Source organism: Amycolatopsis ponsaeliensis, from assembly GCF_030182635.1.
Lineage (GTDB): Bacteria > Actinomycetota > Actinomycetes > Mycobacteriales > Pseudonocardiaceae > Amycolatopsis > Amycolatopsis ponsaeliensis.
Genome location: NZ_JAPZLD010000031.1, coordinates 57,672 through 112,581 on the forward strand (window position 1 = coordinate 57,672; position 54,910 = coordinate 112,581).

Sequence of the window (54,910 nt, forward strand, 5' to 3'; positions counted from 1 at the left end):
GCGGCTGCACAGCGACCTCGACGCGTTGTGCGGGCGCCAGCTGCCGCCGCAGCTCGACCAGGTCATCCGCCGGTCGGTGCGGACGCAGGTCACCGCGCTGGACGGGATCCTGCTGGCGCCGCTGGCTTCCCGGCTCGGCGACCTCGACGTCGTCGTCGTGCCGACGGGCGCGCTTTCGGCGATCCCGTGGGGCCTGCTGCCGACGTTGCGCGGGCGCCCGGTGACGGTCACGCCGTCGTCGTCGGCCTGGCTCGACGCGGGCCGCCGTCCGCGCCGCGCGGCCGGGGCGCCGCTGCTGGTGGCGGGCTCGGACCTGACCCACGCGGAAACCGAGGTCTCCCTGCTGGCGCCGCTCTACCCGGAGGCCGAGGTGCTGACCGGGCCGGACGCGACGGTCGCGGCGACGCTCAAGGCGTTCGACGGCTGCCGCCTCGCGCACTTCGCCGCGCACGGCCACCACGAACAGGAGAACGTGCTGTTCTCCCGGCTGAACCTGGCCGACGGGCCGCTGATGGCCTACGACGTCCAGCAGCTTTCGACCGCGCCCGAGCAGGTGGTGCTGTCGTCGTGCGACGTCGGCCAGGCGGTGGTCCGCGACGGCGACGAGGTCCTCGGCTTCACGGCGGCGTTGCTCTACGGCGGCAGCCGGACGGTCGTCTCGAGCGTGGCGCGCGTCGACGACCGGACGGCCGGCGGCGTGATGCTGGCCTACCACCGGGCGCTCTCGGCGGGCACGCCCCCTGCGCGTGCCCTGGCCGACGCGGCCCAGGCGGAACCGCTGATGCCGTTCGTCTGCTTCGGCCGTAGCTGACGTTTGTTCCGACGTCCGGCCGTCCCCGAGGTTGCTTTCGGGTGATCGACCCCATCGCGGCGCATCCCCGGGTGGCCGCCGGGCATCTCTCCCTGTGAGTCCAGTTGATCACGGAACGAGGGAGGATGACCATGAAGCGAACCGGTACCGCGCTGATCGTCGGGGGTCTGGCGGCCGGCGGGCTGTTCCTGGCGGCCGGGGCCGCGAACGCCATGCCGAGCGACACGCCGTGCGGGGCGTCGGACGTCCACGTGACCGTGGCGCCCGACCCGTCTCACGCCGCCGGGCACGAGGCTTACGTCCTCACCTACACCGCGGCCTCGCCGACGACGAACTGCAAGCTCGAGGGCGCGCCGACGGCGTTGACCTTCATCGCCGGCGGGCAGCGGCTGCCGGTCACCGCGACCCCGGACGGGAGCGAGTCCGTGCCGGTGAACCTGCGCGAGGGTCACCCGGCGGTGTCGCGGATCGTGCAGCGCTCGGCGGCGGCGGCCGTCTCGCCGACCGTGGTGACGTTCGACCTGCCGACCGGGCCGTACGGGCAGCCGGTGAGCGTCGAGTGGCCGGCGGGGGCGCCGCTGAAGGGCGACACCGTGCAGGTCACGCCGGTCAGCAGCTGAGCTTTTCCGACACAGGGAGGAATGTCATGAAGCGCATCTTGATGGGGATCGGCACGGTGGCGGGGGCCTTCGCGCTGGCGGCGTGCGGGACTTCGACGGCGGCTCAGGCGCCGGCTGGTCCGGTTGCGGCCGCGCCTGCCGCTCAGGGGGCATCCGGTGGCGGGGTGGCGACGGCGTCCTCCCGGACGCCGCGGTGCACGACGGCCGACCTGGAGGTCCTGCTGGGCAAGCCGGCCGAGAAGAACGACGCGCCGGGCCAGTTCGACATCCCGCTGACGTACCGCAACACGACGGACCACACGTGCGGGTTGTATGGCGTCCCGGGCGTCGACCTGGTCGGCCCGGACGACGCGACGTTCGGCCCGGTCTACCACCTGCCGCGCGTCGACAACGGCGTGAAGTACAACGAGGTGCCCGCGGGCACGACGGCGTCGGCGACGATCACGGTCGTGAAGCCGGCGGCCGGTGAGCCGGCGTGGACGCCGACGAAGCTGAACACGATCCCGCCGGGCCAGACATCGGCGCTGACGGCGAAGTGGCCGTCGGACCTCCCGGTGCTCCGCCAGGACGCGGCGACCCACCCGGGCTCGTACGTGAACGGCATCCTGGCCGACCCGGCCTGAAAACCGCCTCGTCACTCGATCGGGTGAAGCAGGGGGCCACGCGTCATTCCTGGCGTGTGGCTCCCTCTTTCTCGGTGCGGCGGTAACCGGCCGGCACGCCCCCCGACTGGCCGGTTACCGCTGCGGTGTCTCTACCCACGGTGGAGCAGCACGACGGAGTCCGTCTCCGCGACGCGCAGGTATCCCGTGCTCTTCAGCTCCTCCAAAGCGAGCCCCTTCGTGGCCAACGTCGTCGGCCAGGACTGTTCCGGCTTCGCCACCGCCACCCACTCGGGCCGTTCCTTCGACGCGCCGTCGAAGAACAGCACCATGCAGCGCGACGTCAGCCGCGGGGCCAGCCGGTTGGACGCCATCACCGTCGCGTCGTCCGGAATGCGGGCCAGGACCGTGTCGATGCCGGCCCGCTGCGACGGCGTCCAGACGCCGTCCGTCAGATGCGCCACCTGCAAGCCCAGCGACGCCAGCCCGGCCACGAGCGCGCACGCCGGGAAGAGCCACTGCCGGTCGAACCTCCGGACGCCGTCGGCCGCCGCGAGGAACACGATCGGCATCAGGACCGCGCTGTAGTGGTAGCCCATGCCCCAGTAGCGGTCGTTCGCCGAGACCAGCCGCCACAGCAGCGTCGGCACCGCGAGCAGCAGCACCGGCGATCGCAGCGCCGCGAACGCCGTCGGCACCACCAGGGCCAGCAGCATCGACACTTTGACGATCGACCCGCCGAAGGGGTTCAAGCCACCGCTGTGCGCGTACGCGCCGGCCGGGTTCAGCGCCGGCAGCACGACCGTCACCAGCAGAACCGACGTCGCGACGCCGAAGCCGGCCACCGCCCAGCCGAGCCGGCGCTGCCCCTTGAACACCAGGACCACGCCCACCGCGGCGAGCGTCAGCGGCAGGTCCTCCTTGACCAGCACCAGCGGCAACGCGCACCACACCGCCGCCCGCCACCGTTCGCGCAGCAGGTGCTCCGCGGCGAACGCCACCATCGGGACGGCGAAGCAGACCTCGTGGAAGTCGAAGTTCACGGCGGACAGCAGCCCCCACGACAGCACGTACCCCGCGGACACGACCACGCCCCGGCGGGCACCCAGCACGCGGGAAGCGCAGCGCGTCACGGGCACCGCGGAGAGCGCGAACAGGAAGGCCTGCGCGACCAGCAGGCATGCCGGCGACGGCCACAGCAGGTAGAACGGCGCCAGCAGCGCCAGGATCGGGTGGAAGTGGTCGCCGAGCGTCGGCGCGCCGGGGCCGAGCAGGTCCGACACGGGCCAGTGGCCGTGCGCGTAGGACCGCACCGCCTGCTCGAAGATCCCCAGGTCGAACCCGCTCGCGTCGAACGTCCTCAGCCGCTGCAGCGACCAGGCGGAATACCCGGCGAAGGCGACCGCGGCGACGAGATAGGGGATCGCGCGGGTTTCGCGCGTGCGCGCCGGAGCCGGCGCGAGGTCGATCAGCATGGCGGGATGCTCTTGGGGCCACGCTGAACCGGAGCTTAAGCGAGCTGAAGACGTCTTCAGGCAAGCGGAAGACGCAGCTCCAGCCGCGCGCCGGACGTGCTGTCGGCGACGCGCAGGGTGCCGCCGTGCGTGTGCGCGATCTCCGCGGCGATCGCCAGGCCCAGCCCGGAGCCGCCGTCGTCTTCGCGGGCGCGGTCCTCGTCGAGCCGCACGAACCGGTCGAAGACGCGTTCGCGCTGCCCGGCCGGGATGCCGGGCCCGTCGTCCTCGACCGTGAGCACGCTCTCGCCGCCGGACGCGGTGAGCGTGATCGTCACCCGGCTCTTCGCGTGGCGTTCGGCGTTGTCGACGAGGTTGCGCAGCACGCGTTCCAGCCGTCCCGCGTGGCCTCGCACCACCGGCGTCGCTTCGAGATCCGTTTCGATCTCGACGCCGTCGTGGGCGACCCGCGCGGCGACGTGCGTGGTCACCAGGTCCGCCAGCGCCACCGGTCCGGTCCCGGCGGGCTGGTCCGCGTCCAGCTTGCTGAGCAGCAGCAGGTCCGCGGCCAGCGTCTCCATCCGCGTCACGTCGAGCACGGCGTTTTCGCAGCTGCGGCGCCAGTCGAGCCGGTCGGGGTGGGCGAGCTGCACCTCGAGCTGGGTGCGCAGCGACGCGAGCGGCGTGCGCAGCTCGTGCGAGGCGTCCGCGGTGAACTGGCTCTGCCGCCGCACCGAGCTGTCGAGCCGGGCCAGCATCTCGTTCATCGTCACGGCGAGCTCGGTGATCTCGTCACCGGAGTCCGGCACGGGGACGCGGCGCCCGAGGTCGCCCGCGCGCACGCCGTCGACCTCGGCGCGGATGCCGCCCACCGCGCGCAGCGACCGCCGCACCGCGAACCAGGCGACGCCGCCGACGAGCAGCGCGGCCGCGGGCACCCCGCCCCAGAGGATCCGTTCCGCGGTGGCCAAGGTTTCGAGGCCGACGGGGTCGACCTTCTCCGCCGCCAGGACCGCGTAACGGCGGTCTTTCGTCCGCGCGGTGCTGTAGAGCTGTTCGTCCTGGCCGAACGGCTGGACGATGACGCAGTCCGGCGCGTACACCCGGACCGGCTCGTCGTCGGGGAACTGCTTCGCCCGGCCGATCGAGCAGTCGGCCGCCTGCCGGCTGATCATGTACCCGCCGCCCTTGGCGTACCGCTGCGGCACGTCGGCCGGGGCGACCCCCGAGTTCAGCAGGGCGAGCAGCGTGTCGACCTTGTCGCTCGCCCGGGCCCTGGCGTTGTTTTCGAGAGGGCTTTGCAGCGTGGACACGAACCAGTACGCCCCGAGGCCGAGGACGAGTGCCGCGGCGAGCGCGGCGAAGAGGGCGACCCGCCACCGGGTCGACCGGGGCAGGAGCCGGATCATGAGCAGAAGATAACCGCACCTTCGGAGACCCGGGAAGCCGTCCTGGCTCCTACCGTCGATAGCCATGACGCTCGAGAGGTGGGAGGCGGTGCGCGCCGCGCTGCCGGAGACCGGCGCCCGGTTCGCGGACCTGGTGGCCGGCGTGCCGCACGGGGACACGACGTCGCTCGGCGAGTGGTCGATCGCCGAGACGGCGTCGCACGTCGGGATGATCGCGCTGATGTACACGTCGATGATCCGCGGCGACGGCGGTCCGCTGCCGCTGCCGGGCCTGAAGGACCCGATCGGCACGGCCAGCGTCGACACGATCTCGGACATGAACGCCCTAGCGCTGGAGCTTTACCCGGAACGCGACCCGGCCCGGCTGGCCGAGCGGCTGCGCGCGGACATCGCCGAGGTGCTGCTGGTCAGCGCGGACCTGGACCCGGAGAAGCCGGTGTGGTGGCTGGGCGGTTCGCGCGTGCCGGTCGCCGGCGTGCTCGCCCACCTGGTGAACGAAATGCTGCTGCACGGCCTCGACATCGCCCGCGCGACCCGTCGCCCATGGCCCATCCCGGCGGCGCACGAGGCGCTGTTCCTGGAGCTGTTCCTGTTCGGCATGGTCCGCAACGACATGGGCCGCCTCCTCGACGACGCGAAACCGTCCCCACGCCGCATCGCGGTCGAGTTCCGTTCGGCGCACACTCGCCCGGCGGTGCTGGCTCTGCGGCACGGGCAGTTGCGTTTCGAGGAACCGGACGGCACGGCGGACGTACGGCTCAGGTTCGACCCGGCGGTGCTGGTACCGATGATGTTCGGCCGCATTTCCCGCGCACGGGCGGTTTTGAGCGGCGGCGTCCGGATCGGCGGGCCGCGGCCGTGGCTGCTCCCGGCGTTCCTGCGGACCGTGCGGATGCCCTAGCGAGTCAGTTCGCCGACCAGCCGTCGCCCCATTCGGCCTCCCGCGCCGCGCGGTAGCGCGGGCCTTGCTTCTTCGAGACTGCCACGCCCGGCTTCAAGCCGTCCGTCGTACACAGGTCGAGCGCGACCCACCCCTTGTGCTTCTTCGGGTGCCGGATGATCCGCGCGTCCGGCCGCTCCGGCGCCGATCGCGACGCGACGACGTACGCGAACTTCTCGTCCTCGAACCCGAGCGTCCCCGCCTTGAGCCGCCGGTGCAGGCCCGACCGCGGGAGCCGCGCGGCGAAGTGGCACCAGTCCTCGCCGGGCACGATCGGGCAGGCGGCGTCGTGCGGGCACGGCGCGACGACGTGCAGACCCAGCTCGACCAGCAGCGCCCGGGCGGCGCGGATCCGTTCGTAGCCCGCGGGGGTGCCCGGTTCGACCAGCGCGACCGTCCCGGCTTTCGCCGCCAGCCAGCGGACGACGTCGGCGCGGGTGGCGTCCGGCAGTTCGCCGAGCACGTAGGAGAGCGTGACGAGGTCGGCTTCCGGCGCGGGCGCGGCCGGGTCGACGAACCCGCGCCGCCACTCGGCGTCCCGGACGGCGGCGTTCGTGGCCCCGGCGGCGAGCCGCTTGCCGAGCCCGATGGCCCCGGCGACCTGCTCCAGGACGGTGCAGCGAGCCAGCGACGGCCACACGGCCGCGGCCGCCCAGACCGCGGCCCCGGTGCCGCCACCGACGTCGACCTGCGTCCGCGGCTCGAAGCCGGGAGCACGCGAAGCGGCTTCGGCGAGCACAGCGTGTACGGCGGCGTAGGTGGCCGGCATCCGGTAACCGGCGTACGCGGCGACGTCGGCTTCGGAGCTGAGGATGGGCGAGGTCGCCGCGTCACCCTGGCGGTAGCGCGTGCTGAGCCGGTCGACGGACTGCGCGAGCCGCGGCACGGGGTGCCGGGCCAGCTCGTCGTCGAGCGCGGAGGAGAGGTCGTCGGGGAGTACCGCCACGACGGCAGGTTAGCCGGGGCCGCACCAGGGCCGGGCGTGGGGGGGGGGGGGGGGGGGGGGGGGCGGCGGGGCCCCCCCCCCCCGCCACACCGATACCCCCTGTCCGAATTGCCCCGCCGACACGACCCTGAGCTGCTAGTTTCCGGGCGCGAAAACTTTTTCGCCGAAGCTGTCGATTCACGGCGGGGCCGTTCGACGCGTGGGCAGGACCGACCGAGAGGAGACCGCGATGCGGTTCATGGTGATCGTCAAGAGCAACGAAGAGTCCGAGGCCGGCCAGGGCCCGAGCGCCGAACTGCTGGCCGAGATGGCGAGCTTCAACGAAGAGCTGGTCAAGGCCGGTGTCCTGCTCGCCGGTGAGGGCCTGACGCCGAGCTCGCAGGGCGCGCGCGTCGTGTTCTCCGGGCGTGAAGAGCCGAAGGTCGTCGACGGGCCGTTCGCCGAGACCAAGGAGCTCGTCGGCGGCTTCTGGATCCTTCAGTGCCGTGATCGCGACGAGTGCGTCGAGTGGGTCAAGCGGATGCCGAACCCCGAGGGGCAGGCCGGCGTCGTCGAGATCCGGCGGGTCGCCGAGGCGTCCGACTTCGAAAACATGACGCCCGAGGTCGAGGAGCTGGAGGGCCGGCTTCGCGCGCAGAGCGCCGGGGACGCGTGATGCGGTTCCTGGTGATGGTCAAGGCCACGCCGGAGTCCGAGGCCGGCGCCGGGCCCAGCACCGAAGAGCTCGAAACGATGTCGAAGTTCAACGAAGAACTCCTGAACGACGGCCGGATCGTGTTCGCCGAGGGCCTCACCCCCAGCTCGGAGGGCGTGCGCGTCCTCTTCGAAGGCAACGCCGAACCGAAGATCGTCGACGGGCCCTTCGCCGAGTCGAAGGAGCTCGTCGCCGGGGTCTGGGTGCTCAACGGCGAATCCCTCGAAGACGTCGTCGCGCTCATGCGGCGCGCACCGAACCCCGAGGCCAAGGGCGGCGTCATCGAGATCCGCGCCATCGCCGAGTAGTGGGTTGCACCGCGCCCGATCACCCTGTCTGATGACCGGGTGACGGTTGCGGACACCCGGAGCACGGTCGAGACGGTATGGCGGATCGAGTCGCCGCGGCTCATCGCGGGCCTGGCCCGCATGGCCCGCGGCGACGTCGGTCTAGCCGAGGAGCTGGCGCAGGACGCGCTCGTCGCGGCGCTGGAGCAGTGGCCGGAGTCCGGCGTGCCGCGCAACCCCGGCGCGTGGCTGATGACCATCGCCAAGCGCCGCGCGGTCGACCAGTTCCGCCGCAACGAGCGGTACGCCGAGAAGCTCGAAGAGGTCGGCCGCGACCAGCAGCTCGGCGAGGGCGTGCTGCCCGACTTCGACGCCGCCCTCGACGACCACATCCAGGACGACCTCCTGCGCCTGCTCTTCGTCGCGTGCCACCCGGTGCTGAACACGCAAGCGCGCGTCGCGCTGACGCTGCGGATGCTCGGCGGGCTGACCACCGACGAGATCGCGCGCGCCTTCCTGGTCCGCGAGTCGACGATCGCGCAGCGGATCGTCCGGGCGAAGAAGGCCCTCGCGGCGGCGAAGGTCCCGTTCGAGGTGCCCGAGGGCGACGAGCGCGTCGCCCGGCTGTCGTCCGTGCTCGAGGTCCTCTACCTGGTGTTCAACGAGGGCTATTCGGCGACCCGCGGCGACGACTGGATGCGCCCGGCGCTTTGCGAAGAAGCGATGCGCCTCGGCCGCGTCCTGGCCGGGCTGATGCCGGGCGAGTCCGAGGTGCACGGCCTGGTCGCGCTGATGGAACTGCAGTCGTCACGCTCGAAGGCCCGCACCGGCCCGAACGGCGAACCGGTGCTCCTGCTGGACCAGGACCGTGGCCGCTGGGACCGTTTCCTGATCCAGCACGGCCTGGCGGCCCTGACGCTGTCGGAGCAGATCGCCGACGGCGCGTACGGCCCGTACTCCGCCCAGGCGGCGATCGCGGCGTGCCACGCCCGCGCCCGGACGGCGGACGAGACGGACTGGGCGCGCATCGCGGCGCTGTACGAGGGGCTCGGCAAGCTCCAGCCGTCCCCGGTGATCGAGCTGAACCGCGGCGTGGCGGTGGCGATGGCGTACGGCCCGGCGGCGGGGCTGGAGGTCGTCGACGCGGTGGCCGACGATCCGGCGCTGAAGGACTACCACCTCCTCCCGAGCGTCCGCGGCGACCTGCTGGAGAAGCTGGGCCGGCTCGCGGAGGCGGAGCAGGAGTACAGACGGGCGGCGGAGATGACGGAGAACGCCCGGGAACGGGCCTTGCTGCTGGACCGCGCGACGGCGGTGGGCCGCTGACGCCGTGCTCGCCTCGCTGCTGCCCGGCTTCCGCGACGTCCGCAGTGCGCTGGTCGCGGGGTACATGTGGTTCTGCGCCGGCTGGCTGCTGATCGGCCACTACCGGCCGCCGCCGGCCGGGCTGCTGGGAAAACCGGCGCTGGAACTGCTGGAGCTGTTCGGGACGGGCGGGAAGCTCGCCGCGATCAGCGTGCTGTGCCTGCTGATCGGCGAGGTGACGGGCACGCTCGTGAAGTCGGCGTTCTTCGGCTTGAGCTACACCTACCTGCGACGGGTCACCGAGGACGACCTCGATCGCCTCCCGGGCGGCCCGCTCGGGCTGTTCCGGCCGGTGAGCGGCCGGACGCTCGACCGGATACGCAGCCGCGTCCGGCAGCACCACCACCAGCGCGAGGAGGCGGCGGCCTCCGACGCCACCCCGCGCGGGATCGACCGGCACGAGGTCGACCGGATCGCGCTCGACGCGGTGCGCGAGGTGCTGCACATGTCACCGCGGCTGATCGTGGCCAAGCCCGAGCTGTACGCGGAGTTCACCCGGATCAAGGGGGAGAGCGAATTCCGGGACGCCATCCTGGTCCCGCTGCCGGTGCTCGTGGTGGCGGTCTGCGTGAACCTGACCATGCCGGTCTGGCTCGAAGTGCTCGTGGTGGCCGCGACCTTGCTCGCCGACGGGTATCTGTTCGTCCAGGCGCGTCAGCAGTTCCGCACCGCGCACAGCCTGATCGGGCACAGCATCGCGGACGGGACGATCAGCTCGGCCGCGATGGGTGACTAGCGGTTCCGCCAGGCCATCGGCGACAACGTCAACGCCGCTTCCGCGATCTTCCTCGCGGTCTCCGTAGTGAGCCCCTTCCGCGCCGACTCGATCCACTCGTCGACGCGCTGCACCCCGACGTCCCGGTACTCCAACGCCTGCAGCAGCATCTCCAGCTTGTCGGCGTCCTTGGCGCACAACGCTTCGGCCGACGAGCGGGTCTCGTACTCGTCCACCGCCGAGCGGACCAGCTCCTGCGACCGCGGTGGCAGCGACGCCGTCTGGTCCGCCGTGATCTCCCGGGGCTCCGGCTTGCGCAGGTAGTCCACGGCCGTCAGCGGAAGATCACCCGTCCGGGTCTCCTGCGTGTCGTGCCACAGGGCCAGGAACGCCGCCCGCTCCGGCGACGCCCCTTCCTCCGCCGCGATCAGCGCCGCCAGCTGGGCGGCCCGCAGGCTGTGCTCGCCGACCGACTCCGGGTCGCGCACCCCCGCGTGCCACCAGCCCGACCGGCGGACGCGCTTCAGCAGACCCAGCTCGTACCCGAAGGCGGCAAGCGACTCACTCATGCCGCCCAGCCTAGGGCGACGGGATCATCGCCGTCAGGATCGTCGCCTGCAGCAGGGAAATCACGCCGACCACCGCGGTCAGCAGCAGCGACCACAGGAACGTCTGCCGCAGCAGCGACCCCTCCTTGCCGCTCTGCCCGATCGCCGTCGCGCCGATCGAGAGGTTCTGCGGCGAGATCATCTTGCCCATCACGCCGCCCGACGTGTTCGTCGCGCCCGCCAGGATCGGGTTCAGGTTCAGCTGCTGGGCCGAGATCACCTGCATCGGGCCGAACAGGCTGTTCGTCGACGCGTCCGACCCCGTCAGGAACACGCCCAGCCAGCCGATGTACGCCGAGAACAGCGGGAAGACCGCGCCCGTCGTCGCCAGGGCCAGGCCCAGCGTCTGCGTCGCGCCCGAGTAGTTCATCACGAACGCGATCGCCAGGATCATGAAGATCGTCGCGAGCGCCCAGCGCATCTGGTGCAGCGTCTTCCGGTACGTCTTGAGCAGCAACCCCGCCCGGCCGCCCATCGCGAACCCGGCGATGACCGCCGCGATCAGCGCCACCGTGCCGGGTGAGAACAAGAAGTCCACCGTGAACGTCGCCGCGTACGGCGCGTCCTTCGCGGTGATCGGCGGGTGCTGGATCACGTGGTTGTGCAGCCCCGGCCAGGCGAAGATCCAGTCCGCCTTGTGCAGCAGCTTCGTCAGGTCGAGCCAGGTGGGCAGATTCTTGAAGATCGTGCCGATCCGCGACAGGAAGATCGCCAGGATCAGGATGATGTAGGGCATCCACGCGTAGAGCGCGCCGCGTTCGGACTGCGCCGCACCCAAGCTCTTGACAGCGCTTTCTTCACCGTCGAAACGCCACACCGACGCCGGCTGCCAGAACCGCGTCAGGATCCACAGCGCGGCCATCGCGGTGAGCGCGGCGACGACGTCGACGAGGCTGGCGCTGATGTAGTTGGACACGACGAACTGCATGACCGCGAACGCGAGCCCGGCGGTCAGCACCGCCGGCCACACTTCGAGCATCCGCTTCCAGCCCGCGAGGACCACGACCAGGAACGCCGGGATGATCAGCGCGAGCACCGGCACCTGGCGGCCGACCGCCGCCGAGAACAGCTCGGTCGCCTGGTCCGGCTTGAGGTGCATGATCGGCGCGGTCAGCCTGCCGAGCACGATCAGCGGGTTGCCGAGCCCGCCGAACGCGACCGGCGCGGTGTTCGCCAGCAGCGCCAGCACGACGGCCTTCACCGGCGGGAACCCGAGCGCGGCCATCATCGCCGCCGTGATGGCGATCGGCGACCCGCCGCCCGCGACGCCTTCGAGGAGCGCGCCGAAGCCGAACGCGATGAGCAGCGCCTGCAGCCGCCGGTCTTCGCTGAACCCGGCGAGCACGCGCTTGATCGCGTCGAACCGGCCGGTGGCGACCGTGACGTTGTGGAAGTACACGGCGTGGAAGGCGATCCAGGCCACCGACCACACGCCGAAGACGACGCCCATCGCCGCGGAGTCGAACGCCAGCGCGGCCGGCATCCGGTACAGCAGCAGGGCGACGCCGAGCGCGGTGATGAGCGCGAGCGCCGCCGACAGGTGCGCGGAGAAGCGGATCACGCCGAGCGCGACCAGCAGCACGATGATCGGGAGCGCGGCGAGCAGCGCGGAGACCCACAGCCCGCCCGCCGGCTGGTAGTCCTGGATCCAGGTCACCGTCAGCCCCTTTGCCCTCGTACGTAACCGAGCCGCAGCGACAGGGCGGCGGCGGTCCCGGCCACGGAGGCACCGAGTTCGTCGAGGCGGCGCAGCACGCGCGGCGCCGGCCCGGCGATGCTGATGGCGGCGATCGGGCGCCCCGAGTGGTCGCGCACGGCGGCGGCGACGCACCCGACGTCCGGCTCGTTCTCGACCTCGTCGATCGCCCAGCCGCGGCGGCTGGTCCGCGCGAGGTCGTCGAGCAGGCGGAGCGGGTCGTTGATCGTTTTGAGCGTCAAGGAGTCGAGCTTCATCCGCCGGACGCGTTCGGCCCGGTCGGCTTCGGGTAGCGCGGCGAGCCAGGCTTTCCCGAGCGACGTCGCGTGCTGCGGACGGCGCGTGCCGAGGCGGCAGGCGAGGGTGACGGCGCTGGCACTGCGTTCGGTGGCGACGTAGACCATGGTGTCGTTGTCGGGAACGGCGAGGTAGGTGGTCTCCCCGGACCGTTCGGCGAGCGACGCGAGATACCGCGGCGCACACCGGTGCAGATCGGTGGCGGCCATGGCCCGCGCCCCGAGTTCGACGAGCCGGGTGCCGAGCCGCACCCGGCCGGTGACCTGGTCGGCTTCGAGGTATTCGAGACTCTTCAGGGTGCCGACGATGCGGTAGGCGGCACTGCGGGAAAGCCCCAGTTGCCGCGCGATCGCATTGGTGGAAATCTCCTGGTGCCGACCCACGTGCTCGAGCACCGCGAGTCCGCGTTCGAGAGTTCCGCTGTTCTCCAGTGCGCGCTCCGGTCCCACGTTGTCCTCCGTTGGACGTTCCCGGTTTTCGCTCAGCGGTACGCATTTCCGCTGGGTGGGTTTGGACGGTAACACCTCCGATGTATGGGCGGAAGATCTTGAAACGTCTCACAAGAAGACTCGGAGAATGCGATTACTTGCGCAGGCTAATTGGTACAACCTCCGATGGTTAAGTTTCCTACCTATGGCGGTTGCGGAGCTTGCGGCGAGGTCGTTCGACAAGTTCGACGCGGCTTGGTTCATATCCGTGAATGGGTTGTGAAGGGAGTAGAGACCGCGTCCGAACGTCTTGAATGAGTCGTTCAGGACCTCCGAAGACCTGAATGACTCATTCAAGACGTCTCGACCGGAGCCGCCCGGACGCGCCGGTGGCCCGGGTCACGGACTCAGCGAAATCACAGCGCCCGCCGAGCACCATCCAGCCGGTGTCCGCCCGCAGCCCCCTTCGTACCCGCGCGTCCGTGACCGCCGGGCGTGTCTCCGCCTGGCTCTCGCGCCGGGCCGGACTCGGCCACGGTGGCGTCATCGGTGGCCGCGTCACGCTCGCCCTTGATCCGAAAGCCCTCCGCGCCCTCGGCCGGGAGCGCACCGTCGTTCTCGTCACCGGCACCAACGGCAAGACCACCACCGCCCTGATGATCACGCGAGCCCTCGAAGCTCTCGCCGAAGTCGCCGCCAACAGCGATGGCGCCAACATGCCCGACGGCATCCTCGCCGCACTCGCCGCGAGCCCCGACGCGCCCTACGCCGTTCTCGAAGTCGACGAGACCTACCTGCCCTGGGTCGCCGAACAACTGGACCCCGCCGTCCTCGTCCTGCTCAACCTCAGCCGCGACCAGCTCGACCGCGTCGGCGAAGTCCGCTCGACCGAACGCGATCTGCGCGCCGCGATCGCCGCTCATCCCGGAACCACGATTGTCGCCAATTGCGACGACGTTCTCGTCACCTCCGCGGCGACCGCGGCCGCCAAGCCGCCGCTCTGGGTCGGCACCGGCCGCCGCTGGACCGGCGACTCCACCGCCTGCCCGCGCTGCGACGGCCGGATCGCCAGCACCAAAGACCACTGGAGCTGCCCCTGCGGCCTCGCCCGCCCCGAGCCCACCTGGACCCTCGACGGCGACCTCGTCGACACGCCCGGCGGCCGGCAAGTCGACTTGGACCTGCGGCTGCCCGGGGACGCGAACCGCGCGAACGCCGCCTTCGCGCTCGCCGCCGCGCACCGGCTGGGCGTGCCGCCGCACACCGCCGCCGCCCGGCTGCGGACCATCACCGACATCGGCGGCCGCTACCGGACGATCCGCCGGTCGCGGCACTCCGTGCGGCTGATGCTGGCCAAGAACCCGGCCGGCTGGGTCGAAACGCTGCGCGTGCTCGACGAGGACACCCCGGTCGTCGTCGCCGTCAACGCCCAGGAAGCCGACGGCCGCGACCTGTCCTGGCTCTGGGACGTGCACTTCGAACGGCTGCGCGGCCGCCAGGTCGTCGTCACCGGCGAGCGCGGCGCCGACCTCGCCGTCCGGCTCTGCTACGCCGAGGTCGCGCACTGGGCCGAGCCCGACCCGGTCGCCGCGATCGACGCGCTGCCGCCCGGCGGGGTCGAGCTCGTCGCCAACTACACCGCCTTCCGCGACCTGGTCGGCAGGCTGCCCGGTGCGTGACTCGACCGTCCACATCGGACTCCTGCTGCCCGAGGTGCTCGGCACCTACGGCGACACCGGCAACGCACAGGTCCTCTGCCAGCGGCTGCGCTGGCGCGGGTTCGACGCCGAGGTCGTGCCGGTCGGGCTCGGTGAGCCGGTGCCGTCCACTTTGGACCTCTACCTGCTCGGCGGCGGCGAGGACGGCGCCCAGGCCCTGGCCGCGGCCCACCTGCGCAAGTACCGGCGGGCCCTGACACCCGATGCGGTGGTCTTCGGCGTCTGCGCCGGCCTGCAGGTGCTCGGCACCCGCTTCCGCGGCCTCGACGGCGTCGACCACGACGGCCTCGGCCTGCTCGACGTCACCACCGAACCCGGCGAGCGCCGCGCGGTCTCCGAGCTGGTCGCGACGTCCTCGGACATCCTGGACAACGCCCCGCTCACCGGCTTCGAGAACCACCTCGGCGCCAGCTTGCTCGGCACCGGCAGCGAACCGCTCGGCCAGGTCGTGCGCGGCACCGGCAACGGCGACGGCACCGAAGGCGCGGTGACCGACCACATCGTCGGCACCTACCTGCACGGCCCGGCCCTCGCCCGCAACCCCGCGCTCGCGGACCTCCTGCTGACCTGGACGGCCGGGCACCCGCTGCCGGCCCTCGAGCTGCCCGAAGTCGACCGCCTGCGCAGCGAACGCCTCGCGCGCCGCCGCCGGGCGTCGTGACGACGGCCCGCCGCGGTTACGCTGCGTTGGTGAAACTGGGCAGCGTGATCGCCGCGACCGGCGTCCGGATGCGGACCACCGCGGTGGCCGTGTTCGCACTCGCGCTGGCCATCGCGGCCGCGCTCGCCGTGGTCGTCGTGCTGCTCGAAGAGTCGCTCGACCGCAGTGTCACCGAGAGTGCCCGCAGCACCGGCCGCCAGGTCGCGATCCAGCTCGTCCGCGAGGGCGCGCGCGACCTCAGTGCGTCCGACGTCGCCAGCACCGGCGACACCGAGGCCGTCACCCAGGTGCTCAACGCGCGTGGCGTGCCGATCGCGAGCGACCCGGCGATCGTCGGGCACCCGCCGCTGACCACCGCCCGCCCGGCCATCGGGCAGGAGAGCATCGAGACCCTCCCGCTCGGGCTCAACGGCGACAGTGACGACTACCGCGTCGTGTCTCAGCAGGTCAACGGGCCGGGCGGGCCGTACACGGTGGTGTCCGCGCGCTCGCTGGAGCCGGTGACCGAGGCGTCGACGCGGCTGACGCTGCTGCTCGGGCTGATCTCGATCCCGCTGCTGGCCATCGCCGGGTTCGCGGTCTACCGCGCGGTCGGCTCGGCGCTGCGGCCGGTCGAGCGGATGCGCCGGACCGTCGCCGAGATCTCGACGCGCGACCTCGCCGCCCGCGTCGCGCTGCCGCCGGGTGGCGACGAGGTGCACCGGCTGGCCGTGACGCTCAACGAGATGCTCGACCGGCTCGCGTCGGCGCAGGCGGCGCAACGCCGGTTCGTCGCCGACGCCAGCCACGAACTGCGCTCGCCGCTGTCCACGATCAGCACCGCGCTCGACGTCTCCGGGCGGCACCCGGAAAGCACCGGGGACCTGGTGCCGGTGATCGGCCGGGAGACGGCGCGGCTGCGCGAGCTCGTCGACGACCTGCTCATGCTGGCCCGCACCGACGACACGACCGACCGGCCGTCGCGCACCGAGGTCGACCTCGACGACATCGTCCGCGCGGAGGCCGAGCGGGTCCGCGGCGAGTGCGCGCTGGACGTCGAGGTCCGCGCCGGGCCGGCGAAGGTGCGCGGCAGCGAGGCCCAGCTGCGGCGCGCGGTGCGGAACCTGGTCGACAACGCCCGCGGGCACGCGCGCTCGCACATCCGCGTCGCCAGCTCGGTGCGCGGCGACCTCGCTGTCGTCGAAGTGAGTGACGACGGCCCGGGCGTCGGGGAAGCCGACCGCGAACGGATCTTCGAGCGGTTCGTCCGCCTCGACGCGTCGCGGCAGCGCGGGCACGGCGGCACCGGGCTGGGCCTGCCGATCGTCGCGGGCATCGCGGCGCGTCACGGCGGCCGGGCGTCCTACCGCGCGTCGGACGAGCCGGGCGCGCGGTTCGTGCTCGAGCTGCCCGTGCTCGAACTGCCGGAGGAGGAGTAGTGCGCCTGCTGATCGTGGAGGACGAGCGCGAGTTCGCGGAGACGCTGCGGCGCGGCCTGGTCGCCGAGGGGTTCACCGTCGACGTCGCGCACACCGGTCGCGAGGGGCTCTGGCGGGCCACCGAGCAGGAGTACGACGTCGTGGTGCTCGACATCATGCTGCCCGAGCTGTCCGGCTACGAGGTGCTCAAACGCTTGCGGGCGGCGGAAAACTGGACGCCGGTGCTGATGCTCACCGCGAAGGACGGCGAGTACGACGAAGCCGACGCGTTCGACCTCGGCGCCGACGACTACCTGTCGAAGCCGTTCTCCTTCGTCGTCCTCATCGCCCGGCTGCGTGCGCTGCTGCGCCGCGGGGCCCCGGCGCGCCCCGCCGTGCTGGAGGCGGGCGACCTGCGGCTCGACCCCTCCGCCCGAACCGTCCACAGAGGACAGCAGCGGATCGAGCTGACCGCGCGGGAGTTCGGGTTGCTGGAGTTCCTGCTGCGGCGGCCGGGCACCGCGCTGACGAAGAACGAGATCCTGAGCCACGTCTGGGACGCGCACTACGACGGCGACGAGAACGTCGTCGAGGTCTACATCGGCTACCTCCGGCGCAAGATCGACGTGCCGTTCGGCACCCGCACCATCGAGACGGTCCGGGGTGTCGGCTACCGGCTGGTGGACGTTACTCGATCGTAACCTTCCGGGCGGAATCGGGAAATTGGTTCCGGTGGGGGTCGCGCGGTTGCGCCATTTGCTCCCGCGAGTTGCCGCAGAGAGTCCACTCGTTCCCGCAAACCGGTGAAAAATACCGTCTCACAACGCATCTGCAGGCGGTTGTGCACGTTGCTACGGTGGGGCACCCATCCGCGACGAGGAAAGCGATGACGGAATCGCCGCAGCCGTTCCTTGCCCCCGGTAACAATGTTCAAGAGACCCCCGAGAAATCCGTTTCCCGGCTCCGTGCCGCCGATGCCATTCGGGAATCGACCACCCGGTTCGGCGTGGTCACGGGGCTGACCCCGCACGCCGTGACCGGGCTCCGGACTCGCGCCGAGGGTGGCTGGTCCGTGCTCGTCGACGTCGTCGAGCTGACCGCGTGCGAGCGGCTCCGGCGGTTCACGCGCGGTGCCACCGATTCCTGAAAGGAAGAGTGACACGATTGGCCGCTTCGTCCGATTCATTGGCGGACATTCTGGAACGCGTGCTCGACAAGGGCGTCGTGATAGCCGGTGACATCGGCGTCAGTGTCGTCGAAGTCGAATTGCTGACCCTGCGGATCCGGCTGTTCATCGCCTCCGCGCAGACCGCCCGGGAAATGGGCATGGACTGGTGGACGAACGACCCGTTCTTCGCGCCGAACGCGGCTCGTGAAGAGCTGGAAGAAACCGGCTTGGCGGCGCGCGTCGCCGCACTGGAGGCCCGGGATCCGGGCAGGAGGGACGCACTGCGGTGACCAACCGCGATTGGCTCTGCGCGTACGCGATCACCCGCAACCGGGACGGGCTGGACCTCGGCCCGGCACCCCGGCTCGTCGGCTACCGAGACCTGGGCGTGGTCGTCTCCGAGGTGTCGCCGGCGCGCTTCGACCGGATCGACACGCTCGACCCGGTGGACGGCGCGCTCGCCGAGCTGGCCCGCGAACACGACGCCGTCGTGCGCGCGGTCTTCCGCCACGAGGCCGTGCTGCCGTTGCGGTTCGGCACGGTCCTCGACGGCGAAGCTTCGGTGAAACGGCTCCTGGAGGTCGCCTACGACCAGGCCCGCGACTGTCTCGACGAGGTCGAAGGCCACCGCGAGTGGGGTGTCCGGGTGCGGCACGTCGAGCCCGCCGCGACCAGCCGCCCGGATCCCGCGGGCCTGTCGGGCACGCAGTACCTCGTCCGCCGCCGGGAACGGCTGAAGGCGATCCAGCGCGGCCGCGAGGACGTCGTCGAGGTGGCCGCGCGGCTCGAAGAGGCGCTGAGCCGGCACGCCGCCGACCACGTCGGGCGGGCGCGGCCGCACGGCGTCCTGGTCAACACGGCCTACCTGGTCGCGCGCGACCGGGAGGCGGCGTTCCACGCGGAGTTCGAGTGGTTCGCCCGCGAGCTGCGGACGGCGGGCGCGACGGTGGAGACGTCCGGGCCGTGGCCGCCGTACTCGTTCACCGACGTCGAGCTGGGCGTGGCGGCCGGTGGCTGACGCCTCGGCCAGTCCCTCATCGCGCTGGAGCTCCGGTTCGCCGAGATCCGCGCTGCCCTGGACAGCACTGACGAAACGAAGGAAGGACCGAGTTGACCAGACCGGGACAGACCGGCGGCGGCCTCGAAGCGATGCAGCGGCTGCAGAACACGACCGCGCCCGGGCAGATTTCGCAAGGGCTCGGGCAGACGATCGGGTTGATCCCGCCTCCGCCGCCCACGCCCGCGGTGGCCGTGCCGGTCGAGCCGGCGATCCCGGTCGACCGGCCGTGACGCTGCAGCTCTACGGCGTCGTGCGCGCCGGGCACCCGCGGGCGCCGCGGACGGTGTGCTGGGCGGACCTGGCGATGGTCGTCGGCGAACCCGAACCCGATCCGGCGGTGCACCTGGCGGTGGTGTCCGCGCTCGTCGAGGGCGGGCCGGTGCTGCCGGTCCGGTTCGGCACCGTGGCCGACGACGAGGAAGCCGTCCGGGACGAGGTGCTGGCGCCGTCGGCCGACACCTACCGCGCCGACCTCGACCGGCTCGACGGCCTGGCCGAGGTGCACGTCTGCCTGCGGTTCACCGAACCCGGCTCGGCGTGGCGGGCGGCGCGCTCCGACGTGCTGCTGAGCGAGGTCGCCGAACGCGCCCGCGATTCGGTGTCCCTGCCGGCGGGCGAGTCCGCCGACGAGCGGTGGGCGTTCCTGGTCGGGATGGGCGATCTGCTCGTCGTCCGCGACGCGGTCACCGGGCTGGCCCGCGGCGACGGCGTCCAGGCCGACTGGGTCGGGCCGCTGCCCGCGTACAGCTTCCTGGAGCGGCGGACCTGCACGCGGTGGAGCTGGTGAGCGACGGCGGAACAGTCGCTGAACACTCTTTTCGGCTCTGGCCGCCGTGGCTCGCGGTCGGCGATCCTGGCGTCGTGGCCACCAGTGAAGTCGCGGCGCTGCCCCGCGCGTTCGGCGGGCCCGGCTCGGGGCCGGGCCAGTTCCGCGCGCCGTCCGGGATAGCCGTCGACGGGCGTGGACGCGTGTGGGTGGCGGACACCGGCAACGACCGCGTGCAGGCGTTCGCCCGCGACGGCGCGCTCGTGCGGGTGCTGTCCGGGCGGCTCAAGGCGCCGGAAGGAGTGGCGGTCGACGCGGCGGGCAACGTCTACGTCGCCGACACCGGCAACCACCGCGTGGTGCAGTTCTCGTGGTGGGGCGGGTTCGTGCGCGAGTTCGGCGGCTTCGGCCTGCCCCGCGCGGTCGCGCTGGACCCGGCCGGCCGGCTGCTGGTCGACGACGCCGGACTCCGGCGCGTCGCGCGGTTCGACACGCGCACGGGCGCCGCGCTGGCCGACACGACCGAGCCGATCAGCTCACCCCGCGACGTCGCGGACGACGGCCTGGGCGGGGTCTGGGTCGCCGAGACCGGCAACCACCGCATCGTCCACTTCGGAGCGTCCGCCTAGTTCTTCGAGATCGCGGCCGTCGCGCGGACGACGGCGGTGCACCGGTTCTCGACGTACTCGAGGCCGCCTTCTTCGGCGATGCGGCGCGCTTCGGCGGAGACGATGCCTTGCTGCAGCCACAGCGCCTTCGCGCCGATCTCGACGGCGTCGCGGGCGATGCCCGGCGCCTCGGGGGACGGCCGGAAGACGTCGACGAGGTCGACCGGCTCGGGGATGTCCTTCAGCGACCGGTAGACCTTCTCGCCGAGCAGCTCGGTCGCGGTCGGGTGCACCGGGATGATCCGGAATCCGTGCGCTTGCAGCACCGCGGGAACACCGTGGGCGGCCTTGGCCGGGTCACGGCTCAGGCCGACGACCGCGATGGTCTTCGCGTCCGCCAAGATCTCTTCTGCCTTCATGTGGGTGGAACGCGCGGCGGGCGTCAAAGCTTCCAGAGCCGCAGGCCACGCACGCGGTAGACGGGCCAGATCACATGCCACGGCTTGCGGCCGGCGAAGGTCGCGGCACACGTCAGGATGTTGCGGGCGGACGTCGTCGTGACCTCGTGGCGGTCCGGCCACACCTCGCCCTTGGCACCGACGGCGATGCGGAACACCGTCAGCAGGCCGCGGCCCTGGAGGTCGTACTTCGCGCCGGTGTCCCCGGAGTCGGGAGCGAGCTCGGCGATCTCGGCACCGAACGCGCGGGCGGCCTGCGGCGCGACCTCGGCGGGAACGACGCCGACACTGCGGAGGATCGCCTTGCCGTGCAGGCGCCGCGCGTACCGGAACAACAGCGAACGTTCCCACCACGGCAGCAGGCGGTGGTGCGCCAGCAGCGCGGCGCACTCGCCGTGGCCGATCGCGAAGATGCTCGTGAGCTCGTCGTAGGCGCCGTTCGTCGCCGGCTCGTTCAGGTGCAGCCGGACTTCGAACCGGGTGCGCGCGCTGAGCTCGTCGAGCAGCTCGCGGTGCTCGAGCCGCGCCTTCGCGCGGGAGAGGGACCAGTCGGACATCGGACCTCCAGGCGTCGCGCACAGGGTATGCGGCACGCGGCGCCCGGAACACGTTTTCAGCCGATCTTCTCGCCGTACATCTCCCCGAGCGGGTCGGAGATCAGCTCGACGCGGGCACCGTCCGGATCGGACAGGTAGATGGAGGTCTTGCTCTCCAGCAGGTACTGCACGCCGGCCTCGTCGAGGTTGTCCTTGATCACGCTCCACCGTTCGGGCGTGACGGAGAGGGCCAGGTGGTGCAGTCCACCGAGGACTTCCGCGTACGGGCCGAGGTCCAGACCGGGCAGGTCGAAGAAGGCGACGGCGTTGCCGTTGCCGACGTCGAAGAAGAAGTGGCTGGAGCCGGGGTAGTCGCGGTTCTCGATCAGCTCGGTGAGCGGGAAGCCCAGGATGTCCTGGTAGAACCCGATGGTCCGCTCGACGTCGCTGGAGATCAGCGCGGTGTGGTGGATGCCGCGCCCGTTCGTCTCCGGGCGTTTCGCGGCCGGGTGCAGGTGGCGCTCGCGCAGCTCGTCGCGGATCTCGGCGAGCTTGGTGACCTCGGCCTGGGTCGGTGCCATGTCCCTCACGTCCCTTCCTGGTGGTGACTGGAACGGTACGCTCGATTTATCTCGCGCGCAAGAGGTTGACTGGCGAGAGGTCCGCTGGGCGGAACATCGAGGGTTGTGTGCGGGGTGCGCTCACGGCAGAGTCCCGGGCGTGGACGTCAGCAAGGTGCAGGAGGCCGCCGCCGTACTGGCGCAGGCCTACGCGACGCGCGCACCGATCGAGCCGTTGATCAAGACCTACCCGGACGCGGGGATCGAAGACGCGTACCGGATCCAGCAGGAGCAGGTGCGGCAGTGGGTCGAGGGCGGTGACGCGGTCCGCGGGCACAAGGTCGGGCTCGCGTCCGCCGCGATGCAGCGGCAGATGGGCGTCGACCAGCCCGACTACGGGCACCTGACCGGCAGCATGTTCCACCTCGAGCACCAGCCGATCCCGACGTCGGCGTTCCTGCAGCCGCGGATCGAACCGGAGATCGCGTTCGTGCTCGGCTCGGCGCTGCGCGGCCCCGGGGTCACGGTCGCCGACGCGGTGCGGGCGGTCGACTTCGTGCTGCCGTCGCTGGAGATCGTCGACTCGCGGATCCAGGACTGGAAGATCTCGCTCTTCGACACGATCGCGGACAACGCGTCGTCCGGCGGCGTGGTGCTGGGCAGCAGCCCGACGGCGCTGGGTGCCGTGGATCTGCGGCTCGCCGGCTGCGTGCTGTACCAGAACGGTTCGGTGGCCGCGACGGGTGCGGGTGGCGCGGTGCTCGGTTCGCCGCTGAACTCGCTGGTGTGGCTGGCGAACACGGTGGGGCCGCTGGGCGTCACCCTCGAACCCGGGCACGTCGTGCTGCCGGGGTCGATGACCCGGGCGATCCCGGTGTCGCCGGGCGACACGGTCGTCGCGACCATCGCCGGCCTGGGCAGTGTCACCGCGGTCTTCGCCCCTGCTTCGGAGGAATCGTGAACGTGCGCGAGGCGGCCGCTGAGCTGCTGGGGACGGTTTCGGAGCGGGCGCCGCTCTCGGAGGACTGGCCGGGACTGGACGTCGACACGGCGTACGCGATCCAGGACGAAGCCTTGCGGCTGCGGCGGGCCCGCGGCGAGACGCTGATCGGGCTCAAGCTGGGCCTGACGTCCCGGGCGAAGCAGCAGCGGATGGGCATCGACTCGCCGCTGCTGGCCTGGCTGACGGACGCGATGGTCCTGCCGGCCGGAGTCCCCGTGCCTTCGTTGATCCACCCGCGCGCCGAGCCGGAGCTGGTCTTCGTGCTGGGCTCGCGGCTGGCGGGCCCGGGCGTCACGGCGGCGACGGCGCTGGCCGCGGTCGACCGCGTGTACGGCGGCATCGAGGTCATCGACAGCCGGTACGCGGACTACCGCTTCACGCTCCCGGACGCCGTCGCGGACAACGGCTCGTCGGCGTACTTCAGCGTGGGTCCGGTCGGCCTGCCGCCGTCTTCTCTGGACCTCTCGCTGGAGGCGGCGCTGCTGGAGGTCGACGGCCAGATCGTCGACACGGCGACCGGCGCGGCGGTCCAGGGCCACCCGGCGGAAGCCCTGGCCTTGGCAGCGAACGCCCTGGGTGCGCGGGGCCTGGCTCTCGAGCCGGGCTGGCTGGTCCTGACCGGCGGCATGACGGACGCGGTCCCGGTCCGCCCGGGCTCCCGCGTCGCGGCCCACTTCTCCCACCTGGGCTCGATCACCCTCTCGTCGTAACCCGTGTCGCCCCTCCAATCACGCGAGATGCGCGTCCAATCACGCGAGTTACGCGCTCAATCACGCGAGATCGGAGTTTCCGCACGGTCCGCGATGCGCGTGATGCCCTTGACCACCCGCGGCCAGACCGCGCGGGGCAGGTCGTGGCCCATGCCGGGGACGATGTCGAGGTCCGCGCCCGGGATCGCGCGGGCCGTCGCGCGGCCGCCGGAGACGTGGACCAGCGGGTCGCGGGCGCCGTGCACCACCAGGGCCGGCACCCGCACCCTGCGCAGCCGCGGCCCGCGGTCGCGTTCGGCCATGATCGCCGCGAGCTGGCGCACCGTGCCGCCCGGGTGGACGCCGCGGTCGAACGTGCGCTCGGCGCGGTCGCGCATGCGCGCCTCGTCGAACGGGTAGCCCGGCGAGCCGATCAGCCGGAACGTCCGCACGAGCAGCTCGACGTAGCTCGCGCGGTCGCGCGGCGGCGCGCTGAGCAGCATCGACATCGCCTTCGGGCTCGGCCGGCCGACCAGCCGTCCGCCGGTGGTGGACATGATCGACGTCAGCGACCGCACCCGCTCGGGGTGCCGGATGGCCAGGGTCTGCGCGATCATCCCGCCCATCGACGCGCCCACGACGTGCGCGGCCGGGATGTCCAGCACGTCGAGCAGGCCCACGGCGTCGGCGGCCATGTCCGCTAGCGAGTACGGCGCGCGGTGCAGCAGGTACGCCTGCCCGAGGTTGGCCCGGCCGCGCATCCGGCTGGACCGTCCGGCGTCCCGGTTGTCGAACCGGATGACGTGAAACCCTTGTGCCGCAAGGGTTTCGCAGAACTCTTCGTCCCACCAGATCATCGGCGCGCCGAGACCCATGACGAGCAGCAACGGCCGCCCGCCCGCGTCGCCGAAAGTCTCGTGGCACAGCTCGACGCCGTTGACCTCCGCGAGCCGCTCCGCCATCAAGCCTCCCGGGTGTGCTCGGCGGCCAGCTTGGTGAGCTCGGCCAGCGCGTCGTGCAGGTGGTCGATCAGGTCCCAGACGTCCGGGATCAGCTCGCGGCAGGCGACGAACCCGAAGTCCAGCTTGCCGTCGTAGGACATCACGGTGATGTTCAGGCCGCCACTCGCGTCGGTGATCGCGGACACCGGGTAGTTCGCGAGCAGCCGCGCGCCCGCGAGGTACAGCGGGCTCTGCGACCCGGGCACGTTCGAGACGACGAGGTTCACGACCGGCGCGGTGGCCCCGAGGAACTTCATGGTGGCGCGGGCGGCGAGCCCGCCGAGCGCGGCGGGGAGCATCCCGCTGAAGTCGACCAGCCACGACGCCGGCAGCGGCTGGTACCGCTGCTTCGCGGCGACCATCGCGGTGGTGACCTCGGCCAGCCGCGCCGCGGGGTCGGCAAGGTGCGTCGGCAGCGGCGCGAGCATGACCGACACCTGGTTGCCGGCGTCCTTCGCCTGCTCGGGCGTGCGCACCGACAGCGGGACGAGCGTGACGAGCGGCTGGTCGGGCAGGGCGTCGTGGTCGACGAGCCACCGGCGCATCACGCTCGCGCACAACGCCATGACGACGTCGTTCACCGTGACGCCGAAGGTGTTCTTGACATGCTTGACCTCGTCGAGGGGCAGCGAGCCGTACGCGAAGCGGCGGTGCGGGCTGATCGGCCCGTTGAAGGGAGTGTCGGGCGCGACGAGCCGCGGCCGGTCGGCTTCGTGGCGGCCGGAGCCCTGGCGGGTGACGCGGTTGAGCACACTGCCGGCCTTCGCGAGCAGCCCGACGCCGGGGTAGCGGCCGAGGCCGGGGACTTCGTCGAGGTGCTGCAGCAGTTTCGGCACCTGCAGGGCGGCTTTGACGGGGTGCAGGGCGAGCTTCTTCGTCCCGTTGAGGGCGAGTGCGAGCGGAGTGGGGAGGGGTTCCTTTTGCGGTGTCTTGGGCGGTTTTTGGGGTGGTGGCTCGGCGGTGGTGTCCATGAGGACGCCGATGAGCTCGGCCCCGGAGACGCCGTCGATGGCACTGTGGTGGACCTTGGTGTAGACGGCGACGTTGCCGTCCTGCAGGCCGTGGACGAGGTAGGCCTCCCAGAGCGGCCGCCGCCGGTCGAGCGGCCGCGCGGTGAGCCGCGAGATCTGTTCGGCGAGCTGCCGTTCGTCGCCCGGCGCGGGCAGGGCGATCTCGCGGACGTGGTACTCGAGGTCGAACTCGGGATCGTCGATCCAATAGGGGTGGTCGAGCCCGAGCGGCACGGGCAGCAGCCGCCAGCGGAGCGGCTTGGCGAGGTGCAGCCGCGAGCCGATGAGTTCCCGCAGGTCATCGAGGGTTAGCCGGCCGTTCGGAGCGGTCGAGGGGTCGAGGATCGAGAGGCCACCGACATGCCCGGTCGTGGTGGTCGACTCGGCGTTGAGGAACTGGACGTCGAGTGGGGTGAGCTGACGCATCGGGCCTCCTCCGGCTCGGCAGGCCAGTCTGCCCCGCGCGGTCGCCGGGGGTAAATCCGCTGGCCGGGTGCGGGAGGCGCCGCAGGTGGCGCATCCCCGTTCGCCCGGGCCGGCCGGACACGAAGGGCCGGCCCCCGGCGAGGGGTGTGTGCGGCAGCGGACGGTGGCCGGGCTTGCCGTGGTGCACGGCCGGGCTCGCTGGGGTGCACGGCCCGCTTCGCTGGGGCGCGCGTGTGCACGAGCCCCCGGCGAGGGGCGTGTGCGGCAGCGGACGGTGGCCGGGCTTGCCGCGGTGCACGGCCCGCTTCGCTGGGGCGCGCGTGTGCACGAGCCCCCGCGGGCGGGCGGGCGGTGGGCGGGCGTGGCCTTGCTCAGCGGCGGAAGCCCGCGTGATCGCGCTCCATCGCCGGAGGTCGTGGCACCCCGTTCCCGGCGGGTGGAGCTGGCGGTCGCGGTCAGCGTTCAGGTGCCTCCGGTGCCGGGTGGGGTGCGGCTCGGGGTGCCGGGACCTCCGTGCCGTTGCGGTATGCGCGCGCCTGGATTTCGTACAGCTCGTGGTACACCCCGCGCGCGGTGATCAGCTCCTCGTGGGTTCCCTGCTCGATCAGTCTTCCCTTCTCCAGCACCAGGATCCGGTCCGCCGAACGGATGTTGGCCAGCCGGTGCGTCACCAGGACCGTTGTGCGGCGGCCGTTGTGGGACGCGGTCGCGTGCTGGAGGCCCGCGAACACCCGGGCCTCCGCGCGGGCGTCCAGTGCCGCCGTGGGTTCGTCGGCCACCAGGACCGAGGCGTCCCGGTAGATTCCGCGGGCGATGCCCATGCGCTGCCACTGGCCGCCGGACAGGTCGTGGCCCTCGTCGAACTTCTTCGACAGCACCGTGTTCTCCTTGGCGGGCAACGACTCGATCACCTCGTCCGCGCCCGAGTAGCCCACTGCCTCACGCCACGCGCGGCCGTCCGGGTCGGCGCGGCCGAGACGGCCCACCGTGATGTTGTTCGCCGCCGTCATCGGCCACTCCGCCGGCTCCTGCGCGATCACCGCGATGTTCGCGTGCACCGACGCCGGGTCCGCCTGCGCCAGGTCGACGTCGTCCCAGCGCACCACGCCCTCGTCCGGTGGGTACAGCCCGGTCAGCAGCTTGCCGAGGGTGGTCTTGCCCGAGCCGTTCTCGCCGACCAGCGCGACCACCTCGCCGCGCCGGATCGTCAGCGAGATGTCCCGCAGCGCCGGGCGTGCCTGACCCGGGTAGCTGAACGTGACGTTCTCCAGCCGGATCTCCTCCGGGTCGGCGGGCGCGGGCAGCGCGGCCGGCGGTGGTTGCCGCGCCACCGACTCCGCCAGCAGCTGGTTGTAGAACCCGATGTAGAACGAGTCCTCGTACAGCGAGTTGACCGCGCGCATGGTGTTGGACAGCGCCGTCGACGCCGTGCGCATCGCCAGCACCGCCGTGCCGGCCAGGGCCAGCTCCATCCCGCCGGAGTAGAGCAGCCAGCCGAGCACCAGGTACGCGACGGCGGTGCCGAACCCGGCCGCCGCCCGGCCGGTGGTGCGCACCAGGTTGCTGCGGTGCGCCAGCCGGATCTCCTCCCGCGCGAGGCTGCGCGAGATGCGCCGGTACTCGCCGAGCAACGGCTCCTGCAGCGTCAGCGCGTGCCGTTCGAGGGCCATCGACCGCCAGGTGGCGACCTCCTCTACGACCGACTTGCGGATGTTGCGCCCGACCGTGTCGAGGAAGTGCCGGTAGTTCAGCTTCGCGACGCGGGCGGCGGCCCAGCCGTCGGCCGCCGCGGCGAGCAGCAGCACCGGCGCCAGCCACGGGTTGAGCAGGCCCGCGGTGAGCATCGCCGCCGCGAGCGAGATCGCCGACGACGTCAGGTCGGCCACCCGGCGCAGGCTCGTCTCGATCGCCCGGACGCCGAACCGCGCGCCCTGCCTGGCCAGCTCGCGGAAGTCCGCGTCCTCGAACGCGATCAGCCCGACGCGCACGACCGCCGACGTCACCGCGTCGTCGGCCGCCGCGGTGACGCGGGGCCGCAGCGCCCCCTCGACGGCCGCGACCGCGGCGTCCAGCAGTGCGCGCGCCGCGTACGAGCCCATGACGACCGCGATCGCCGGCAGCGACTGCAGCACCCGTTCCGGTGTCGGGCCCTGTTCGAGCAGCGCGGTGAAGACGTTCGCGGTGGCGAGCAGCCCGAACGCCGTGACGCAGCCCGAGACGACGTGCACCAAGCCGGCCAGCAGCGTCAGCCGCGGCGACGTCCGCCAAGCCAGCCGCAGCACGACGGCGATCGCGGCGGGCAGCGCGCGCACGGCCTGCCCGAACCCGGCGTCGGCCACGCGTTCGTCGACGCGCGCCCACTCGGGCATCTTCAGGTTCTCGACCCCGATCAGCGGGGGCGATTCCGTGGTGTCCTGGGGTGTTCCGGCGGATCTGCGCACGCCTTCATCTCTACTCCGGGGGTCCGACAATTCCGGACGCCCGGGCCGCGGCGGCCTCCCGGTGAGCGGGGGCACGGGCTAGGCCGTTCGGGTGAAAGTAATCGTTTTCTCTGGGCCTCCGGCGGCTTCGGGGACACACTCGCTGCAAGGCGCGAAAACGAGCAAGACCGAATAACTAATAATTGTTGTGTAATTGACCCAGCGCTGGACCGCCCGCGTCGGCAGGTCCGCGGATGTGGTGACAGGGACCGGAAACAGGTGACGTCCTCGTGTAAGGGGGGAGGGGCGTCGCCTGTTTCCTCCTACCCGTTTTCGCGGGTGTACCGCGCGCGCAGAAATGGGCTGAATTCGCGGTCTTCGCCCATCTTGACGTCGATTTCGTGCGTCAGGGTGCCGCCGTCCGGGGTGAGGCGGTGCCGGGCCACCCCGCGGGCGGTCTTCTTGTCCAGGACGAGCGTGGCGCCGTCCCACCCGCCGCGCGCGGGTGACTCGGGCGGGAAGCCGTAGCTGTCGAAGCCGTACCAGAGCGTTTCGCCGGTCTGCGGGTCGACGGTGAAGATGTTGTGCCCCAGGAACTCCGTGCCGTCTTCGCGGCGCTGGCGGTACTGCTGGATCAGCGCGAAACCGTTGAGCGCCAAGCGGTATTCGCAGTCGGCGCGTGCGGTCGAGGCCGGCGCCCACGGCGAGGCGGCGAGGTCTTCGGTGCCGGTCCAGTCGCCGATGAAGGCCTTCAGGGCGTCGTGTGCGGGCCCGAGGGTGGGCATGTCCATGGTCGTCTCCATTTCGACAGGTACCTGTCGATGTGCGAGACTAGCACGCATGCGGTCCCTTCGAGCCGAGACGTTCACCCGGGTGATCGACGCGGTCTTCGCGTGCAACGGCGGCTTCCTGACCGCGGGCGACGCGCTGACGGAGCCGGTCGGGCTGACGGCGGCGCAGTGGCAGGTCCTCGGCTTCCTCGAGGACGGCCCGGCGACCGCGGCGGAGGTCGCACGTCGCCGCGGCCTGCGCCGGCAGAGCGTGCAGGAGACCGTGAACCGCTTGCTGCGCAACGGAATGCTCGACCGCCTGCCGAACCCGGCCGACGCGCGGGCGCCGCTGTTGTCGGTGACGCGGCGGGCGAAGGAAGCGCTGCGCGAGCTGGGGACGGCGCAGGTCGAGTGGGCGGAGGACGTGGCGCAATCCGTGTCCCAGGAGGATCTGGAGACGACGCTGCGTACCTTGCGGCGGCTACGGGAGGCCGCGGCTCAGCCGAGGTTGCTCTGACGGTCAGTTCGCCGCGCCGGGGCCGGGGAGCGGGTCGATGTCGCGTGCGTGCATCGACCCGCCGCAGTGGGTGCAGCGCAGGTCGACGGTGGTGATCTCGCCGCACGCGTGGTGCCGGTAGAGGACCGGCGGGCCGGCCTCGCCCGCGAGCCACTTGTCGCCCCAGCGGGTCATGATCATGAGCATGTCGACGAGTTCGGTGCCCTTTTCGGTCAGGACGTACTCGTAGCGCGGCCGCCGGTCGTACGGCCGCCGCTCGACGATGCCCTGGTCGGCGAGGTGGTTCAGGCGCTCGGTGAGGACCTTGCGGGAGATGCCGAGGTCGGCCTGGATCTGCTCGAACCGGCTGACCCCGACCCAGACGTCCCGCAGGATCAGCGGCGACCAGGGCTCACCGATGACGTCGAGCGTGCGCGCGATCGAGCACGCGGCCAGTTCGCTGAAGTTCGTCCGCTGCATGAGGCCACTTTAGCACTCAGGGTTCCCTTAAGGAACTTGAGCTGCTACGGTTCTGGAGTCTCCTCAAGGAACTCCGAAAGGATTGCAGCGATGAGCAAGGTCTTCAGCGCCCACGCGGTGTCGGTGGACGGGTACATCACCGGCCGCGGCGCCGGCCCCGGGCACGGCCTCGGCGACGGCGGCACGCTCTTCGACTGGTACACCGACGGCGATACGCAAAGCCGGGTGTTCGACTTCTTCAACCTCAGCGAGCCGAGCGCCCGCGTCTTCGACGACCTCGCCGGCCGCGTCGGCGCGATCGTGGCGGGCCGCAACACCTACGAGGACTCGGACCACTTCGGCGGCGGCAGCCCGCACCCGAACGCCCCGCTCTTCCTCGTCAGCCACCGGCCGGCGCCGGAGCTGACCTCGCGGCAGGCGCTGTTCGGCGACGTCAAGGAAGCCATCGAGGCCGCGCGTGAAGCGGCCGGTGGGAAGGACGTCGGTCTGATGGGCGGCGGAGTCCTGACCGCGGCGCTGGCTGCGGGGCTCGTCGACGAGTTCGTCCTCCACCAGGTGCCCGTGCTGCTCGGCGGCGGGCGGTCGTTCTTCCAGGAGCTGCCCTCGCACATCCGGCTCCGGTTGGTCGAAGCCGTCGCCGCGCCCGGCGTCACCCACCTCCACTACGCAGTCAACTGACAAGCCGTCGCCCGAAACCGAAGGAGAAACACCATGATCGACGCAGACATCCGCCGCATCCTCTCGACGAACGTCGTGGCGCACCTGGCCACCGTCCTGCCCGACGGCGCCCCGCACTCGATCCCGCTCTGGGTCGACCCCGAAGACGACTACATCGCGATCATGACCGGGCCGGACTCCCGCAAGGCCCGCAACCTGCGCCGCGACCCGCGGGTGGCGCTGTCCCTGACCCCGGCGGACAACCCGTTCGAGCCGGTGATCATCCGCGGCCGAGTGGTCGAGTGGGTCGAGGGCGACGCCGGTTGGGCGATCGTCGACCGGATCGCGACGAAGTACATCGGCCAGCCCTACTCGCGTGATCAGGTGCGGGTCGTCGGGCTGATCGAGGTCGAACGGCAGAGCATCGGCATGCGCTGACGTCAGTCCGGCTTGATGCCCAGCAGGGTCAGGAAGGTGCGGAACCCGGCCGGCATGTCGACCTGCTCCGGGTCGAGGAGCCACTGCAGCTGCAAGCCGTCCAGGACCGCGATGGCGATCGGCGCCAGCTGCTCCGGCGTAGCCCCCGGCGGGAGCTCGTCGCGGTGGCGTTCGAGCATCTGGGTCATGCCCGCCCGCACCCGCTCGTAGCGGTCGTGGAAGTACTCGCGCGCCGGGTGGTCCTCCGTGACGCTGTCCGCCGACAGCACCGTGTACGTCTGGACGATCCCCGACCGGGTCGCGTTGTAGTCGACCAGCTCGGCCAGCTGGTTGACCGTCATCGACGACTCGTCACCCTGCGGGGCGTGCCCGAAGTGCAGCAGGTCCCACTCGTCGCGGGCCTCCAGCACCGCCGTCAGCAGATCCTCCTTCGTGGGGAAGTAGTGCATCAGGCCCTGCTGGGTCAGTCCGACGCGGTCGGCCACCGCCGCCAGCGAAGTGCCGCGATAGCCGCGTTCGGCGATCACTTCGAACGCCGCGCGGACGATGCTCGCTCGGCGGTCGGCGCCCCTGGCCCGGGTCATGATCCCGAGCCTACGGGACAAGCCGTCACGGAACCATAACGTTCACTACCCACCGCCAGGTAGAGTAGGTCTCCATGAGCTTCGACGTCGATGCCCTGCTGGCCGAGCTCGACCTGGACGCCAAGGCGAGCCTGCTCGCCGGCCAGGACGTCTGGAGCCTGCCCGCGCTCCCGCGGATCGGCCTGGAGTCCTTGGTGCTCTCGGACGGCCCGGTCGGCGTCCGCGGGGTGCGGTGGAGCCCGGACGACCCCTCGGTGACGCTCCCCAGTCCGACGGCCCTCGCCGCGAGCTGGGATCCGCGCCTGGCCGTGCGCGCCGGCCGGCTGCTCGCGCAGGAGGCCCGCCGCAAGGGGGTGCACGTCTTGCTCGCGCCGACCGTCAACCTCCAGCGCTCGCCCCTGGGCGGCCGCCACTTCGAGTGCTACTCGGAAGATCCCCTCCTCACCGGGATGATGGGCGCCGGCTACGTCACCGGCGTGCAGGACGGCGGGGTCGCCGTCACGGTCAAGCACTTCGTCGCCAACGACTTCGAGACCGAACGCTTCACCGCCGACGTCCACGTCGGCGAGCGTGCCTTGCGCGAGCTCTACCTCGCGCCGTTCGAACTCATCGTCCGGCGGGCGAAGCCGTGGGGGATCATGGCCGCCTACAACAGCGTCAACGGCACCACGATGACCCAGCACGCCGAGCTGCTCAACGGCGTGCTGCGCGACGAATGGGGCTTCGACGGCTTCATCGTCTCCGACTGGCTGGCCGCGCGCGACACCGTCGCCTCCGCCAACGGCGGCCTCGACGTCGCGATGCCCGGCCCCCGCACGGTTTTCGGGGACCAGCTCGCGGAAGCCGTTCGCGGCGGCGAAGTCGGCGAAGACGTCGTCGACGAAATGGTGCGCCGCGTGCTCCTGCTGGCCCACCGGACCGGCGCGCTCGGCGGCAGCCCCGTCGCAATGTCCACTATGGACGGGGAAGCGATCGCGCGCGAGGTCGCGCACCGGTCGTTCGTGTTGCTCAGCAACGAAACCGGCGTTCTCCCCCTCAAGCAACCACAGAGCATCGCCCTGATCGGCGCGCTGGCGGAGGACCCCAAGATCCTCGGTGGTGGCAGCGCCACCGTGTTCCCCGATCACATCGTCTCCCCTCTCGACGGCCTCCGGAAGGCCGTTCCCCCGGGCACCGACCTCGCGTTCGCCATCGGTGCCGATCCGCGAACGACGCTACCGCCGGCCACCGACAATTTCCGGCTCCGCGCCACCGCCAAGGCGGCCGACGGCACCCGATTGGCTGAATTTCCGCTCAGGGAAGCCAAAATCAACTGGATCGGCGAGCTCCCGAAAGGCCTCGACCTGGCCACGCTCGCGTCGGTCGAGATCGAAGGCACCTACCTGCCGGAGCGGACCGGCACGCACACCTTCGCCGTCACCGGCCCCGGCGACCTCCGCCTCACCGTCGCCGGCCAGACCCTCTTCGACGGCGTCAACCTGCCCGAAGGCGGCGACGTCTTCACGTCGATCATGCAGGTGATCGAGCAGCGCCGCGAGGTCGAGCTGACGGCGGGCGAACTCGTCGACGTCAACCTGACGTACTGGATCCCGTCGGAGATGGCGGAGTTCGCCCGCGGCACCTTCGCCTGGGTCACCTTCGCGCTCGGCCACCGCGGCCCGGTCCTCGACCCGGACGCCGCCCTCGACGAAGCTGTTGCCCTGGCGGGGAAGTCGGACGTCGCGGTCGTCGTGGTCGGCACCACCGCCGAGGTCGAGAGCGAAGGCTTCGACCGGACTTCCCTGGCCCTGCCCGGAAGGCAGGACGAACTCGTCACCAGGGTCGCGGCGGTCAACCCGAACACCGTGGTCGTCGTCAACGCCGGCTCCCCGGTCGAACTCCCGTGGCGCGCCGACGTCGCCGCGGTGCTGCTCACCTGGTTCCCCGGCCAGGCCGGCGGCGACGCGCTCGCCGACGTCCTCTTCGGTCTCGAAGAGCCCGGCGGCCGGTTGCCGACGACCTGGCCGGCGCGGCTCGAAGACGCGCCGGTCACCGACGTGACCCCGGAAGAAGGCGTCCTCGAGTACGGCGAAGGCGTGTACGTCGGCTACAGCGCCTGGGCGCGTACAGAGACGCAACCCGCGTACTGGTTCGGCCACGGCCTGGGCTACACGACCTGGGTGTACGAAGAGCTCGACGGCTACCCGGACGACGAAGGCGGCGCGCGCGTCCGGGTCCGCGTGCGCAACTCGGGAACGCGCAAGGGCCGCGAAGTCGTCCAGCTCTACCTGGCCCCGACCGAGCGCGGCGACCGGCCGCCCCGCTGGCTCGTCGGCTTCGCGAGCGTCGAAGCGGGACCCGGCGAGGCGGTCGAGACCGACATCGTCGTCACGCCGAGGTCCGCCGAAGTCTGGCGCGACGGCTGGCAGCACATCGCCGGCGAGTACGTCCTGGAGGCTTCGCACTCCTACGCGCAGCCGCGGCTGAGCACGCGAATCGTCCTCCAGAAAATCCGTTGACGGGTGGCTCGGGAGCCTCTAACTTCAGCCGCGCACCCCGGAACGAGCGAAAGGGAGGTGGGTCCGATGATCACGCAACCGATCACGCGCTCCCACCTCGCCTCGAGGGTGCCGGGTTTCTGACCGGGAGCGCGTACTCCCGGAAGGACTTCCATGACCGATCTGGTCGTGCGCCCGCTCGAAGCGGGCGAAGAAACACTGTTCACCTCCTTGCCCGACCGCGGCCTCGTCGGCCGCAAGCTGTTCGGCGACGACTTCGCCGAGATGGCAGCCAAGGGCGAGTACCGGCCCGGGTGGGTCTGGGTCGCGCTGCGCGACGACGTCGTCGTGGCGCGGGCCGCGTGGTGGGGCACACCCAAGGACGAGGAGCCGATCGCGCTCGACTGGTTCGACTTCACGGACTTCGACGCGGGTGTCGAGCTGCTGAAGAGGGTGCCGCTGCGCGCGGAGTACTCCCTGACCACGCCGCCCGGCTGGCAGGACGACCCGGACGTCGCGCACGAGGTCACCATCCGCGTCGAGGCGGCCGAGAAGGCGGGCTACCGCAAGCTCGTCGAGCGCTACCGGTTCTGCTGGACGCCGGAGAACGGCCTGCCGGAGCGACCCGGCCGGCTCGTCTTCCGGCCCGAACCGGACGACGACGTGATCCTGGACGTCTTCAAGCGCGTGCACGTCGGCAGCCTCGACGCGCACGTGCGGAAGACGGTCGAGGAGCACGGCCTCGACGCGGCCGCGCGCGAGGACCTCGACATCATGCTGTGGATGCCGGCGCCGCGGGACTGGTGGCGGCTGGCGTACACGCCCGAAGGTGAGCTCGTCGGGCTCACGTTGCCGAGCCGCAACGCCTACGACCCGGTGGTCGGCTACGTCGCCGTCGTGCCGGAGCAGCGAGGCAACGGCTACGCGTACGACCTGCTGGTCGAGGCCACGCACGACCTGATCGGGTATGGCGCGGAGAAGATCGTCGCGGGCACCGACGTCGGCAACGTCCCGATGGCCAAGACGTTCGCCAAGGCGGGCTACCCGGTGACCCAGCACCGCATCGACCTGGTGTGACCTCCGGCGGCGGCCGCGTCTTGCCCGGCGCGGCCGCCGCGCGGTACCGTCGCTAGAGCGATCTATCAAATCGGCTATAGGGGGCCCGAGATGGACGTTCTGCAGGGGAAGGGCCTGACGCCACTCCGCGTGATCCTCGGCTTTTCGCTGGTCAGCACCACGATCCACTACACGCACAACGCCATCCGGGTGGCGGACTACCCGCAGCTGCCGGGCGTCCCGGCGATGGCGGCGGGGATCGTCGTCGCCTTCGGCTGGGTGCTGTTCACGACGTTCGGCTGGCTCGGTTACCGCGCGTACCGGCAGGGCCGGTACCCGCGGGCGCTGGCGTTCCTGCTGGTCTATTCGCTGGCCGGGATGATCACGCTCGGCCACTTCCTGACCGGCGTGCCGCAGATCCCCGGGTTCTTCTTCGCGACGATCTTCACGGATGCCGCAGCGGGGCTCGCGCTCTGGGCGTTTCTCACGTGGGCGTGGGCGACGCTCAACCGGGTGACCTCGCGAGATCAAGTTTCTACACAACATTGACGTTCGTCGGAACTATGTAGACACTCGGATGAGTGACCACCACCACACCGGTGACCTTCGACCGCCGTCCGGACGAGTACCGCCACTGGCGCCTCCAGCTCGACGGGGAGGTGGCGTGGCTGGAAATGGACGTCGACGAGCAGGGCGGGCTCGTCGAGGGCTACGAGCTCAAGCTCAACTCCTACGACCTCGGCGTCGACATCGAGCTGTACGACGCGACCCAGCGGCTGCGGTTCGAGCACCCCGAGGTCCGCGTGGTGGTGGTGACCAGCGCGAAGGACAAGGTCTTCTGCGCCGGTGCGAACATCCGGATGCTCGCCGCGTCCGAGCACCACTGGAAGGTGAACTTCTGCAAGTTCACCAACGAGACACGCAACGGCATGGAGGACGCGACCGCGCACTCCGGCCAGACCTACGTCGCCGCGGTGAACGGCACGTGCGCCGGCGGCGGCTACGAGATCGCGCTGGCCTGCGAAAAGATCCTGCTGATCGACGACAACTCCTCGACCGTCGCGCTGCCCGAGGTGCCGCTGCTCGGCGTGCTGCCCGGCACCGGCGGCCTGACCCGGGTCGTCGACAAGCGGCGCGTGCGCAAGGACCTCGCCGACGTCTTCGCGACGCGTTCCGACGGCGTCAAGGGGAAGACGGCGGTCGACTGGCGGCTGGTCGACGAACTGGTGCCGCGTCAGGGGTTCCGCGAGGCCGTGGCGAAGCGGGCCAGGGAGATCGCGCGTGAGTCCGACCGGACCGGTGAAGGCGGCATCGAGCTGACCCCGCTCGAACATCGCTATGTCGACACGGAAGTAACCAAGGATCAGGTCACCATCACGGTCAAGGGGCCCGAAAACGACCCCGGTGACCTGCACGAAGAAGGCGCGAACGGCTGGTTCCTCGCCATGACCCGCGAGCTGGACGACGCGATCCTCCGGCTGCGCACCAACGAGGTCGAGGCCGGCACGTGGATCCTGAAGACCCGGGGCGACCCGGAGAAGGTGCTCGCGCACGAGCGGGCCGTGTTCGGCGCGAAGGACTGGCTGGGCAACGAGATCACGCAGTACTTCAAACGCACGCTCAAGCGCCTCGACGTCACCAGCCGCACCCTGATCGCGCTGATCGAGCCCGGCAGCTGCTTCGCCGGTTCGCTGCTGGAACTCGCGCTCGCCGCCGACCGTCAGTACCTCCTCGACGGCCCGCCGATCGACGACGAAGACAGCGACGAACGCGCCACGATCCGGCTCAGCGAAGCCAACTTCGGCCCGTTCCCGATGGGCAACGGCCTGACCCGCCTGCAGACGCGCTTCTACGGCGACGACGACCACCTCGCCTGGCTCGCGCGCGAAAAGGACCACGAGCTGAGCGCGGCGGAAGTCGTCGAACTCGGCCTGGTCACCGATGCCCCGGACGACCTCGACTGGGAAGACGAGATCCGGATCGCGCTGGAAGGCCGTGCGTCGCTGTCGCCGGACGCGTTGACCGGCATGGAGGCCAACCACCGGTTCGTGGGCCCGGAGACCATCGAGACCAAGATCTTCGGCCGGCTGGCGGCGTGGCAGAACTGGATTTTCACCCGGCCGAACGCATCCGGGCCGGAAGGCGCGCTGCGCCGATACGGTACGGGTCAGAAGGCCGTCTTCGACAGGAAGCGGGTCTAGCGCAGATGCCCGAGAAGATCGACTACGACGCCAAGATCCCCAACAACGTCAACCTCTCCGAAGACCGCCGGCTGCAGCGCGCCTTGGAAGGCTGGCAGCCGAAGTTCATGCACTGGTGGGGCGAGATGGGCCCGACGCTGGAGACCCAGGGCGTCTACCTGCGCACCGCCGTGAGCGTCGGCCGGGAGGGGTGGGCGCACTTCGACCACGTCAACGTCCCGGACTACCGGTGGGGCATCTTCCTCGCCGAGCGCGACCCGGACCGGCGGATCGCCTTCGGCGAGCACAAGGGCCAGGAAGTGTGGCAGCAGGTGCCCGGCGAATACCGCGCCGACCTGCAGCGATTGATCGTCATCCAGGGCGACACCGAGCCGGCGTCGGTCGAGCAGCAGAAGCTCCTCGGGCTCACCGCGCCGAGCCTCTACGACCTGCGGAACCTGTTCCAGGTCAACGTCGAAGAGGGTCGGCACCTGTGGGCGATGGTGTACCTGCTGCACGCCTACTTCGGCCGCGAAGGCCGTGACGAGGCCGAAGGGCTGTTGCTGCGCAACTCCGGTAGCCCCGACGCGCCCCGCATCCTCGGCGCGTTCAACGAGGAGACCGCCGACTGGCTGGCCTTCTACATGTTCACCTACTTCACCGACCGCGACGGGAAGTACCAGCTCGGCACGCTCAAGGAAAGCTCCTTCGACCCGCTCTCGCGCACCTGCGAGTTCATGCTGAAGGAGGAGGCGCACCACATGATGGTCGGCACGACCGGCGTCGACCGCGTGGTGACCCGCAGCGCCGAGCTGATCCGCGAGCACGACACGCGCGACATCGGGCCGCACGGCGGGATCCCGCTGGAGCTCATCCAGAAGTACATCAACTTCCACTACACCGTCTCGCTCGACCTGTTCGGCAGCGAGACGTCGACGAACGCGGCGAACTACTACACCGCCGGGCTCAAGGGCCGCTGGCAGGAGACCCGCCGCAAGGACGACCACAAGCTCACCGACGACGCCCGCACGCTGGAGAAACCGGCCGGCGACGGCACCTGGACGGCGGAGGAGATGCAGGCGATCCTGCTGCTGAACCTCGACCTGCGCAGCGAGTACGTGGCCGACTGCCAGACCGGCGTGAAGCGCTGGAACAAGATCCTCGCCGACGCCGGGATCGACTTCACGTTCCGCTTGCCGCACCCTGGCTTCAACCGCGAAGTCGGCATAAACTCCGGCCACCACGTCACTCCCGACGGCACGATCGTCGACGAGGCGACTTGGCAGGCCGGCAAGGGCAAGTGGCTGCCGACCACCGAGGACCTGACGTTCGTCCGCTCGCTGATGCACCCGGTGTACGAGCGGGGGAAGATCGCGAGCTGGGTGGCGCCGCCGCGGCAGGGCATCAACGGGAAGCCCTTCGACTACGAGTACGTCCACCTCACGTAGGAGGTCCGGTGCCCACAGGGTTCAACGCCGCGGAGTACCTGCTCACCGCCGGGCACCCGGACGCGACCGCGGTCGTGTCGCCGCGCCGCACGCTCACCTACGCCGAGCTGGCGGCGGAGGCGCGCCGCGTCGCGGGCGGGCTCGTGGAGCTCGGCGTGCGGCCCGAAGAGCGTGTCATGTTCTGCATGGTCGACGACGTCGAACTGCTCACCGGCATCCTCGGCGCGATGCTGGCCGGCGCGGTCGCCGTGCCCGTGTCGACCATGGTCACCGGGCTCGAGCTGGGCAAGATGCTGGCCGACTCGCGCGCTCGCCTGCTGTGCGTGTCCGGTGAGTTCGCCGAGCAGGCGGTGACCGCGCTCGGGTTCGCGCCCGAGGTCACCGACGTCCTGCTCGACCGCTCGGACGCGGCCGGCTTCGGGGTCCGGACGCACGAGTGGTCGTCGCTGAGCGGACCGTTCCGAAGTGGACGGACGTGGGAGGACTCGCCCGCGTTGTGGCTGTACACGTCGGGGACGACGGGACAGCCGAAGGGCGCGATGCACCGGCACGCGAGCATCCGCGCGGTGTGTGAGACGTACGCGCGCACCGTGCTGGCGACGACTCCGGCGGACCGGTTCCTGTCGGTCCCGAAGCTGTTCTTCGCCTACGGGCTGGGGAATTCGTGCTTCTTCCCGCTCGGCGCCGGCGGGACGACGCTGCTCGAGCCGTCCCGTCCGACGCCGGCGCTGTTCGCCAGACGGGCTCGGGAAGAGGCGCCTTCGCTGTTCTTCGCCGTCCCGACGTTCTACGCGGCGCTGCTCGCGAGCGACGTCCCGGACGACTCGTTTTCTTCGGTGCGCCACGCGGTTTCGGCCGGGGAGCCGCTGCCGGCGTCGCTGTTCGAACGGTTCCGCGCCCGCTTCGGCCTGGAGATCCTCGACGGCATCGGGTCCACCGAGGCGCTGCACATCTTCCTGTCGAACCAGCCCGGCGCGGTGCGGCCGGGCACCACCGGAGTCGCGGTGCCGGGGTACTCCGTGCAGATCCGCGACGAGGCGGGCGCGGTGATCGACGTCGCCGGCCAGCCGGGCGAGCTGTTCGTGGCCGGGCCGTCGACGGCGACGGGTTACTGGGCCCGGTACGACGCGACGAAGCTCGTCTACCAGGGCGAGTGGCTGCGGACCGGTGACAGCTACGTCCGCAACGAGGACGGCACGTATTCCTGCCTGGGCCGGTTCGGGGACATGCTGAAGGCGGGCGGGATCTGGGTGTCACCGTCCGAAGTGGAGGAACGGCTGCGGCAGCACCCGGCGGTGGCGGAGGTCGCGGTGGTCGCCGCGCCGGACGCCGACGGTCTCGACAAGCCCGTGGCGTGCGTGGTGGCCGCGGCCGGGGTTACGGTGGACCCGGACGAGCTGATCGAGTTCTGCCGCGAAGGTCTCGCGGCGTTCAAGCGCCCGCGAGGAGTGGTCGAACTGGCGGAACTGCCGAAGACGGCGACGGGCAAGATCCGCCGGAACGTGATCCGCGAACAGGTCCGGGACGTCCTGCGGGTGGTGCCCAGCACGTGATCGACGGCTACTTCGTGGTCGACGCGCACGTCCACACGCCGCGCCTGCCGACGCTCAAACCCGCGTGGACGCAGTGGGCGCACGACTTCGCGGGTTCGTACCCGTGGCGTTCGGTGTACTCCTCTTCGGGGGAGGTGATTCCGGCGGCCATGGACGAGCTGATGGAGTCCGAGGGCGTCGACCGGGTGCTGCTGTTCTGCGAGTACAGCCCGCGGGCCACCGGGATTCAGCCGATCGAGGACAACCTGCCGTTGGTTTCGCACAACCCCGCTCGTTTTCGGCTGGTGGCGAACGTCAACCCGTATCTGCACCACCCGGCGGTGACGGAGGTCGAGCGGCAGCTGGACCTGGGTGCGGTGGCGCTGAAGATCCACCCGGTGCACGGCGCGTTTTCCCCGGCGGACAAGGAGCTGTACCCGGTCTACCAGCTGTGTTCCGAGCGTGGCGTGCCGGTGATCCTCCACTCGGGAACGTCGAGCTTCCCGGGTTCCCGTACGAGTTTCGGGAACCCCGAGCTGATGTCCGATGTGGTCGAGGACTTCCCTTCGCTGCAGTTCGTCTTCGCCCACGGTGGTCGCGGGTGGTGGTACGACGTCGCGGCTTTCCTCGCGCTGGCGCGGGAGAACGTGTGGCTGGATCTCGCCGGGCTGCCGCCGAAGAAGCTGCCGGAGTACTACCAGCGGTTCGACCTGGCCCGGCTGGCGGGGAAGTTCGTGTTCGGGACGGACTGGCCCGGGGTGCCTTCGGTGGCCAAGAACGTGCGGACGCTGGTCGGGCTCGGCTGGCCCGAGGACGTCCTGAACGGCGTCCTCGGGGGCAACGCGGTGAAGCTGATGCCGGGCCTAGCCTAGAACCTGGTGCAGGCACAGCACATTGCCTTCGGAGTCGGTGAACCAAGCCGCCCGCTCGGTCCCCAGCTCGGCGATGTGGCCGACCGTCTTCAAGCCCTCCAGGTCGAAGTCCTGGAACCGCACCCCACGGCCCTCCAAGGCGCTGACTTCGGTCGAAAGATCCGAGACCTCGAAGCTCAACGCCGTGTTCTCGCTCTGTGCGCCGGCCGGCATCGTGCGGAGCCCGATGGCACCCGCGCCCGCCGCGAAGTACAGCGTTCCGTCTTCGCCCTTCCCCGTCTGCTTCAGGCCCAGGGAGTCCGCGTAGAAGTGGCCGGCGCGTTCGCTGTCGGTCACCGGGAGCATCGTCGTGATCGTCGATTCGGTCAGCATGGCTCCATGGTGCGCCCCCGGACGCACCGCTGTGACCTCGACTTTTTCACCCTCAGGCGTTGAACGCGCGCAGTGTCCGCATGGCTTCCGCGAGTGCCGGGGCGTCGTCACCCAGCGGGGTCAGCACGATGCGCCGCAGGATCTCCGCCGCCGCCGTCCGGGCCTTGTTCGCCATGTCCAGCCCGTGGTCGGTCAGGGCCGCGAACGTCACGCGGCGGTCGTCCGGGCTCGGGACGCGGCAGATCAGGTCCGCCGCCACCAGGCGGTCGGCCACCTTCGTGAAGCCGCCGCTGGACAGGGCCGCCTCCGTGGCCAGCTTGGTCATCGGCATCCGGTGGTCGGGCGAGCGGACCAGCCGCAGCAGGATGTCGAACGACGCCGGCGCGAGGCCGAGCCGGTCGGCGATCTCGCCCATCAGCTTGTCCTGCGTGGCCAGGTAGCCCTCGATGACCAGGCCCCACCACGTGACGATCTCGTCGTCGTCGGTCTTCGGATCCACTCGGTCAGCCTACCGGAAAGTCTGCACGGAATATATCTTGCTCGCGAGAGGTTCTGCGGTTACCTTGAATCCAGGAGGCAACCATGGCGATCAAGACGTCCGGCCTGCACCACGTCACCGCGATCGGCGGCGACCCGCAGCGCAACGCCGACTTCTACCTGCGGACCCTGGGCCTGCGGCTGGTGAAGACCACCGTGAACTTCGACGACCCGGGCACCTACCACCTCTACTACGGCGACAGCGCGGGCAAACCCGGCTCGCTGATGACCTTCTTCCCGTGGCCCGACGCGCCGACCGGCCGGCACGGCACCGGCCAGGCGACGACCACGTCGCTCTCCGTCCCGGAAGCCTCCATCGGCTGGTGGAAGCAGCACCTGGCGGCGCAGAAGATCGAAACCGGCGAGGTCCGCAACGCCGACGACGAAGACACGCTCACTTTCCGCGACCCCGACGGCCTGAAGCTCGCCCTCGTCGCGCACCCGCAGGGCGACCCGCGCGACCCGTGGGACACCGAGCTGGTCCCGGCCGAACACGCGATCCGCGGCCTGCACTCCGTGACGCTGTCGGTGACGAAAGAGGACGCCACCGCCGGCATGCTCACCGACGGCCTCGGACTCAGCTTCGCCACCCAGGACAGCAACCGCCTGCGGTTCGCCGCCGGCGACGGCGGGCCGGGTGCGCTGGTCGACGTCCTCGTGACGCCGGACGCGCCGCGCGGCCTGGTCGCCGCGGGCACCGTGCACCACGTGGCCTGGCGCGCGCCCGACGAACCGACCCAGAAGGCCTGGCGCGAAGAGCTCGTCGACCAGGGCGTGCACGTCACGTCCATCCTGGACCGCCAGTACTTCCGCTCGATCTACTTCCGCGAGCCGGGCGGCACGCTGCTGGAGGTCGCGACCGACGAACCCGGCTTCGCGATCGACGAGCCGCTGCTGGAACTGGGCCGCGCGCTCAAGCTGCCGCCGTGGCTGGAGCCGCGCCGCGAAGAGATCCAGCACATGCTGCCCAAGCTGAACCTCCCCGCCGAGAACAACCCGGAGCTGTCATGACGCTCGACCACAAGTACGTCGAGGGCTCGCCGGACGCGCCGCTGCTGCTCCTGCTGCACGGCACCGGCGGCAGCCCCGACGACCTGCTCGGCCTGGCGCGCGAGCTGAGCCCGGACTCCGCCGTGCTGGCCCCGGCCGGTCCGGTGACCGAGTACGGCGCCGCGCGCTGGTTCCGGCGGCTCGCCGAGGGCGTGTTCGACCACGAAGACGTCGTCGTGCGCGCGAACCAGCTCGCGGACTTCGTCGTCGAGGCCCGGGAGAAGTACGGGCTGGGCGACCGGCGGCTGGTCGCCGTCGGCTTCTCGAACGGCGCCAACATCGCGGCCGCGGTGACGCTGCTGCGGCCGGAGGTCGTGCGCGAAGCCGCGCTGTTCGCGGCGATGTCCCCGGTCCCGCAACCGCCTGACCTGGACTTGTCGGCTTCCCGCGTCTTCCTGGCCAACGGCGAACGCGACCCGATGGCGCCCCTGGCGTCCACGGAGGAGCTGATCGGGCTGCTGCGCGAGCGCGGTGCCGACGTCGTCACGCAGCGCCACCCCGGCGGCCACCTGATCACGGCGGACGGCGTCCGCGCGGCCGCGAGCTGGATGACGCCCTGACGTTTGTACGGAGCGTATATCGGCTCGCCCTACGATCGGGCGATGACTAACGAGGCACTACAGCGTGCTACGAAACTGCTGGACGGCGTCATCCTGGCCGACGGGCACAACGACCTGCCGTGGGAGCTGCGGCAGCACGGCGGCCCGAACCCGGTCGAGGCGGCCGCGTCGCTCGACCTGACCGTCCGGCAGCCGGCGCTGCACACCGACTTCCCGAAGCTCGCCGACGGGAAGCTCGGGATGCAGTTCTGGTCGGTGTACGTGCCCTGCGAGTTCGAAGGCCACAGTGCCGTCACCGCCGTCCTCGAGCAGATCGAGGTCGTCCACCAGCTGGCCGAGCGCTACCCCGACCGGCTCCGGCTGGCCGACACCGCGGACGAGGCCGAGGCCGCGTTCGCCGACGGCCGGATCGCGTCGCTGCTCGGTGCCGAGGGCGGGCACAGCATCGCCGAGTCGCTGGGCGTGCTGCGGATCCTGCGCCGGCTCGGCGTCCGGTACATGACGCTGACGCACAACTTCAACACCACCTGGGCGGACTCGGGCACCGACGAGCCGGCCCACGGCGGGCTCACCGAGTTCGGCCGCGACGTCGTGCGTGAGATGAACAAGATCGGGATGATGGTCGACCTCTCGCACGTCGCGCCGTCGACGATGCGGGCGGCGATCGAGGTCAGCTCGGCGCCGGTGATCTTCAGCCACTCCTCCTGCCTCGCGGTGAACGACCACCCGCGCAACATCCCGGACGACGTCCTCGCGCTGCTGCCCGGCAACGGCGGCGTCGCGATGACCACGTTCGTGCCGGCGTTCATCTCGCCGAAGGTGACGGCGTGGGACCACGAGCTGAAGGCCGCGATGGGGGCCGCCGGCAAGGAGTACCGGAACCTGGCCCAGCGCGGGGAGTTCGTGAAGGAGTGGGACGGCCCGGTCAAGCCGAAGGCCACCGTCGACGACGTCGTCGCGCACGTCGAGCACGCCCGCGAGGTCGCCGGGATCGACCACATCGGCCTCGGCGGCGACTACGACGGCGTCGGCACGCTGCCGGAGGGCTTGGAGGACACGTCCAAGTACCCGGTGCTGTTCGCGGCGCTGCTCGAGCGCGGCTGGAGTGACGAGGACTGCGCGAAGCTGGCCGGGAAGAACACGCTCCGCGTGTTGCGCGAGGTCGACGGCTTCGCCCGTTAGGGGGTTTGACAGAGCGCTCCCCGCGTGCAGGACGGACACTGAGCACATGACGCACGCGCGCGGGGACGCGGCCGGCCACCCCACCGGCCCGACCAACCACGAACTGCCCGGGAACGAGGTGCCCGAGGGCGCCCTCGAGCCCGCCGAACTGCGTGCGGGCGACGTGCGGCCCGGCGTCGAGGAGGTCACGCCGGTGCGCCCGGCGCCGGCCCGGACCGGTGCGGCCACCAAGAAGCGGGCCCGGCCGACGCGGATCAGCGGCACCTGGGTCGCGGTCATCGCGGGCCTCGTCGTGCTGGTGGTGCTGCTGGTCTTCATCCTGCAGAACCTCGACCCGGCGACGGTGCACTTCTTCGGCGCGGAAGGCAGCCTGCCGCTGGCCATCGCGATGCTGTTCTCGGCCATCGGCGGCGCGGTACTGGTCGCGCTGATCGGCGGGGCCCGGATCCTGCAGTTGCGCAAGCAGGCCCGCCGCCGCTGACCACTCCTTTTCGACCTCGTTCTCAGCACCGTGACAGCGAACTCGTCGACGAACGAAAATCGCCGGTACGGACCGAGGGACGAAATTCAAGGAGGAACCAGAATGCGTCGTATTTCGGTGATCGTGACGGCGGCCGCAGCCCTGCTCGCGGCCGGGACCGTGCTCGCCACCGCGGAGGCGTCGGCCGCGCCCGCCCTCAAGAGCCTGGCGACCTGCAGCGCGCACTACGCGAACACCGCGGCCTGGGCGGACTGCACGGGTGGCACGCAGAAGAGCTGGGTCCGGCTCGGCTACAACTGCGGGGTCGGGCCGCTCAACGCCGACCACCACACCAGCTGGGTCGTGCTCAACGCCGGCGCCCAGAGAACGATCAGCGCGGAGTGCAACGTGCGCGTGAACAGCGCGTGGTACAACTCGCGCGTCTACTGATCCATCGGTGGAAGAGGCGTTCCCCGCGGATTCCGTGGGGAACGCCTCTTTTCAGGAAACAATGACGGACGTCATTCCGAGAACCGCCGAGAAAACGTCTTCCTCGCCGGTCGTCTTGATCCGGTCGGCCACGTCGGCGGGTTTCGCGTTGCGGGTACAGAGCCGCCAGAACGTGTCCAGGTCCGTCGCCACGGTGGCCAGTGGCGTGCGGGACGGCGGCGCGCCCCGGTCGAGGACCCAGCCGTCGCGCTCGCGGCGGGCGTACCACTTGCCGGCGCCGGTGACCGTGTACCCCACTTGCTTGCCGACGCGCGCCTCGACGTCGCGCAGGGTGTGCGGCAGCGCGCGGACGAACGTGTCCGCGATCGGCTCGGCGTACTCGGCCTCCAGCGGCGTGTGCTCCAGCGCTTCGCGGATCTGCACGTGGTGGACCCAGAACTCCGAATAGTCGCGGGCCGCGTCGAGCCAGCGCGGCGCCGGTTCGACGCCCGCCCAGGTCACGGGCTCGCCGAGGGCGTCGAGGTCCAGCTTCGCCCAGTACTCGGTGGTCTGGCCCATGAACTCGTACATCATCGTGAGCAGGACGTCCGTCGAGAGCCGGCGGCAGGCGACAACCCACTCTTCGTTGATCCGGTCGATGAAGCGGGGGAAGGACTCACCCGGACGGGGGGCTTCGGCCGTGTGCCCGTCGCGGCTCCGGGACAGCCGGCCGACCTTGTCGCCCAGCAGGTGAGCGGCGACGTCCTTGACGCTCCAGCCCGCGCACCTGGTCGGGCGCTGCCAATCCTCGTCGGTCAGCGCGCCGAGCAGCGTCATCAGCGCCTGTTCCTCCTTGGAGAAGTACGGGAGGACGTCGATCGGCGGGCCCCAGCGCGTCGGACTCATGCCGCACATAATGCCGGTCGTCACACCACCGTTCGGCCTACCCGCAGGTAGCATCAGCGCGGAAGCAGAGGGGAGTCGACGCGTGAACGCAGAGCGACCGAACGGCCGGGGCACCGGCGACGAGGTGGCCGACCTGGCCCGGCGCGCCGGGCAGCTGGCGGGCTGGGCCGCGCGCACCGGGTTCGCGCTCGGCCGCAGGCTCCCCGGCGTCGAGACCGCCGAACGCGGGGTGCGGCAGGTCGAGCGTCAGCTGCTGGCCGAGCTGCGCCGCCGCCTCGACGAGGTCGACGACCCCTACCACGCGGCGCTGACGGCGGCGTCCGCGATGAACCGCCCGGCGGTGCCCGGCAAGGTCGAAGCCACGGTCACCATCGTGCCGGCGCGCGACAACCACGCCGAGCCGCTGCGCGCCGCGATGGCCGAGCTGCTCAACCACTCCATCGGCTTCGGCCGCGAACGGGCCCGCGAGTACTTCTACGCGATCATCCTGCGGCAGCTGACACCCGACGAGGCGCGCATCCTGTCGGCGCTGTCGGACGGCTCGCCGTTCCCCACGATCGACGTCGCCGAGCGCACCGGCCTGGGCGGCGCCGGCCGGCTCGTGCTGCGCAACGCGTCGACGGTCGGCAAGGCGGCCGGGGTGTCGCTGCCCGACCAGGTGCCCGGCTACGTCACCCGGCTGATCGGGCTCGGCCTGGTCGACCTCGACGAAGAGGTGCCGTCGCTGGAGACGCAGTACGAAATCCTGATGACGGACGAGACGGTGCGCGACGCGGAGAAGCACGTCAAACGCGCGAAGTTCGTCAAACGGACGATCCATGTTTCGCGTCTCGGCGCGGAGTTCTGGCAGGCCTGCGACCCGAGCTTCGGTTAGCGGATGGGGTCGTTCCTCGCCGGCATCGTCGCCGACTTCGCGCAGCACTGGCCCCTCTACGTCTCGATCCCGATCGTCGCCGCGCTGATCGGCTACGGCACCAAGCTCGTCGCGATCCGGATGATGTTCCAGCCGGTGGAGTTCATCGGCGTCAAGCCGTTCCTGGGCTGGCAGGGCATCGTGCCCAAGCGCGCGGCGCGGATGGCGAGCATCGCCTGCGACACGATGACCGAGCAGCTGATCAAGCCGGCCGAGGTCGTCGCGCGCCTCGACGCTTCCCGGATCGCCCAGGAGATCGAGAAACCGCTGCTCGCGGGCGTCGAGGACATCGTCCGCGAGGTGGCAGCGCACTACCAGCCGGGGCTGTGGGAGTCGCTGCCGGTGCGGGTCCAGCGGCTGGTGATCGAGCGCGTCCAGCACGAGTCGCCGCGGATGGTCGAGGCCGTGCTCGACCTGATCAAGTCCGATGTGGACAGTGTGTTCGACCTCAAGGGCATGGTGGTCACCAGCCTGGTCAAGGACAAGCGCCTGCTGAACCGCATCTTCCAGGAGGCGGGCGCGAAGGAGTTCAAGTTCATCGCGCGGTCGGGTCTCGTGTTCGGCGGCGCGATCGGCGTGATCCAGATGGTGGCCTGGATCCTGTTCAAGTTCCCGCTGATCATGCCGCTGTTCGGCCTGTTCACCGGCTGGTTCACCGACTGGCTGGCGCTGCGGATGATCTTCTACCCGATCGAGCCGCGGCGGTACTTCGGAGTGCAGTGGCAGGGCCTGTTCCTCAAGCGGCGCGCGGAGGTCGCGGAGGCGTACGGGTCGCTGATCGCCAAGGAGATCATCACCCCGCACAACGTCATCGAGGCGATCCTGCAGGGGCCGCTGTCGGACCGGGTCCTGGCGTTGATCCAGCGTCAGCTCGACCGGGAGCTCGGAAGCGTCGCGAAGCCGCTGCTGGTGTTCGCGGTGGGCAGCCGCAAGTACCAGGACATGAAGCTGTCGATCGCGGAGCAGATCATGGGGCGCCTCCCGGAGACGATGCGCTACATCGAGGACTACGCGACGGACGCGATGGACATCCGGAACGTGCTGGTGTCGAAGATGAAGGAGCTGTCCCCGCACGAGTTCGAGCGCTTGCTCCGGCCGGCTTTCGAGCAGGACGAGTGGATCTTGATCGCTACGGGCGCGGTGTTGGGGTTCGCGGTCGGTGAGGGCCAGGTGCTGCTGCTGGAGCACCTGGCGGCTTAGGAGTCGTACGCGAGCCTCGCCGCACCGACTTTCTCGCGGTGCTTCGCCGCCCACGCCGAGAGCGCGTGGAGCGGCTCGTCCAGCTCGGCCGCGTGCGGCGTCATCGTGTACTCCACCCGCGGCGGAACCTCCGGGTAGACCTTCCGCGTCACCAGCCCGTTGCGCTCCAGCCCGCGCAGTGTCAACGACAGCATCCGCCGTGACACGCCCGTCAGAGCGCGCTCCAGTTCGCTGAACCGCCGGGGCCCGTCGCCGAGCTGGACCAGGACCCGGATCGCCCACTTGTCACCCACCAGGTCCAGGACCTCGCGCAGCGAGCACATGTCGGCCGGGGGAGTTTCGGTGTTGTCCATCGCCGTGACCTCATTCGTAACAGACGTGTGCCGTCGTACCAGAAAAGTGCCGTCTTCCAGCGGAAACGCATCCGGTCCACGATCGATTCCGGCACCTCGGAGAAAGGAACCAGGAATGACGAAGACAGTTCGGTTCGCGGCGGAAGGCGGACCGGAAGTGCTGCGGCTCGTGGACACCGACCTGGGTGAGCCGGGGCCCGGTGAGCTGCGGCTGCGGGTCGAGGCGATCGGGCTCAACCGGGCCGAGGCGATGTTCCGCTCGGGCGCCTATTTCGAGCGTCCGGGCGAGTTCCCGGCCAAGCTCGGCTACTCGGCCTCCGGGATCGTCGAAGCCCTCGGTGAGGGCGTCACGAACTTCGAAGCCGGCGACGCGGTCAGCACCATCGCGGGCTTCTCGATGCGGGACTACGGCGTCTACGGCGAGGCGGCGATCGTGCCCGCGGCCGCCGTGCTGAGCCGTCCCGAAGGCCTCGACGCCACCGAAACCGTCGCCCTGTGGGGACCGTTTCTCACCGCGTACGGCGCGATCGTCGACGAAGGCCACGTGCGCCCCGGTGACTTCGTGCTGATCACCGCCGCTTCGAGCAGCGTCGGGCTCGCCACGATCGACGTCGCCAACCACATCGGTGCCGTCCCCATCGCCGCCACGCGCACCGCGGCGAAGAAACAGCGGCTCCTGGACGCCGGCGCCGCGCACGTGATCGTCACCGACGACGAAGACATCGCCGTGCGGACAACGGAAATCACCGGCGGGCGCGGCGCGGAGTTCGTCTTCGACGCCGTCGCCGGGGAGGGCGTGCGCAAGCTGGCCGAAGCCACGGCGAAAGGCGGGACGCTCGTCGTCTACGGCGCGCTCGACGCCAAGGAGACCCCGTTCCCGCTGTGGTTCGTGCCGACCATGCGGCTGTTCAACGCGTTCGACCTGACCCTGGACCCCGGGCGCCTGGCCCGGGCGGAGCACTTCATCCGCGCGGGCGTGCGCGCGGGCACCTTCCGGCCACGCGTGGACCGGACGTTCGACCTCGCCGACATCGCCGAGTCGCACCGCTACCTCGAGGCGAACGCCCAGTTCGGCAAGGTGGTGGTCACCGTGGACGGCTGAGCGGGCGAGCAAGTCCACCCGAACGGCCGTACACCCGGACGTATCCCTGCGCTTACCTTGCGCCTCTACTCTGCGGCAGGACGACGACGGGCGGGGGAGCCTCATGCCTCAAGCAGCCGAACCTTGGCAGCAGGAGATCCGCCTGGCGATGACGATGGTCGGCGGCTCCAGCCTCGCCATCTGGATGGGCGGCGTCGCCACCGAGACGTCGCAGCTGCTGCGCGAGTCGCGGGGCGACGCCGGGCCCGGGCTCTACCGGAAGCTGCTCGACCTCCTGCGGGCCAAGGTGTCCATCGACGTCCTCACCGGGACCAGCGCCGGCGGGGTCAACGCCGCCTGTCTCGGCCTGGCCGAGGCCTTCGGCTCCACGCCGGAGGTGCTGCGGGACACCTGGATCGAGGTCGGCTCGCTGGAGAACCTCGTCCGCGACCCGGCCGAGGCGCAGCCGCGGTCGATCCTCGACGGCGATCGCGTGCTGCTCGCCGACTTCGAGCGGGCGCTGCACCGGATCTCCGACGCCGGCTCCGCGCCCGCCGAGCCGCCGGACGTCACCGTGCTGCTCACCGGCACCATGATCGACGGCGAGACCACCCGGTTCGACGACGCGCTCGGGAACCTCGTGCGGGACACCGAACACCGCATGCTCTTCCGGTTCGACGGTCCACTGTGGACGCAAGGCGTGCAGGGCCCGCTGGCGCTCGCCGCGCGCTCGACGGCGTCGTTCCCGGGCGCCTTCGAGCTGTCGCGGATGCCGATCGGTGACGCCGCCGCCGACGAGCTGCACCCCGACATGACCGCCTACACCGACCTGACCCGCTCTCATTGGCTCACCGACGGCGGGGTGCTGCTCAACAAGCCGCTGCGGCCGGCGCTGCGGGAGATCTTCGAACGCCCGTCGCACGCGGACGTCCGGCGGTTGCTGCTCTACGTCGTGCCGACCGGCGAACGGGAGGCGACCGAGATCGCCTGCGACGCCGCGAACCCGCCGTTGCTGTCGAGTGCGATGAGCAAGGTCGTCTCGACGGTGATGAGCCAGTCGATCAGCGCCGAGCTGGAAGACCTGACCCGGCACAACGACGCCGTCGTCCGGACCCGCGACACCCGCGTCTCGCTGGCGGCGCTGGGCCTGCGCGGCGGGCCGGAGTGCCTGGTCGACCAGGGGATCGCCACCGCGTACCTGGAGCGGCGGACGGCCGAGGACGCGGCCGAGCTGGTGCGCGTCGCCACCCGCCGGTACGCACTGTCCGATGTGGACACCGAGGACCGGGAGTGGGCCTCGGGGATGTCGCAGCAGCTGCGCGCGGTCGCCGTGGCCGGGCTGAGCAGCGGCATCCCGCCCGAGCCGCCGTCGGCCGGCGTGTCCGTGGCGGACCTCGTCGCGTACCGCACGAGCGCGCTCGACGACGCCGTGGCGACCGGGCTGCAGCTGATCAACGCCGGGTTCCGGCTCGGCCCCGACCCCGCGCAGGCGAAGGAGCTCAACGACGCGCGGGCGGGACTGCACGCGGCGCGGAAGAAGTCCGCCCGGGGCACGCGGCTCGAGCAGTGGGTGGCCGCGCACGACGGACCCGGCGCGAGCAGCACCCTCGAAACCTGGCTCCGCGAGCTCGCCGAGGAGTGGGCCGGGCTCGGCCGCTCGGACGACGTCGCGCAGGCCTGGCCGATGGTCGTGACGGCGCTCCGGGCCGCGACGCCCGTGTTGCGGACCCTGAGCGAAGAAACCCCCGGCACGGTCAAGACGCTGCTCGACTGGCTGGCCCTGCCCGACGGCGGCGACGAGGTCGTCCAAGCGCGGCTGCTCGGCCTGCACGTCGCGACGCGGGGGCTGCTCGCGCAGGCGCCGTCGGTCGACCAGCGGGTCGAGCTCGTGCAGGTCAGCGCCGATTCGCGGACGCTGCTGGACCTGAAGCGCCGCCGGTCGGGAGACAAGCTGACCGGGATGCAGGCCGACTACTTCGGCGCGTTCTACAAGTCGTCGTGGCGGGCCAGCGACTGGATGTGGGGCCGCGTCGACGGCGCCGGCTGGCTGGTGCAGTGCCTGCTCGACCCGCGGCGGCTGGAGACCCTGCGCGACCTCGTCGGCGCGGACGCGTTCCGGGAAGAGCTCAAAGCCGCGCTGACGCCGATGTGGCGCGTACCCGACCGCGACGACAACGCCGAGCCCGCCGAGGTGGGGGAGCTGACCGGCCAGCTCGACGCCGAGCTGGCGTTCCTCGGGCTGGACTCGAAGCTCGGCACCGTCGACTTCGCCGCCGAGCGGCCGGTCAGCATGCCGGTGACGGCGATGGTGCTGGCCCGCACCCGCCAGGCGGAGATCGCCGCGGAGGAGCTGCCGGTCGTCGCGAAGCAGGCGGCCGCCGACGTCAAGGTGAGCGGCTGCAGCGGCGCGGCCTCGGCCGGGTTCCGCGCCCGGGCCGCGCAGCCGATCGCCGACGCGGCCGCCGCCCAGCGCGTGTTCCAGGCGTGTCAGGTGTCGGCGGAGAAGCTCGCGGGCGAGCAGGGCACGGCACAGCTGACGCGGACGCTGGTCAAGCTCGGCGCCGCGACGGTCAACGCGGGGGTGGTGGCGTTCCGCTTGCCCGGCGGCTGGCCGACGACGGTCGCGGGCATCCTGCGGACGGTCGCGCGCAGCACGGCGAAGGTCACCCAAAGCGCGTCCAAGCTCGGCACCCCGGGCTCGCTCGCGGCGGGCGTGCTGGCGTTGCTGGCCGGCCTGGTGATCGGTGACAGCGGCGGCGCGATCCTGCAGTGGATCGGCCTCCCGGTGCTGGCCGGCGCGGTCATCTACCTCGCGACCGCGCTGCTGACGATGGGCCGCACCGCACGCCGGGTGTTCGCGGCCCTGGGTGTGCTGGTCGTGGCGGCGCTGCTGCTGGCGGCGTTCCTGCCGCCGATCGCGCAGCCGTTCTTCGGCTGGCTGGGCAGCGTCGTGGCCGGCTGGCGGCGCGGCGAAGGCGCGGTGTGGTGGCTCGTGGTGTCCGGCCTGCTGATCCTGCCTGCCGTGGTGATGCCGGTCAGCGGGGCCTGGCGCCGGCTGCGGCACCGGCGTCGCGCCTGACCGGACGATCCGTCGTCGGCCGGCCTCCTGAGCGCGAGACGTCCGGGAGAGAGCGCCGCTCGTGCGGACTCGTGCGGAATACGGCCCGTCGCCTTGCGATCACGGCCTCGAAGGTTCAGGGTGCGGGTAGGTCGCGAGCCACGGGTGCGCGACCCAGCCGCGCGTATGCCCCGGAACCGTCCACTTCAAACATGTTTGTGGGACTCCTCACCGGGTACTCCGCGTCGCCCCAGGTCATTGCGGGGTCGGTGAGCTGCGTCGCTGGCAGGTCGAAAATTCTCTGTTACGTTTCCTGAGTATGTCCGTAACGCACTTGATCGAATCGCCGACCAAGGCGGACGGCGCGCAGCTGTGGCGAATCGCGCGCGATTCCGCCAAGCTCGATCTCAACTCGCCGTACGCATACATGCTGTGGTGCCGCGATTTCGCCGGGACATCGGTGGTCGCGCGTGAGGACGGCAAGGCGGTCGGATTCGTGACCGGCTACCGCCGGGCGGAAGAACCCGACGTGGGGTTCGTCTGGCAGGTCGCGGTCGACGCGTCGCAGCGGGGAAAGGGCCTGGCCGGCACGCTGCTGGACGCGCTGTACACGCGGCTCGTCGCCGACGGGGTGCGTTACCTCGAGACCACCATCACCCCGGACAACGAAGCGTCCATCCGGCTGTTCACGTCGTTCGCGAAGCGCTGGAACGCCGCGGTGGAAACGAGTGTGCTGTTCGGTGGCGAGGATTTCCCCGAAGCCGGGCACCTCCCCGAAGAGCTTTACCGCATCGGTCCGCTCACAGCACGCAAAGATCCGGGCGAGTAGGAGAAAAGAAACGTCATGAGCATCTTCGAAGAGCTCGAATCCGAGGTCCGCAGCTACAGCCGCGGCTGGCCGGTCGTGTTCGACCGCGCCCAGGGCAGCCATCTCTACGACGAGAGCGGAAAGTCCTACCTGGACTTCTTCGCCGGTGCCGGCGCGCTGAACTACGGGCACAACAACCCGGCGCTCAAGCAGGCGCTGATCGACTACATCCAGCGTGACGGCGTCACGCACGCGCTCGACATGTTCACCGTGGCCAAGCGCGACTTCCTGCAGACCTTCCGCGACAAGATCCTCGACCCGCGCGACCTGAACTACAAGGTCGTGTTCCCGGGTCCGGGTGGCGCGAACGCCGTCGAGGCCGCGCTGAAGCTGGCGCGCAAGGTGACCGGCAAGGAGTCGGTCATCAACTTCACCAACGCGTTCCACGGCATGACGCTGGGCGCGCTGTCGGTCACCGGCAACTCGATGAAGCGCGGCGGCGCCGGCGTCCCGCTGGTGCACGCCACCCCGATGCCGTACGACGCGTACTTCGACGGCGCCATGCCGGACTTCCTCTACTTCGAGAAGCTCCTGGAGGACTCGGGCAGCGGGCTCAACGAGCCGGCCGCCGTGATCGTCGAGGGCGTGCAGGGCGAGG

60 protein-coding genes (2 of these 60 only partly in view) are annotated in these 54,910 nt (G+C 71.1%); 41 read left to right on the top strand and 19 right to left on the bottom strand.

Going from position 1 to position 54,910, the window contains the following annotated elements:
- From QQ657_RS36245 to QQ657_RS36255, 3 genes are all read left to right on the top strand, one after another.
- Window positions 1-811: the 3' portion of a CHAT domain-containing protein gene (locus QQ657_RS36245; protein ID WP_284746829.1), read on the top strand. 1,706 nt of this gene lie to the left of the window's left edge; only the last 811 of its 2,517 coding nucleotides appear in the window; the start codon falls outside the window, past its left edge; it ends in the stop codon at window positions 809-811.
- A gap of 131 nt (window positions 812-942) precedes the next feature.
- Window positions 943-1,431 carry a DUF4232 domain-containing protein gene (locus tag QQ657_RS36250; protein ID WP_284746830.1) on the top strand — a complete coding sequence of 163 codons (489 nt, stop codon included), beginning with the start codon at window positions 943-945 and terminating at the stop codon, window positions 1,429-1,431.
- 26 nt (window positions 1,432-1,457) lie between these two features.
- The gene (locus QQ657_RS36255) at window positions 1,458-2,054 is read left to right on the top strand and encodes a DUF4232 domain-containing protein (RefSeq protein ID WP_284746831.1); all 597 of its coding nucleotides are present in this window, start codon (window positions 1,458-1,460) and stop codon (window positions 2,052-2,054) included.
- A gap of 131 nt (window positions 2,055-2,185) precedes the next feature.
- Here QQ657_RS36255 and QQ657_RS36260 read toward each other — a convergent pair whose 3' ends face one another.
- Window positions 2,186-3,508, bottom strand: a complete 1,323-nt coding sequence (locus QQ657_RS36260; RefSeq protein WP_284746832.1) for a DUF2079 domain-containing protein — start codon at window positions 3,506-3,508, stop codon at window positions 2,186-2,188.
- 56 nt (window positions 3,509-3,564) lie between these two features.
- A complete protein-coding gene (locus QQ657_RS36265) occupies window positions 3,565-4,896 on the bottom strand; it encodes a sensor histidine kinase (RefSeq protein WP_284746833.1) in 1,332 nt (443 codons plus the stop codon).
- 64 nt (window positions 4,897-4,960) lie between these two features.
- Here QQ657_RS36265 and QQ657_RS36270 point away from each other — a divergent pair, with 64 nt between their 5' ends.
- Window positions 4,961-5,797 carry a maleylpyruvate isomerase N-terminal domain-containing protein gene (locus tag QQ657_RS36270; protein ID WP_284746834.1) on the top strand — a complete coding sequence of 279 codons (837 nt, stop codon included), beginning with the start codon at window positions 4,961-4,963 and terminating at the stop codon, window positions 5,795-5,797.
- A 4-nt stretch (window positions 5,798-5,801) separates the two neighbouring features.
- On the opposite strand, the gene QQ657_RS36275 is transcribed toward QQ657_RS36270, so the two are convergent.
- Window positions 5,802-6,782: a small ribosomal subunit Rsm22 family protein gene (locus QQ657_RS36275; protein WP_284746835.1), complete on the bottom strand. Its 981-nt coding sequence runs from the start codon at window positions 6,780-6,782 to the stop codon at window positions 5,802-5,804.
- A gap of 229 nt (window positions 6,783-7,011) precedes the next feature.
- Between QQ657_RS36275 and QQ657_RS36280 the strand changes: the two genes are divergently transcribed.
- Genes QQ657_RS36280 through QQ657_RS36295 form a run of 4 tightly spaced genes read left to right on the top strand, consistent with a single transcriptional unit; the run spans window position 7,012 to window position 9,864 of the window.
- Window positions 7,012-7,437, top strand: coding sequence for a YciI family protein (locus QQ657_RS36280; RefSeq protein ID WP_284746836.1), 426 nt, complete (start codon window positions 7,012-7,014; stop codon window positions 7,435-7,437).
- Entirely contained in the window at window positions 7,437-7,784 is a 348-nt protein-coding gene (locus QQ657_RS36285; protein ID WP_284746837.1) for a YciI family protein, read from the top strand. The genes QQ657_RS36280 and QQ657_RS36285 overlap by 1 nt, the downstream gene beginning before the upstream one ends.
- A gap of 39 nt (window positions 7,785-7,823) precedes the next feature.
- Window positions 7,824-9,089 carry an RNA polymerase sigma factor gene (locus QQ657_RS36290; RefSeq protein ID WP_284746838.1) on the top strand — a complete coding sequence of 422 codons (1,266 nt, stop codon included), beginning with the start codon at window positions 7,824-7,826 and terminating at the stop codon, window positions 9,087-9,089.
- Window positions 9,090-9,093: 4 nt separating this feature from the next.
- Entirely contained in the window at window positions 9,094-9,864 is a 771-nt protein-coding gene (locus QQ657_RS36295; RefSeq protein ID WP_284746839.1) for a hypothetical protein, read from the top strand.
- Here the strand turns inward: QQ657_RS36295 and QQ657_RS36300 are convergent.
- The 3 genes from QQ657_RS36300 to QQ657_RS36310 are packed head-to-tail and all read right to left on the bottom strand — an operon-like array spanning window position 9,861 to window position 12,893.
- Window positions 9,861-10,412, bottom strand: coding sequence for an HD domain-containing protein (locus QQ657_RS36300; protein ID WP_284746840.1), 552 nt, complete (start codon window positions 10,410-10,412; stop codon window positions 9,861-9,863). The genes QQ657_RS36295 and QQ657_RS36300 overlap by 4 nt on opposite strands.
- Window positions 10,413-10,422: 10 nt before the next feature.
- Complete coding sequence (locus tag QQ657_RS36305) at window positions 10,423-12,108, bottom strand: L-lactate permease (RefSeq protein ID WP_284746841.1); 1,686 nt, start codon at window positions 12,106-12,108, stop codon at window positions 10,423-10,425.
- 2 nt (window positions 12,109-12,110) lie between these two features.
- Window positions 12,111-12,893 (bottom strand): IclR family transcriptional regulator, encoded by a 783-nt coding sequence (locus QQ657_RS36310; RefSeq protein ID WP_155547549.1) that lies wholly within the window; start codon window positions 12,891-12,893, stop codon window positions 12,111-12,113.
- Between the two features lie 461 nt (window positions 12,894-13,354).
- Here QQ657_RS36310 and QQ657_RS36315 point away from each other — a divergent pair, with 461 nt between their 5' ends.
- From QQ657_RS36315 to QQ657_RS36360, 10 genes are all read left to right on the top strand, one after another.
- A complete protein-coding gene (locus QQ657_RS36315) occupies window positions 13,355-14,551 on the top strand; it encodes a Mur ligase family protein (protein WP_284746842.1) in 1,197 nt (398 codons plus the stop codon).
- Window positions 14,544-15,251, top strand: coding sequence for a type 1 glutamine amidotransferase (locus QQ657_RS36320; RefSeq protein WP_284746843.1), 708 nt, complete (start codon window positions 14,544-14,546; stop codon window positions 15,249-15,251). Before QQ657_RS36315 ends, QQ657_RS36320 begins: the two co-directional genes overlap by 8 nt.
- Before the next feature lie 29 nt (window positions 15,252-15,280).
- A complete protein-coding gene (locus tag QQ657_RS36325; protein WP_284746844.1) occupies window positions 15,281-16,669 on the top strand; it encodes a sensor histidine kinase in 1,389 nt (462 codons plus the stop codon).
- Window positions 16,669-17,349, top strand: coding sequence for a response regulator transcription factor (locus QQ657_RS36330; RefSeq protein WP_284746845.1), 681 nt, complete (start codon window positions 16,669-16,671; stop codon window positions 17,347-17,349). Before QQ657_RS36325 ends, QQ657_RS36330 begins: the two co-directional genes overlap by 1 nt.
- 305 nt (window positions 17,350-17,654) lie before the next feature.
- The gene (locus QQ657_RS36335; protein WP_284746846.1) at window positions 17,655-17,795 is read left to right on the top strand and encodes a hypothetical protein; all 141 of its coding nucleotides are present in this window, start codon (window positions 17,655-17,657) and stop codon (window positions 17,793-17,795) included.
- Between the two features lie 8 nt (window positions 17,796-17,803).
- The gene (locus QQ657_RS36340; RefSeq protein WP_284746847.1) at window positions 17,804-18,106 is read left to right on the top strand and encodes a gas vesicle protein; all 303 of its coding nucleotides are present in this window, start codon (window positions 17,804-17,806) and stop codon (window positions 18,104-18,106) included.
- Complete coding sequence (locus tag QQ657_RS36345; RefSeq protein WP_284746848.1) at window positions 18,103-18,834, top strand: GvpL/GvpF family gas vesicle protein; 732 nt, start codon at window positions 18,103-18,105, stop codon at window positions 18,832-18,834. The genes QQ657_RS36340 and QQ657_RS36345 overlap by 4 nt, the downstream gene beginning before the upstream one ends.
- Window positions 18,835-18,926: 92 nt before the next feature.
- Entirely contained in the window at window positions 18,927-19,106 is a 180-nt protein-coding gene (locus QQ657_RS36350; protein ID WP_284746849.1) for a hypothetical protein, read from the top strand.
- The gene (locus QQ657_RS36355; protein ID WP_284746850.1) at window positions 19,103-19,663 is read left to right on the top strand and encodes a GvpL/GvpF family gas vesicle protein; all 561 of its coding nucleotides are present in this window, start codon (window positions 19,103-19,105) and stop codon (window positions 19,661-19,663) included. The genes QQ657_RS36350 and QQ657_RS36355 overlap by 4 nt, the downstream gene beginning before the upstream one ends.
- Window positions 19,664-19,737: 74 nt before the next feature.
- Window positions 19,738-20,271, top strand: coding sequence for an NHL repeat-containing protein (locus tag QQ657_RS36360; protein WP_284746851.1), 534 nt, complete (start codon window positions 19,738-19,740; stop codon window positions 20,269-20,271).
- Here QQ657_RS36360 and QQ657_RS36365 read toward each other — a convergent pair.
- The 3 genes from QQ657_RS36365 to QQ657_RS36375 are packed head-to-tail and all read right to left on the bottom strand — an operon-like array spanning window position 20,268 to window position 21,825.
- Window positions 20,268-20,669: a CoA-binding protein gene (locus QQ657_RS36365; RefSeq protein WP_284746852.1), complete on the bottom strand. Its 402-nt coding sequence runs from the start codon at window positions 20,667-20,669 to the stop codon at window positions 20,268-20,270. The two genes, QQ657_RS36360 and QQ657_RS36365, sit on opposite strands and share 4 nt — an antisense overlap.
- A 23-nt stretch (window positions 20,670-20,692) precedes the next feature.
- On the bottom strand, window positions 20,693-21,265 hold the full coding sequence (locus QQ657_RS36370) for a hypothetical protein (protein ID WP_284746853.1): 573 nt from the start codon (window positions 21,263-21,265) through the stop codon (window positions 20,693-20,695).
- Window positions 21,266-21,321: 56 nt separating this feature from the next.
- Window positions 21,322-21,825 (bottom strand): VOC family protein, encoded by a 504-nt coding sequence (locus QQ657_RS36375; protein WP_284746854.1) that lies wholly within the window; start codon window positions 21,823-21,825, stop codon window positions 21,322-21,324.
- Window positions 21,826-21,964: 139 nt separating this feature from the next.
- Between QQ657_RS36375 and QQ657_RS36380 the strand changes: the two genes are divergently transcribed.
- Entirely contained in the window at window positions 21,965-22,765 is an 801-nt protein-coding gene (locus tag QQ657_RS36380) for a 2-keto-4-pentenoate hydratase (RefSeq protein ID WP_284746855.1), read from the top strand.
- Window positions 22,762-23,517 carry a 2-keto-4-pentenoate hydratase gene (locus QQ657_RS36385; protein WP_284746856.1) on the top strand — a complete coding sequence of 252 codons (756 nt, stop codon included), beginning with the start codon at window positions 22,762-22,764 and terminating at the stop codon, window positions 23,515-23,517. Before QQ657_RS36380 ends, QQ657_RS36385 begins: the two co-directional genes overlap by 4 nt.
- 56 nt (window positions 23,518-23,573) lie before the next feature.
- Here QQ657_RS36385 and QQ657_RS36390 read toward each other — a convergent pair whose 3' ends face one another.
- The 4 genes from QQ657_RS36390 to QQ657_RS36405 all read right to left on the bottom strand — a co-directional run bounded on the left by QQ657_RS36390 (window position 23,574) and on the right by QQ657_RS36405 (window position 29,144).
- A complete protein-coding gene (locus QQ657_RS36390; RefSeq protein ID WP_284746857.1) occupies window positions 23,574-24,458 on the bottom strand; it encodes an alpha/beta fold hydrolase in 885 nt (294 codons plus the stop codon).
- Window positions 24,458-25,933 carry a WS/DGAT/MGAT family O-acyltransferase gene (locus tag QQ657_RS36395; RefSeq protein ID WP_284746858.1) on the bottom strand — a complete coding sequence of 492 codons (1,476 nt, stop codon included), beginning with the start codon at window positions 25,931-25,933 and terminating at the stop codon, window positions 24,458-24,460. The genes QQ657_RS36390 and QQ657_RS36395 overlap by 1 nt, the downstream gene beginning before the upstream one ends.
- A 455-nt stretch (window positions 25,934-26,388) precedes the next feature.
- Window positions 26,389-28,302, bottom strand: a complete 1,914-nt coding sequence (locus QQ657_RS36400) for an ABC transporter ATP-binding protein (RefSeq protein WP_350310736.1) — start codon at window positions 28,300-28,302, stop codon at window positions 26,389-26,391.
- A 374-nt stretch (window positions 28,303-28,676) separates the two neighbouring features.
- Window positions 28,677-29,144 (bottom strand): DUF1579 family protein, encoded by a 468-nt coding sequence (locus tag QQ657_RS36405; RefSeq protein ID WP_284746860.1) that lies wholly within the window; start codon window positions 29,142-29,144, stop codon window positions 28,677-28,679.
- Window positions 29,145-29,193: 49 nt separating this feature from the next.
- On the opposite strand from QQ657_RS36405, the gene QQ657_RS36410 reads away from it, so the two are divergent.
- Window positions 29,194-29,640, top strand: coding sequence for a MarR family winged helix-turn-helix transcriptional regulator (locus tag QQ657_RS36410; RefSeq protein ID WP_284746861.1), 447 nt, complete (start codon window positions 29,194-29,196; stop codon window positions 29,638-29,640).
- Between the two features lie 3 nt (window positions 29,641-29,643).
- Here QQ657_RS36410 and QQ657_RS36415 read toward each other — a convergent pair whose 3' ends face one another.
- Complete coding sequence (locus QQ657_RS36415; RefSeq protein WP_284746862.1) at window positions 29,644-30,099, bottom strand: winged helix-turn-helix transcriptional regulator; 456 nt, start codon at window positions 30,097-30,099, stop codon at window positions 29,644-29,646.
- 90 nt (window positions 30,100-30,189) lie between these two features.
- Between QQ657_RS36415 and QQ657_RS36420 the strand changes: the two genes are divergently transcribed.
- Both QQ657_RS36420 and QQ657_RS36425 read left to right on the top strand, forming a co-directional pair.
- The gene (locus QQ657_RS36420; protein ID WP_284746863.1) at window positions 30,190-30,777 is read left to right on the top strand and encodes a dihydrofolate reductase family protein; all 588 of its coding nucleotides are present in this window, start codon (window positions 30,190-30,192) and stop codon (window positions 30,775-30,777) included.
- Between the two features lie 33 nt (window positions 30,778-30,810).
- Window positions 30,811-31,194 carry a TIGR03618 family F420-dependent PPOX class oxidoreductase gene (locus tag QQ657_RS36425; RefSeq protein ID WP_284746864.1) on the top strand — a complete coding sequence of 128 codons (384 nt, stop codon included), beginning with the start codon at window positions 30,811-30,813 and terminating at the stop codon, window positions 31,192-31,194.
- A 2-nt stretch (window positions 31,195-31,196) separates the two neighbouring features.
- Here QQ657_RS36425 and QQ657_RS36430 read toward each other — a convergent pair whose 3' ends face one another.
- Entirely contained in the window at window positions 31,197-31,778 is a 582-nt protein-coding gene (locus QQ657_RS36430; RefSeq protein ID WP_284746865.1) for a TetR/AcrR family transcriptional regulator, read from the bottom strand.
- A gap of 74 nt (window positions 31,779-31,852) precedes the next feature.
- Between QQ657_RS36430 and QQ657_RS36435 the strand changes: the two genes are divergently transcribed.
- The 7 genes from QQ657_RS36435 (at window position 31,853) to QQ657_RS36465 (ending at window position 41,343) form a co-directional block, all read left to right on the top strand.
- The gene (locus tag QQ657_RS36435; protein WP_284746866.1) at window positions 31,853-34,276 is read left to right on the top strand and encodes a beta-glucosidase H; all 2,424 of its coding nucleotides are present in this window, start codon (window positions 31,853-31,855) and stop codon (window positions 34,274-34,276) included.
- Window positions 34,277-34,429: 153 nt separating this feature from the next.
- Window positions 34,430-35,332, top strand: coding sequence for a GNAT family N-acetyltransferase (locus QQ657_RS36440; protein ID WP_284746867.1), 903 nt, complete (start codon window positions 34,430-34,432; stop codon window positions 35,330-35,332).
- A 90-nt stretch (window positions 35,333-35,422) separates the two neighbouring features.
- On the top strand, window positions 35,423-35,860 hold the full coding sequence (locus QQ657_RS36445) for a hypothetical protein (protein ID WP_284746868.1): 438 nt from the start codon (window positions 35,423-35,425) through the stop codon (window positions 35,858-35,860).
- Between the two features lie 32 nt (window positions 35,861-35,892).
- A complete protein-coding gene (gene boxC / locus QQ657_RS36450) occupies window positions 35,893-37,512 on the top strand; it encodes a 2,3-epoxybenzoyl-CoA dihydrolase (RefSeq protein ID WP_284746869.1) in 1,620 nt (539 codons plus the stop codon).
- Window positions 37,513-37,517: 5 nt separating this feature from the next.
- Window positions 37,518-38,939 carry a benzoyl-CoA 2,3-epoxidase subunit BoxB gene (gene boxB, locus QQ657_RS36455; protein WP_284746870.1) on the top strand — a complete coding sequence of 474 codons (1,422 nt, stop codon included), beginning with the start codon at window positions 37,518-37,520 and terminating at the stop codon, window positions 38,937-38,939.
- Between the two features lie 8 nt (window positions 38,940-38,947).
- Window positions 38,948-40,492 carry a benzoate-CoA ligase family protein gene (locus QQ657_RS36460; RefSeq protein WP_284746871.1) on the top strand — a complete coding sequence of 515 codons (1,545 nt, stop codon included), beginning with the start codon at window positions 38,948-38,950 and terminating at the stop codon, window positions 40,490-40,492.
- A complete protein-coding gene (locus QQ657_RS36465) occupies window positions 40,489-41,343 on the top strand; it encodes an amidohydrolase family protein (RefSeq protein ID WP_284746872.1) in 855 nt (284 codons plus the stop codon). Before QQ657_RS36460 ends, QQ657_RS36465 begins: the two co-directional genes overlap by 4 nt.
- Here the strand turns inward: QQ657_RS36465 and QQ657_RS36470 are convergent.
- Window positions 41,335-41,715 (bottom strand): VOC family protein, encoded by a 381-nt coding sequence (locus QQ657_RS36470; protein WP_284746873.1) that lies wholly within the window; start codon window positions 41,713-41,715, stop codon window positions 41,335-41,337. The genes QQ657_RS36465 and QQ657_RS36470 overlap by 9 nt on opposite strands.
- Window positions 41,716-41,767: 52 nt before the next feature.
- Window positions 41,768-42,214 (bottom strand): MarR family winged helix-turn-helix transcriptional regulator, encoded by a 447-nt coding sequence (locus QQ657_RS36475; protein WP_284746874.1) that lies wholly within the window; start codon window positions 42,212-42,214, stop codon window positions 41,768-41,770.
- 83 nt (window positions 42,215-42,297) lie between these two features.
- On the opposite strand from QQ657_RS36475, the gene QQ657_RS36480 reads away from it, so the two are divergent.
- The 5 genes from QQ657_RS36480 to QQ657_RS36500 all read left to right on the top strand — a co-directional run bounded on the left by QQ657_RS36480 (window position 42,298) and on the right by QQ657_RS36500 (window position 45,954).
- On the top strand, window positions 42,298-43,263 hold the full coding sequence (locus QQ657_RS36480) for a ring-cleaving dioxygenase (RefSeq protein ID WP_284746875.1): 966 nt from the start codon (window positions 42,298-42,300) through the stop codon (window positions 43,261-43,263).
- Window positions 43,260-43,862, top strand: coding sequence for an alpha/beta hydrolase (locus tag QQ657_RS36485; protein WP_284746876.1), 603 nt, complete (start codon window positions 43,260-43,262; stop codon window positions 43,860-43,862). Before QQ657_RS36480 ends, QQ657_RS36485 begins: the two co-directional genes overlap by 4 nt.
- Before the next feature lie 42 nt (window positions 43,863-43,904).
- On the top strand, window positions 43,905-45,044 hold the full coding sequence (locus QQ657_RS36490) for a dipeptidase (protein WP_284746877.1): 1,140 nt from the start codon (window positions 43,905-43,907) through the stop codon (window positions 45,042-45,044).
- Window positions 45,045-45,090: 46 nt separating this feature from the next.
- Window positions 45,091-45,525: a LapA family protein gene (locus QQ657_RS36495; protein WP_284746878.1), complete on the top strand. Its 435-nt coding sequence runs from the start codon at window positions 45,091-45,093 to the stop codon at window positions 45,523-45,525.
- A gap of 102 nt (window positions 45,526-45,627) precedes the next feature.
- Entirely contained in the window at window positions 45,628-45,954 is a 327-nt protein-coding gene (locus tag QQ657_RS36500; RefSeq protein WP_284746879.1) for a hypothetical protein, read from the top strand.
- Between the two features lie 51 nt (window positions 45,955-46,005).
- Here the strand turns inward: QQ657_RS36500 and QQ657_RS36505 are convergent, their stop codons facing one another.
- Window positions 46,006-46,839 (bottom strand): maleylpyruvate isomerase family mycothiol-dependent enzyme, encoded by an 834-nt coding sequence (locus tag QQ657_RS36505; RefSeq protein WP_284746880.1) that lies wholly within the window; start codon window positions 46,837-46,839, stop codon window positions 46,006-46,008.
- Window positions 46,840-46,921: 82 nt separating this feature from the next.
- On the opposite strand from QQ657_RS36505, the gene QQ657_RS36510 reads away from it, so the two are divergent.
- A complete protein-coding gene (locus QQ657_RS36510; protein WP_284746881.1) occupies window positions 46,922-47,713 on the top strand; it encodes an Abi-alpha family protein in 792 nt (263 codons plus the stop codon).
- 3 nt (window positions 47,714-47,716) lie between these two features.
- Window positions 47,717-48,952, top strand: coding sequence for a DUF445 domain-containing protein (locus tag QQ657_RS36515; protein WP_284746882.1), 1,236 nt, complete (start codon window positions 47,717-47,719; stop codon window positions 48,950-48,952).
- Here the strand turns inward: QQ657_RS36515 and QQ657_RS36520 are convergent.
- Window positions 48,949-49,305 carry a winged helix-turn-helix transcriptional regulator gene (locus tag QQ657_RS36520; protein ID WP_284746883.1) on the bottom strand — a complete coding sequence of 119 codons (357 nt, stop codon included), beginning with the start codon at window positions 49,303-49,305 and terminating at the stop codon, window positions 48,949-48,951. The two genes, QQ657_RS36515 and QQ657_RS36520, sit on opposite strands and share 4 nt — an antisense overlap.
- A gap of 115 nt (window positions 49,306-49,420) precedes the next feature.
- Here QQ657_RS36520 and QQ657_RS36525 point away from each other — a divergent pair, with 115 nt between their 5' ends.
- From QQ657_RS36525 to ectB, 4 genes are all read left to right on the top strand, one after another.
- Window positions 49,421-50,407 (top strand): zinc-dependent alcohol dehydrogenase family protein, encoded by a 987-nt coding sequence (locus QQ657_RS36525; protein ID WP_284746884.1) that lies wholly within the window; start codon window positions 49,421-49,423, stop codon window positions 50,405-50,407.
- 103 nt (window positions 50,408-50,510) lie between these two features.
- Window positions 50,511-53,465, top strand: coding sequence for a patatin-like protein (locus QQ657_RS36530; protein WP_284746885.1), 2,955 nt, complete (start codon window positions 50,511-50,513; stop codon window positions 53,463-53,465).
- A 298-nt stretch (window positions 53,466-53,763) separates the two neighbouring features.
- Complete coding sequence (ectA, locus tag QQ657_RS36535) at window positions 53,764-54,273, top strand: diaminobutyrate acetyltransferase (protein ID WP_284746886.1); 510 nt, start codon at window positions 53,764-53,766, stop codon at window positions 54,271-54,273.
- Window positions 54,274-54,288: 15 nt separating this feature from the next.
- Window positions 54,289-54,910 carry the start of a diaminobutyrate--2-oxoglutarate transaminase gene (gene ectB, locus QQ657_RS36540; RefSeq protein ID WP_284746887.1) on the top strand. The gene runs 632 nt beyond the window's last position, so the window shows 622 of its 1,254 coding nt (coding positions 1-622); the start codon lies at window positions 54,289-54,291; its stop codon lies beyond the right edge, outside the window.

Bases quoted from the DNA above. Each gene is read 5' to 3' on its own strand.
- QQ657_RS36250 (WP_284746830.1), top strand. From the start codon at position 943: ATGAAGCGAACCGGTACCGCGCTGATCGTCGGGGGTCTGGCGGCCGGC.
- QQ657_RS36255 (WP_284746831.1), top strand. From the start codon at position 1,458: ATGAAGCGCATCTTGATGGGGATCGGCACGGTGGCGGGGGCCTTCGCG.
- QQ657_RS36260 (WP_284746832.1), bottom strand. From the start codon at position 3,508: ATGCTGATCGACCTCGCGCCGGCTCCGGCGCGCACGCGCGAAACCCGC.
- QQ657_RS36265 (WP_284746833.1), bottom strand. From the start codon at position 4,896: ATGATCCGGCTCCTGCCCCGGTCGACCCGGTGGCGGGTCGCCCTCTTC.
- QQ657_RS36270 (WP_284746834.1), top strand. From the start codon at position 4,961: ATGACGCTCGAGAGGTGGGAGGCGGTGCGCGCCGCGCTGCCGGAGACC.
- QQ657_RS36280 (WP_284746836.1), top strand. From the start codon at position 7,012: ATGCGGTTCATGGTGATCGTCAAGAGCAACGAAGAGTCCGAGGCCGGC.
- QQ657_RS36285 (WP_284746837.1), top strand. From the start codon at position 7,437: ATGCGGTTCCTGGTGATGGTCAAGGCCACGCCGGAGTCCGAGGCCGGC.
- QQ657_RS36300 (WP_284746840.1), bottom strand. From the start codon at position 10,412: ATGAGTGAGTCGCTTGCCGCCTTCGGGTACGAGCTGGGTCTGCTGAAG.
- QQ657_RS36365 (WP_284746852.1), bottom strand. From the start codon at position 20,669: ATGAAGGCAGAAGAGATCTTGGCGGACGCGAAGACCATCGCGGTCGTC.
- QQ657_RS36370 (WP_284746853.1), bottom strand. From the start codon at position 21,265: ATGTCCGACTGGTCCCTCTCCCGCGCGAAGGCGCGGCTCGAGCACCGC.
- QQ657_RS36375 (WP_284746854.1), bottom strand. From the start codon at position 21,825: ATGGCACCGACCCAGGCCGAGGTCACCAAGCTCGCCGAGATCCGCGAC.
- QQ657_RS36390 (WP_284746857.1), bottom strand. From the start codon at position 24,458: ATGGCGGAGCGGCTCGCGGAGGTCAACGGCGTCGAGCTGTGCCACGAG.
- QQ657_RS36395 (WP_284746858.1), bottom strand. From the start codon at position 25,933: ATGCGTCAGCTCACCCCACTCGACGTCCAGTTCCTCAACGCCGAGTCG.
- QQ657_RS36400 (WP_350310736.1), bottom strand. From the start codon at position 28,302: ATGCCCGAGTGGGCGCGCGTCGACGAACGCGTGGCCGACGCCGGGTTC.
- QQ657_RS36405 (WP_284746860.1), bottom strand. From the start codon at position 29,144: ATGGACATGCCCACCCTCGGGCCCGCACACGACGCCCTGAAGGCCTTC.
- QQ657_RS36410 (WP_284746861.1), top strand. From the start codon at position 29,194: ATGCGGTCCCTTCGAGCCGAGACGTTCACCCGGGTGATCGACGCGGTC.
- QQ657_RS36415 (WP_284746862.1), bottom strand. From the start codon at position 30,099: ATGCAGCGGACGAACTTCAGCGAACTGGCCGCGTGCTCGATCGCGCGC.
- QQ657_RS36420 (WP_284746863.1), top strand. From the start codon at position 30,190: ATGAGCAAGGTCTTCAGCGCCCACGCGGTGTCGGTGGACGGGTACATC.
- QQ657_RS36425 (WP_284746864.1), top strand. From the start codon at position 30,811: ATGATCGACGCAGACATCCGCCGCATCCTCTCGACGAACGTCGTGGCG.
- QQ657_RS36430 (WP_284746865.1), bottom strand. From the start codon at position 31,778: ATGACCCGGGCCAGGGGCGCCGACCGCCGAGCGAGCATCGTCCGCGCG.
- QQ657_RS36435 (WP_284746866.1), top strand. From the start codon at position 31,853: ATGAGCTTCGACGTCGATGCCCTGCTGGCCGAGCTCGACCTGGACGCC.
- QQ657_RS36440 (WP_284746867.1), top strand. From the start codon at position 34,430: ATGACCGATCTGGTCGTGCGCCCGCTCGAAGCGGGCGAAGAAACACTG.
- QQ657_RS36445 (WP_284746868.1), top strand. From the start codon at position 35,423: ATGGACGTTCTGCAGGGGAAGGGCCTGACGCCACTCCGCGTGATCCTC.
- boxB (WP_284746870.1), top strand. From the start codon at position 37,518: ATGCCCGAGAAGATCGACTACGACGCCAAGATCCCCAACAACGTCAAC.
- QQ657_RS36470 (WP_284746873.1), bottom strand. From the start codon at position 41,715: ATGCTGACCGAATCGACGATCACGACGATGCTCCCGGTGACCGACAGC.
- QQ657_RS36480 (WP_284746875.1), top strand. From the start codon at position 42,298: ATGGCGATCAAGACGTCCGGCCTGCACCACGTCACCGCGATCGGCGGC.
- QQ657_RS36485 (WP_284746876.1), top strand. From the start codon at position 43,260: ATGACGCTCGACCACAAGTACGTCGAGGGCTCGCCGGACGCGCCGCTG.
- QQ657_RS36490 (WP_284746877.1), top strand. From the start codon at position 43,905: ATGACTAACGAGGCACTACAGCGTGCTACGAAACTGCTGGACGGCGTC.
- QQ657_RS36495 (WP_284746878.1), top strand. From the start codon at position 45,091: ATGACGCACGCGCGCGGGGACGCGGCCGGCCACCCCACCGGCCCGACC.
- QQ657_RS36500 (WP_284746879.1), top strand. From the start codon at position 45,628: ATGCGTCGTATTTCGGTGATCGTGACGGCGGCCGCAGCCCTGCTCGCG.
- QQ657_RS36505 (WP_284746880.1), bottom strand. From the start codon at position 46,839: ATGAGTCCGACGCGCTGGGGCCCGCCGATCGACGTCCTCCCGTACTTC.
- QQ657_RS36515 (WP_284746882.1), top strand. From the start codon at position 47,717: ATGGGGTCGTTCCTCGCCGGCATCGTCGCCGACTTCGCGCAGCACTGG.
- QQ657_RS36520 (WP_284746883.1), bottom strand. From the start codon at position 49,305: ATGGACAACACCGAAACTCCCCCGGCCGACATGTGCTCGCTGCGCGAG.
- QQ657_RS36525 (WP_284746884.1), top strand. From the start codon at position 49,421: ATGACGAAGACAGTTCGGTTCGCGGCGGAAGGCGGACCGGAAGTGCTG.
- QQ657_RS36530 (WP_284746885.1), top strand. From the start codon at position 50,511: ATGCCTCAAGCAGCCGAACCTTGGCAGCAGGAGATCCGCCTGGCGATG.
- ectA (WP_284746886.1), top strand. From the start codon at position 53,764: ATGTCCGTAACGCACTTGATCGAATCGCCGACCAAGGCGGACGGCGCG.